The sequence below is a fragment of the Streptomyces sp. NPDC088747 genome, assembly GCF_044751025.1.
GTDB lineage: Bacteria > Actinomycetota > Actinomycetes > Streptomycetales > Streptomycetaceae > Streptomyces.
In genome coordinates this window covers 57,491-112,727 of record NZ_JBIVKZ010000012.1, presented here as the reverse complement: position 1 = coordinate 112,727, position 55,237 = coordinate 57,491, and the positions used below count along the sequence as shown (strand labels likewise).

Genomic DNA, 55,237 nt, shown 5'->3' with positions numbered 1-55,237 from the left:
CCCCGCGGCGACCGCCGGTTCGACCACCGCGACCGTCGCCGGGCCGCCGTGGATCTCCGCGACAGCGTCGAGGAGTTCGGCGAGCGTGCAGTGGGTGTCCGCCGCCAGCGCGAGCAGCGCCGTGCGGGTCGGCGCGGGCAGGTCGGGCAACCGGGCGGCGAAGGCCCGCTCAAGACGGGTGCTCAGCGGCAGGAAGACGCTCAGGGTGTGGTCGCTCTCCTCCTTCTGCCGGACCGCCGACGGCAGTTCACGCAGGGCCAGGGGATTGCCGCGGGCCGCCTCCAGCAGGCGTGCCCTCGTCCGCAGCGGCAGATCGGCACCGTGGCGTTCCAGGAGCGCGTGGGACAGCTCCGGGGTCAGCGGACCGACCGCCAGTTCGGCGAGTCCGTGTCCGGCGAAGGGGTCGTCGTGTCCGTCACGGACGGCTCCGAGCAGGGCGATCGGTTCACCGCGCACCCTTCGTACGACGAATCCGAGCACGTCCGCGCTGGGCCGGTCGAACCAGTGCGCGTCCTCGGCCACCACCAGCAGCGGATCGCGCTGCGCGGCCTCGACCAGCAGGTCCAGCGCGGCGAACGCCACACCGTACGGGTCCGGTACGGCCACCTCCTGGTCGCCCAGCACCGCGCGCAGGCTCTCGCGGGCCCGCCGGGGCAACGCGTCGTCCCGCAGCAACGGCCACAGCAACTGGTGCAGCGCCCCGAACGGCAGCCGTGCCTCGGCCGGACTCCCGTGAGCGGTCAGCACCGTCAGGCCTTGCTCCTCGGCCCGGCGCGCCGCGGCGTCGAGCAGCGCGGTCTTGCCTATCCCCGCCTCGCCCCGCAGGAGCAGGCTCCCGCCGCCGCCCGACCGCAGCGTACGGAGCAGCTCCGTGAGCCGCGCCAGTTCGGCGTCCCGCCCCCAAAGCTCAGTCATGGTCCCGTTCTCCCTCTGTCCGTCGTGATCCCACGGCGGTCCGGTCCGCCGTGGGCCGATGATCGCCGAACCCCGCCGGTGACAATGGACCCATGGCGTTGGAAACTGGACTCTCCCCGCACACGCGGGGACGGCAGGGACAGGTGGGGGACTCGTGCTGCTCGTGGACACCCGGGACGTCGCTCCGGCCGACCGGGCCGAGGCCGTCGACGCGGCGCTGACCGCGGGCTGCGTGCGGGCGGCCATCCGGCACAGGGATCCCGTCGCCGTCCACGCCACGATGCACCTGTGGACGCTGGGGCCCTGCAAGCTCGTCACCGCGCACGCCTCCGGGCTGCGCCAGACCCGCACGCCCAGGCATCTGCGCGGGGTCAGCGAGCCCGAGATGGTCGCCCTGGCCGTGCAGCGCCGAGGGCTCGCGCAGTACGAGAAGCGCGGTCACCAGCAGGTCGTGCGGACCGGTGACCTCATGATCAACGACCTGACGTCGCCCTACGACGTGAACTGGCCCGAGGACGGCGGTTCCAGCGCCTTCAACGTCAGCTACGACCTGCTCGGCCTGCCCGTGGACACGGTCCGGCGGGCCGCCCCCGCCCTGCGCACCAGCCCGCTGTACGCACTGGTTCACCAGCATCTCGCGACGCTGGTCCGGCAGGCTCCCCTCCTGGAGGGCGATCCGGGCGCCCCGGCGCTCGCGTCGGCCACCGTCGAACTGCTGCGCGCGCTCATCGTCTCGGCGGTCGCCGACGACCCGCTGACCGCCGCCGTACGGGACGACACCCAGCTCACCCGGATCATGGCCTACGCGCGCCGGCACCTGACCGACCCCCAGCTGACCCCGGCACACCTGGCCGCGGTGCACAACCTCTCCGAGAGGTCCCTGTACCAGGTGCTGCGGCAGGGCGGCATAAGCCTGGAGCAGTGGATCATCACGCAGCGGCTGGAAGGCGCCCGCAGCGACCTCGCGGCCCCCGGCAAACGGCATCGCACCATCGCGGCGATCGCCCGTATCTGGGGCTTCACCGACGCCAGCTACTTCACCCGCAGGTTCCGACAGGCCTACGGAGTCCTTCCCAAGGACTTCCGCCGCGCCGCACACGAGGGAACGACGACCGTCGCTGTCCCGGAGTCGCCCGGACCGACGGGCAGCCGTCCTGATTCGCCCTGACCGACCGGCAAGCCGTCCGAAGCGCCCGATCGACGGGCAGTCATCCGACTGACGCCCCGACAGTCACCGGCTTCCTACCGTCACGGCCATGACCTTCACTCATGACCTCGAACAGATCGAACGCGCCAACTCCTCCGGACGCCCCGTGGTGGTGTTCGTCCACGGCCTGTGGCTGCTCCCCAGCAGCTGGGACCGGTGGGCCGAGCACTTCGCCGCCGCGGGATACGCGCCGGTACTGCTCGGCTGGCCCGACGACCCCGACACGGTCGCGGAGGCACAGGCACATCCCGAGGTCTTCGCGGGCAAGAGCGTCGGACAGATCGCGGACCACCTCGCCGGTCTGATCGGCAAGCTCGACCAGCCGCCCGCCCTCGTCGGGCACTCCTTCGGCGGGCTGCTGGTGCAGATCCTCGCCGGCCGTGCCCTGGCCGGTGCGACGGTGGCGATCAGCCCCGCCCCGTTCCGGGGAGTGCTGCCGCTGCCCTTCGCCGCCCTCCGCTCCTCCGCGCCCGTACTCGGCAACCCGGCCAACGCCCACCGCGCCGTCCCCCTCACCTACGAGCAGTTCCGCTACGCCTTCGCCAACCGGGTCGACGAGGACGAGGCACACGCGCTGTACACGGAGTTCTGCGTACCGGGAGCCGGCAAGCCGATCTTCCAGGCGGCCACGGCGAACATCAACCCGTGGACCGAGGCCAAGGTCGACACCCACCACCCCGGCCGCGGCCCGCTGCTGGTCGTCAGCACCGACCACGACCACACCGTGCCGTACGCCATCGCCCGCGCGAGCCACGCCAAGCAGGCACAGAACGCCGACGTCACGGAGCTCACCTCGGTCCCCGGCCGGGGTCACTCCCTCACCATCGACGCCGGGTGGCGCGAAGTCGCCGACGTCGCCCTGGAGTTCGTCCGCCGTCATCACTGACCACCGGCCCGACCGTCGTCCGTCCGGTACCCGCCGGACGGACCACCCCTCACGGAAGCGTGACCTCACGATGCCCACGATCACCACCACCGACGGCACCGACATCCACTACACCGACTGGGGCACCGGCCGGCCCGTCGTCTTCAGCCACGGCTGGCCCCTGTCCGGCGAGGCGTGGGCGAACCAGATGCGCCTGGTCGCCGAACACGGCTACCGCGCCGTCGCGCACGACCGGCGCGGCCACGGCCGCTCCGGCAACGGCTGGACCGGCCACCACATGGACACCTACGCCGACGACCTCGCGCAGCTCGTCGAGCACCTCGACCTGCACGACGCCGTCCTGGTCGGGCACTCCACCGGCGGCGGCGAGGTCACCCGCTACCTCGGCCGCCACGGCACCGGCCGCGTCTCCAAGGCCGTCCTGCTCGGCGCCGTCCCGCCGCTGATGCTCCGGACCGAAGCCAACCCCGGCGGCCTGCCCCGCTCGGCGTTCGACGCCATCCGTGACGGCGTGGAATCCGACCGGGCCCAGTTCTACGCCGACCTCGCCGTTCCCTTCTACGGCGCCAACCGCGACGGCCACTCCGTCTCCGAGGGCATCCGGCACGACTTCTGGCGCATCAGCATGCAGGCCGGGCTCAAGGCCGCCTACGACTGCGTCGAGCAGTTCTCCGAGACGGACTTCACCGAGGACCTGAAGAAGATCGACATCCCGGTCCTGGTCGCGCACGGCGACGACGACCAGATCGTGCCCATCGCCGCGGCCGGGCCGCGCTCCGCCGAACTGCTGCGGAACTCCACCCTGCGGGTCTACCCCGGTGCCCCGCACGGCCTCGTCGGTGACTTCAAGGACGCGTTCAACGACGACCTCCTCGCCTTCCTCAAGGACTGACCGCCCTCAGCGCTGCCGCGACCGGCCCGCGGACCTCCACCACTCGGGCCGGCGGGCCCCGCACAGAGGCTCACCCGGAGGACCGACCGCACATCGAGCGGCCCCCCGTACCCCGTACGCCTTCGATGGATCAACTCCGTGGCACGGCCATGCCTGCCCCACCCACCACCGCTGAATCGAGAACCTCCGATGTCCCGTTCCGCACGCCGCCGCGGCCTCCTCGCCGCGGTCACCGTCACCGCGCTCGCCTGCACTCCGCTCGCCTCCGCCGCCGGAAGTGACGCGGCAGCCCGCCCGTCCTCGCCCAAGCCGACCATCGTCCTCGAACACGGCGCGTTCGCGGACGCCTCCGGCTGGAACACGGTCACCGCCCGACTGCAGAAGGCCGGGTACACCGTCATCGCCCCCGCCAACCCGCTCCGCGGCCTGTCCGAGGACTCGGCACGACTCGCCTCCGTCCTCGGCGGCATCACCGGCCCCGTCGTCCTGGTCGGACACTCCTACGGCGGCGCCGTCATCACCCAGGCCGCCGCCGGAAACCCCGACGTGAAGGCCCTCGTCTACATCGCCGCGCTGATGCCCGACGCGGGCGAGAACCTGGGCGCCCTCGCCGCCCGCTCCACCGAGTCCCAACTCGCTTCCGCCCTGCGGCCGTTGCCCTACCAGGACGCCGACGGCTCGCAGGGCGCCGAACTGTTCATCGACCCGGCCCGGTTCCGTGCCGTCTTCGCGGCCGACCTGCCCGCCGCCAGGACCGACGTCATGGCCGCGGGACAACGTCCCGTGGACGCCGGGGCCTTCTCCGACACCGCCACCGCGGCGGCCTGGCGCACGATTCCCAGCTGGGCCCTGATCGCCAAGCAGGACAGGACCCTCGGCGCCGATCTGGAACGGTTCGAAGCCCGCCGCGCCAACGCCTCGACCGTCGAGATCAACAGCTCGCACGCCGCCCTGATCAGCCACCCCACCGCCGTGACCGACCTGATCGTCACCGCGGCCCGGACCGCCGGCCGGAACTAGCCGGCCGGCCGCCCGGCCGGAATGTCAGCGCAGCACGTCGGCCCAGTTCGCCGGCACGCGCCCCGCGGGCCCCGGCGTCGGCTGGTCCGCGGGGTGGCTCACCGGGGGAGCGAGGTCCGGACCGGACTCGTACATCTCGGAGGTCTCGTAGTTCCAGAACCAGTCCTCGCCGGGCTCGAAACTGCTGACGACGGGATGGCCGGAGGTCTTCGCGTGCGCGGTGGCGTGCTTGGCCGGCGAGCTGTCGCAACAGCCGATGTGCCCGCACTGGGCGCAGCGCCGCAGATGGACCCACCATCCGCCGTCGGCGTCGCAGTCACCGCAGCCCGTACCGCTCGGCGGGACGCTGGGGTCGATTCCGGCAGGCATGGTCATGACCGCTCCTGAGAGGTGTTGGCGTCCACTGATGTGTCGGGGTCCGTCTCCGCGTCGGCATCCGGGTCAACGGCGGTCAGCGGCAGACGCACCTGGAACCGGGTGTCGCCCGGGACGGACTCCACATGGAGGCTTCCGTGGTGCTTGTTGACGACGATCCGCCAGGAGATGTCCAGGCCGAGCCCCGTGCCCTCGCCGACCGGCTTGGTGGTGAAGAACGGGTCGAAGATACGGCCGCGGATCTCCGCCGGGACACCGGGCCCGGTGTCCCGGAACTCGACTAGGAACTGGTCGCCGTCGAGCGTGGTGCGCACGGTCAGTTCGCCCTCGCCGTCCATCGCCGAGACGGCGTTGTCGATGAGGTTCGTCCACACCTGGTTCAACTCGCTGGGATAGGCGGGGATGTTCGGCAGCGTTCGGTCGTACTCCTTGACGACCCTGATGCCGGAGCCGATCTTCCCGGAGAGCATCATCAGCGTGCTGTCAAGCAGTTCGTGCACATCGGCGACCTGGTAGGGCGCGCGGTCGATCTGCGAGTACTGCTTGGCCGCGTCCACGAGGTGGGTGATGCGGGTCGTGGAGTCCTCGATCTCGTTCATCAGGAGCTCGGTCTCCACGGTGTAGTTGAGCCACCGGACCGCGCCTTCGAGGGTGTTCTCGTCCACGGTCGCCGCGATTTGGTCGAGCCAGTCGGTGTCAAGACCCGCCTGCACGAAGGTCGGCGCGAGCTGCCAGCCGCCCGCGATGCCGTGGTCGTCGAACCAGTCGCCCAGCGCGTCCTCCCGGTCGGAGGTCTCCAGCGGGCTGAGCGGCGAGGCCTTGGCGACCTGCTCGGCGGTGCGCTCCTGGATCTCGACGAGCGTTTCGAGCGTGTCCCGCTTGTAGGGGCCCGCCGCGATCACGCCGAGCTTGTGCCGCATTCCGGCCACCCGGTCGCGCAGCGCGGAAGTCGCCCGGACCGCCGCCGCGGCCGGGTTGTTGAGCTCGTGCGTGAGTCCGGCGGACAGTGAGCCGAGCGCGAGCAGCCGTTCACGCTGGCTGATGGTCCGCTGGGTGTTCTGGCTGCCGAAGAACAGGCCCTCCAGCAGATGGACGGCCATCGGGAACCACTCCCGCAGCACCGCGGCGAACACCTCGGCGGGCAGGATGAAGAACCGCGAGGGCTCGGTGACCCGCAGCGAGCCCTTGTAGAACGACTGGTCGGGCTGTTCGGTCAGATAGGCCTGCATGGCCCCCGCGTACACCCCGACCTGGGAACTGCGGTTGGTCTCCACGTCGTCCTCGCCGACCCGGCGCGACATCACCAGGTTGCCTTCGAGGAGCACGAAGAAGCAGGTGGCCGGCTCGCCCTCGCGGTACACGTAGCCGGGTTCGAACAGCTCTACCCGGCCCTCGCGGCACAGCCGGTCGAGCTGGTCCCCGTCGAGCTTCTCGAACAGGAAGAGCTTCGCGAGCTCCTCGATACTGCACGGCATCGGCTGTCCGCTCACGACTGCTCCAGATAACGGTGTACGAGCATCACGGCCATGGCTCCCTCTCCGACGGCGGACGCGACCCGCTTCGCGGACTCGGCACGCGCGTCACCGGCCACGAACACGCCGGGCACGTTGGTCTCCAGGTGGTACGGCGGCCGGTCCAGCTCCCAGTCGCCGGGCGGCTGCCCGTCCGGGGTCATGTCGGGACCGGCCATGATGAACCCGCGCGGGTCCCTGAGTACGGTCCCGTCCAGCCAGTCGGTGAGCGGGGCGGCCCCGATGAACACGAACATCCACTGCGCGTCGACGAGTTCGGTGTGTCCGCTCGCCACGTCCCGCAGCGTCAGCTGCTCCAGGTGGTCCGAGCCGTGCGCGGCCTCGACGACCGTGCCGCCGCGCACGCTGATGTTGGGCGCGTCCGCGATCTGCTGGACCAGATAGGCCGACATCGACGCGGACAGGGACGAGCCGCGGATCAGTATGGTGACGGACTTGGCGCCGCGCGACAGATACATGGCGGCCTGCCCGGCGGAGTTCGCGCCGCCCACGATGTACACGTCATGGCCCTGGCAGGCCGCCGCCTCGGTGAGCGCCGAGCCGTAGAAGACGCCGCATCCGGTCAGCTCCGCCAGGCCTGGCGCCTCCAGCTGCCGGTACGAGACGCCCGTCGCCAGGATCACGGAGTGCGCGGAGATCGACGAGCCGTCCGAGAAACGGATGGTGCGCGACGCCCCGGTGATCTCAAGCCCGGTCACCTCGCGCGCGGTCAGGATCTCCGCGCCGAACTTCGCCGCCTGCCGCCGGGCCCGGTCGGTGAGCTGCGCCCCGGACACGCCGTCCGGGAAGCCGAGGTAGTTCTCGATCCGCGAGCTCTGGCCCGCCTGGCCACCGGTCGCCGACCGCTCCACCAGGACGGTCCGCAGCCCCTCGGACGCGCCGTACACGGCCGCCCCGAGACCGGCGGGGCCGCCGCCGATGACGACGAGGTCGTAGAACTCCGCGGTCGGAGTCGTGGCGAGACCCACCTGCGCGGCCAGATCGGGATCGTCGGGCTCCACCAGCGGCGTGCCGTCCGGCGTGATCACCAGCGGCAGCCGGTCACCGTCCTGCCCGGCGGCGGCCAGCAGTCGTGCGCCCTCCGGGGTGTCCGACGAGTACCAGCGGTAGGGGACCTGATTGCGGGCCAGGAACTCCCGTACGCCCGAGGAACGCGCCGACCAGCGGTGCCCGACCACCTTGCAGACCGCCACCGGCCGGTAGTCGCTCGCCCGCCAGGCGTCCAGCAGATCGTCCAGGACCGGGTAGAGCTTCTCCTCCGGCGGATCCCACGGTTTGAGCAGGTAGTGATCGAGGTCGATGACGTTGATCGCGTCGATGGCCGCGTTCGTGTCCGCGTAGGCCGTCAGCAGCACCCGCCGCGCGCCCGGATATACGTCGATCGCCTGTTCGAGGAATTCGATGCCGTTCATCTGCGGCATGCGGTAGTCCGCCAGGATCACCGCCACCTGGTCGCCGCGCAGCTTCAGCTCCCGCAGCGCCTCCAGGGCGGTCTCCCCGGACTCGGCGCGCACGATGCGGTGCGACTCGCCGTAGCGGCGCCGCAGGTCGCGGGCCACGGCGCGCGACACCCCGGGATCGTCATCCACGGTCAGAATGACGGTCCGCGCTGGACTTGCGGCCTGTGCCATACGTCTCCCACCCCGAGCGGTTCTGTGTCGTTCCGGCAGGTGCGCCCCATCGCGCCACCCGGCCGGTACAGGTCCAATCGTAAGTACGATCGGTCACCTTCGCGCTGGAACCCTGTTCTCAGGCGGTCGGCGCGGGGGCGTCGGCCCTGGGCGGCAGGGTCTGGCGGACCTCGGGGAGGATGTGCGCGACGTAGTCGTCGACGACCTCGTCCAGGCCGATGTCCCGCTGGGCGCGCTCGGAGAGGTACCAGCGGTGTTCTAGCAGCTCGTGGTACAGCTCCGCCGCGTCCATGGAGCCACGCAGGTCCAGCGGCACGGCCCGGACCGTCGGACGGAACACGTCACGGACCCAGCGGTGGGCGAGCACCTCGGGGCGGGCCGTGAGCGGATCGCCCGGCGCGTAGTCGTCCTGGGTCGCCATCCAGCTCTCCAGGTCGTTCAGCAGCCGGCGCGCCTGGTTCTCCTCGGTGTCGAGGCCGGTCAGCCGCAGAAGCTGGCGCTGGTGGTGGCCCGCGTCGACGACCTTGGGGACGAAGGTGACGGTGTCCCCGTTCGACGAGTGCGCTATCTGCATCTCCGCGACGTCGAAACCGAGGTCGTTCAGGCGGCGTATGCGGCGGTCGATGTAGTGGTGCTTGCCCGCCGGGTACACCGACGTGCGCGTCAGCTCCTCCCACAGGCCCTGGTAGCGCGCACAGATCTCCATGCCGAACTCGATCGGGTCCACGGAGGGGTGCAGGGCCCCGGCGGCCTCCAGGTCCAGCAGCTCGCCGCTGATGTTGACCCGGGCGAGGTCGAGGTCGTACTCCCGCTGTCCGGTGCTGAGCGTGGGGTGCAGATCGCCGGTCTCGGCGTCGACCAGGTAGGCGGCGTAAGCCCCGGCGTCCCGTCTGAACAGGGTGTTGGACAGCGAGCAGTCGCCCCAGGCGAACCCCGCCAGGTGCAGCCGGACCAGCAGCACCGCCAGCGCGTCCATCAGGCGGTGCATGGTGGCGGGCCGCATCGTCGTCTCGAACATCGAGCGGTAGGGCATCGAGCCGCCGAGATGCCGGGTGATGAGCACGGGCTCCAGGGGCGCGCCCTCGGCGTCCGTGCGTCCGGTGACCACGGCGAGCGGGTCCACCGCCGGGATGCCGATCCGGTCCAGGCTGCGGAGCAGCTCGTACTCACGCACGGCGGGCCGCTCGGCCAGCTCCTTGACCGCCACCACCTCGTCCCCGGCGCGCGCGTAGCGCACGACGTGCCGGGAGATCCCGCGCGGCAGCGGGACCAGATAGTGCTCGGGCCACTCCTCCAGGGGCAGCTGCCAGGGGAGTTCGAGCAGGAGCGCGGGGTGCTCCGGATTGGTCGCGCTGATCTGCAGAGCCATCGAACCGCTGCCCTCACCTCAGAGAGCTCAGGAGTGAACTCTGTTCGGTTCCAGCATCTACGAACGATCCTCCAGGTGGAAGACGGAGCGGGCGTTGCCCGACAGGAACAGCTCCGTGCTCTCCTCGTCGAGGCCCAGGTCGGGGAGGCGTTCCAGGGCGCGGGCGGGCGTGATCATCGGGTAGTTGCTGCCGAAGAGGACCTTGCGGCGTCCCCGGCCGCGCAGGTACTCCACCAGCTCGGGCGGATAGCGGCGGGCCGTGTAGGCGCTGGTGTCGATGTGGACGTTCGGGTGCTTGTCGGCCACCGCGATCATCTCCGTGGTCCACGGGTAGCCGATGTGCCCGCAGACGATGGTCAGTTCGGGGAAGTCGAGCGCGACCTGGTCGATGTAGGGGATGGGCCGGCCGGTCTCGGAGGGGCGCAGCGGTCCGGTGTGCCCGACCTGGGTGCAGAACGGGATGCCGAGGTCGACGCAGGCGGCGTACAGCGGGTAGTACAGCCGGTCGGTGGGCGGCAGTTCCCACAGCCAGGGCACGATCCTGAGCGCCACGAAGCCCAGCTCCCCGACGGCCCGCCGCAGCTCGCGCACGGCCGCGACCGGCCGGCTCAGGTCCACGCCCGCGACCCCGCGCAGCCGTCCCTCGGACTGGCCGACGAACTCGGCGACCTCGTCGTTGCTGATCAGCGGCCCGCGCGGCCCGTACCAGGCGGCCGAAAGCCCGGTCTCCACGTCGGCGGCTGCCAGCGCGGCCACGGTGGCCTTGACCGGCAGCTGCTCCTCCAGGAGCTCCATGCCGGTCCAGCGCCGCAGTGACTCGAACATCTCGTGGTTGGAATGACGGAGTGTGGGGTGCTGCATCCACGCGTCGACGACCGGCATGATCCCGTGCCCTCCCTGAACCCGCGGCTAAGCGATTGCTTACTACGACCCTAGTGCGCCGGACGGCCACCCCGATACGGCGTCGACGAGAGTGGCCAGCGCCGACGCCACGCGGGCGAACCCCGGGCCCGTGGACCCTCCTGGCTCGCTCATGTACGTGTCCCGCCGGATCTCCACCATCAGGGCGGTGACCCGCGGTTCCCGCTCGTAGTACCGCAGCGGCACGTACGTGCCGGAGAACGGGCTGTCGATCCCCACCCCGCCGACACCCGCGAACGCCTTCTCCGCCGAGGCGAGCAGTTCGGACGGTGTGTGGAACTCGTCGGTGCCCAGACAGACCGGCGGCCGGGGACCGTCGCCGTGCAGTTCGTAGGGCAGCCGGGCCGTCGGATAGGAGTGGACGTCGATGATCACGGCCCGCCCGGTGACGGCCAGCCGGTCGGCCACCGCGCTCGTCATCGCCTGTGCGTACGGGTGGAAGTAGCGGTCGACCAGCTCGCGCGGGTCGGTGCCGGCGGCCCGGAGCGGCGTCCGGTGCGTGGTCCGGGTGTAGACCGCGCCCATGCCGACGGCGAGCATCTCCTCGCGTTCGTCGGGGAAGCGCTCGGGGTCGACCACCAGCCGGGACAGCAGGTTGACGAAGCGCCACGGCGTGACGGCGGAGGCATTGGCGACCGCCGCGGCCAGTTCCGCGGTGTGCGCGTCGGTGATGTGGTCCAGCTCGCGCTCCAGCGCCGCGTCGTCGAGCACGATGCCGTCACGTGCCGCCGCCGGGATCTCCCGCGCGGAGTGCGGCACGTGCAGGATCACCGGTGAGTCGGCCGTGCCGGGGAGGAGCTCGAAGGAGTCCGGGGTCTCGTCCATAGGAGATTCCTACACGCCGGCCCGCCCGCCGAGCGTTGCCTCCAGGGGTGCGTCGCCCGTCACCTCATCCCACACCGCCGTGCCGCGCGTAGTGCTCGATCAGCGCCGCCCGGGTCGTTTCGAGCCGGTGGGCCAGGATGGCGGCGATCGTGCGGGTCAGGGACAGCTCCAGGGAGGCGTCTGCGTCGCACAGGGTGCGCACCTGCCCGGCGTCGAACTCGTATCCGCGTACGGGACTGAAGGCCTCGGCGCCGAAGTCCCAGCGGTGCGGCGGGAACAGCCACGACCAGCCGAGCAGATCACCGGGCCCCAGCGTCGCCACGGAGATGCGCCTTTCCGCGATGACCTCCTGGTACAGGGAGACCGTGCCCGAGCGCACCACCCAGAACCGGTCGGCACTGCCGCCCGCCTCGAAGATCCTTCCGTCCGCCGGGAACGAGACCTCGCGGGCCAGGCCCATCAGCCGTTCGCGATGGTCGGGGGAGAGGGCGGGCAGAAGCCGGAGAGCAGTGGGCATCGCGGACCTCCAACGCGCCACCGAGGGGCTGCGGGGGCCGGGGGCGCATGTCGTACCGGTTTTATCCCGTCACCCTCTATTGGAGCCTGATCCGCGGGTTCCGTCGCGTCGTGGACGAGGAGACTTTGTGCGGACTCACGCCGCACGGGCCACGGCCGTACCGGCGGATCCCCGCGACAGGCGCCCCGGCGCGCGGGACCGGCTCCGCTCCACGGCCCGCCCGCGCGGACATTCCAGGGGCTCGCGCGGACACCCAGGGGTTGCGGGGACCTACAGGACGGCCTTCGACGTCACCGTGAAGCGGGCGCCGTCGGGATCGGCGAGGACGGCCTCCGTGGAGCCGACGCCGTGCTGGTGGGCCGTGCCGCCGTGCGCCCGCGCGGCCCGTGCGCAGGCCTCCACGTCGCTGACGGCGAAGTGGACCTGCCAGTGCGGCCTGAGCATGGGGTCGGGCGCCGATCCCACCGCGCCGGAGTAGATCCGGGCGACGACCTCGCCCCTGCCGCGCAGCACGACCTCGTTCTCCTCGTAGTGGACCTCGTAGTCGCCGGGGGTCGAGGAGTCCCAGCCCAGGACCTCTCCGTAGAAGATGGCGGCGTCGAAGGCGTCCCTCGTGTGCAGCCGCACGAAGGCGGGCGCCGCCCGGCGCCAGCTCTCCCAGCCGGCCACCAGCTCGCCCTCCCAGATGCCGAAGACCGCTCCGTCCCGGTCGGCCAGCAGCGCGGCCCGCCCCGGCGGGAACGAGATCGGCCCCACCGCGGTCGTACCGCCGCGCTCGTGGCTGCGGGCCACGGTCTCGTCCGCGCTGGACACCGCGAAGTACGGGATCCAGGCCACGGCCGTCTGCCAGAGAGAGGTCACTCCGGAGACCCCGGCGACGGGCACCGCGTCGGACATGGCGATCTTGTACTGGTCGTCCAGCGTGCTCTTCTGCCACTCCCAGCCCAGGACGCCGTGGTAGAACCCCTGCGCGGCCCGCAGGTCGCGCGTGGTCAGACTGACCCAGCAGGGCGCGCCGAACACCGAGTGGGTGGAGACGACCTCTCCGGGGAGTGTGCTGTCGCTCTTCATCGCCGTACCGTCCTGAAGTCACCGGCCGGTATCCGCCCAGCGGTCGTAGGCCTCCCGTGCCGGAAGGCCTACGACGGCATCACAAGCGCCTGCGGATCCGCTGTCCCATCAGCTCCAGCATCTCCCGGCTGGGCGCACGGCGCATTCCGCGGGGGCTACTGGCGGGGACGCTCCAGCGTCAGCAGCAGGCCCTCCACGGCGCCGGGACCTATGCGGCCCTTGACGTCCGCGGACGTGATCGCCTTGAGCGCCCAGCCGTCCTCGGCGTGCTTGTTCAGGACCTTCTCCAGCTTGCCGCTGTCCAGCGCGTCGCCGATCAGCGATTCACGGAAGGTGACGACCTTGTACTCGTATGTGTAGGGGTTGCTCATGACTACGGGGTTCTCCTGCGCTTCGGTGGGCGTTCCGGGGCCCAGCCAATCACTGTTCGGTGCTGGAACACAGGGGCGAACCCACCCATCGCGGATACCTTGGGTGAAGCTTCACGCGGAGGGGGTCCCATGGACGAGGCGGCAGTCGGCACCGGTCGGACGGATACCCGCAGCACCGACGACTCCGCAGCCTTCGTGCGACTGCGGGCGCGCGAGTTCGGCTACCTCGACGAGGGCGCTCACACCTACCTCGACCACACCGGTGCCGGACTTCCGCCCCGCTCGCTCGTCACCGGCAGCGCGCGGCGGATCACCGGCGGCCTGTACGGCAACCCGCACTCCGGGAGCCCGGCCTCCCGCGCCTCAGGTCACCTCCTCGACCAGGCCCGCCAGGCGGTCCTGCGGCACTTCAACGCCGACCCCGCCGAGTACGCCGTGATCTTCACCGCCAACGCGACGGGCGCCCTGCGACTGGTCGGCGAGGCCTACCCGTTCACCCGCGGCCGCAGGCCGTGATGTCGCTCGACAACCACAACTCGGTGAACGGCCTGCGGGAGTACGCGCGGGCGGGCGCTGCCACCACGGCGTACTTGCCCGTCAGCGGGCCCGACCTGCGGATCGAGGAGAGCCGGCTGCGCGCCGCACTGTCCGCGGGCGGCCGGATCCCCGGTCTGCCGCGCGCACGTGGCGGGGGTCGCCGCTCGCGCGGGCTGCTGGCGTATCCGGCGCAGAGCAACTTCACCGGCGTCCAGCACCCGCTGGAGTGGATAGCGGGGGCACAGGCCCGGGGCTACGACGTCCTGCTCGACGCGGCAGCCTTCGTACCCGCCAACACGCTCGACCTGAGCCGGTACCACCCGGACTTCACCGTGGTCAGCTGGTACAAGGTCTTCGGCCACCCCACCGGCGTCGGCAGCCTGATAGCCCGCCGGGCCGCCCTCGCCGGACTGCGCCGTCCCTGGTTCTCCGGCGGCACCATCTACGCGGTGAGCGCCCAGGCGCAGTGGCACGTCCTCGCGGACGACGAGGCCGCCTTCGAGGACGGCACGGTGAACTTCCTGTCCATCCCGGACGTCACCGCGGGGCTCGCCTGGATCAACCGCGTCGGCATGGACCGCGTGCACGCCCATGTCACCGCCCTGACCGGCCAACTGCTGTCCGGCCTGCGGGCGTTGCGCCACAGCGACGGGTCACCGATGGTCCAGGTGTACGGCCCCGAGCGCGCCGACGCGGCCCGCGGAGCCACGGTCGCGCTGAACCTGCTCGGAGCGGACGGCGGGATCGTCGACGAACGGATCGTCACCCGCGACAGCGCCTCGCGCGGTATCTCCCTGCGCACCGGCTGCTTCTGCAACCCGGGCGCCGGAGAGGCGGCCTTCGCCCTGCCGCTGCGCAGGCTGCGCGCGGCGGCCCGCAGCCGACTCGGCTCCCTGGAGGACTACTTGGAGCTGCTTCAGCTGCCGTCGGCGGGCGCGGTCCGGGTCTCGCTCGGAGTGTCGTCACAGCCCGGCGACGTCGAGACGTTCCTGACCTTCGTGAGCCAGACCTACCGGGACCGGGCGCCGGGGGCGGGGGGACTGACGGCGCGGGTGGGCTGCTGAGTTGCGGGCGCCCCAAGTCGACGACTAAGTAAGGGAGTTGCGTGCGGTGCGGCGGGTTCAACGCCCCGCCCGGCTCCGTACGAGCCCCTCCCGGCACTTGCGCACGAGCACCGCCCACGTCGCCGCCGTGAACAGCAGCGCGAAGCCCGCCAGGATCAGCCACCCCCGGCTCGCCGGATGCCCGAAGGAGTCGCCGTACGAATCCAGCAGCGGCGGCCCCAGCGCCGAACCGCCCCCGCGCCACAGCGACTCCAGGCCGACTCCGCTGCCCAGCGCCTCGAACGCCCACCGGTTCGTCATCGCCCAGCTGATCGCCTCCCCGGCCTCCGTCATGCGTGGCACCGGGACGAAGGCTCCGGAGAACAGCACCTGGGGAAAGCACAGCAGTGGCAGCATCAGGGTCGCCTGCGCCGGTTCCGACACCGCCGCCGACGCGAGCAGCCCCAGGGCGAGCGCGGCGGCCGAGGCGAGCACGCTCGACGCGAACAGCGATTCGTAGGTGCCCAGGTCCGCCGCGGGCAACCGGTCCAGGGCGCGCAGGACGACCAGCAGCAGGGCGTCCGCGACCGCCAGCACGGGGAGCATGGTCGTGAGCTTCGACGCGACATACGGGCCGATCCGCAGCCCCGCCAGCCATTCGCGCCGCAGCACGGGCAGCTCGGTGCAGATCTGGAGCAGCCCGTACGTCAGTCCGAAGAAGAAGGCGCCGAACGCGATCCAGAACATGATCATCGCCGACGACCCCGGGTCGGGCGCCGCTGGATCGAAGGCGTCCGCACGGAACAGCACCGCGAACATCGCCACGATCATCACCGGCGACCCGGCCAGAACGGCAACCGAGAGCCTGTTGTGCAGCAGCAGCGCCGAACCGCGACGCGTCAGCAGCGCCCACTGCCGTACGGCCCCGACACGCGGCGCCCGCACGGACGGTGACGGCCGGTCAGCCCGCTGGACCTCGGCGGGACCGGCCCGCTCGACGCGTACGCCCCCGGCCACCGCCTCGTACACCTCCTCGACCGTGTCCACCCCGAACGCCCCGCACAGTTCGCCCGGTTCACCCACGTACGCGGTCTCGCCGCCGGGGGAGAGGAACACGACCTGGTCGCCGCGGAGCAGATCGGCGAGGACATGGGTGGTGAGTACGACGGTGGTGCCGTCCTCGGCCAGCGCGCGCAGGGTCCGCAGCAGGGCAACCCCCGTGACGGGGTCGAGTCCGGAGGTCGGCTCGTCGAGGAAGAGCACCCGCGGCCGGGTGAGCAACTCGGCGGCGACGCAGGCCCGTTTGCGTTCGCCGCCGCTCAGCGCGCGTACGGGGGTCGCGGCCCGGTCGGCGAGCCCAAGAGTGTCCAGGACCCCGTCCACCCGCGCGGCGACCGCGTCCGCCGACGTCCCCGGGGGCATCCGCAGACCCGCCGCGTGGACCAGCGTCCGGTGCAGCGGCAGCTCACGGTGAATGATGTCCTCCTGCGGCACGAACCCGAACTCCGGTCCCGGCGGACCGGGTTGGGTCCCGTCGTGCAGCACCTCGCCCTCGCTCGGCGCGCTCAGTCCCGCCAGCGTCTGCAACAGCACCGTCTTGCCCGCGCCGCTGCTCCCGGCGATCACGGTGAGCTGTCCCGGAGCGGCGTCGAAGGACACGTCGTGCAGCACCGGCCCCGCGCCGTGAACCCGCAGGCCCGTCCGACGGGCCTGGACAAGCAGGCCCTTGACCGGCAGAGGGGGTGCGTCGGTGGCGGCCTGCGGGGGCGTGGGCGTCGACATGGAGGCAGCATGCCAGGGGAAGTGTCCTGCGACGCACCCTCGTACCGACGCCTCCGAGACACGTTTGACCGAGCGGTGGACGTGACGAACGAAAGCCCGCGGTTCTGTCGTGTCTGCGACACCCACGGTTCGGGGCGTCGTAGCGTTATGCACCATAAGTGCGGATTCCTTCGACGGCGAACCCAGGGTGAACGCGATGTGTTGGAGTGCGACGGCCGATCTGGTCGCCGGTACGGCTGTCGCCGCGGTCGGCGTGGCCTGTGTGGCCCGCGTGCGCAGACCCGGCGATCTCCCGCTGGCCGCACTGCCGTTGCTCCTCGGGGCGCACCAGATCGTCGAGTCCCTGGTGTGGGACGCCGGCGGAGGGACCGGCCCCGCCACCGTCGCCTGGGCCGTCATCGCCCTGCCACTGCTGGCGGTGTGGGTACCGGTGGGCGTGCTGTGCGCCGCGCCACGGCACGCCTGGCGCCGGTTGCTGATCCCTCTCGTCGCCGGTCTCCTGACCGCCGCCACGCTCGCGTACGCCATCGCCACCCGACCGGTCAGGGCCGAGATCCGGGGCCACACCGTCGGCTACTTCGTCGATCTGTCCCACGCCGAACTGGTCATCGCCGGCTATCTGCTGGCCACCGTCGGATCCCTGCTGCTCTCCGGCGACCGTGGTGTGATGCTCCTCGGTGTGCTGGCGGCGGTGGGCGCGCTGATCTGCTGGACCCTGTGGCAGATAGAGTTCGTCTCGACCTGGTGCGCGTTCGCGGCGGTGTGCTCGCTGGTCCTGTTCGGATGGGTCCGCAGTCGCCGGCCGGTCCGGTCCGGCGCGGGGCTCCCGTCGGCAGGCCGTCGGTGAGAGAGCCGCGCCAACGGGCCGAGGGTCAGGAAGCGGCGTCGGACCGCTGACCGGCGGCGCGTTCGTCGAACGCCTCCCGCGCGGCCCGGATGGCGGTGATGTTCGCCTGCGACCAGTCGGTGATCCGCTGGATGAGCCCGCCCACCTCCTGGCCGAGGGCGGTCAACCGGTACTCCACCCGCGGCGGCACGGTCGGGTACACGTCGCGGGTCACCAGCCCCTCGCGCTCCAGTGCGCGCAGGGTCTGCGTCAGCACCTTCGGCGTCACGCCGTCCAGCCGCCTGCGCAGTTCGCCGAACCGCATGGGCCGTCCGTCCTCCAGTGCCACAAGGACCAGCATGGTCCACTTGCCGGCGATCAGTTCCAGCACGGCGCGGGTGGGGCAGTCGCGCAGAAAGACGTCCACGCCACCGAAATTCCTCAGGTCGAACCCGGTATCCATGAGGAACCTCGATATCAGACAAGTGCCTACTTCCGCGTGGTTATCGCCTCGGCGGACCATGGGACCAGCGAGCCACGCCGACGAGGAGACCTGATGTCCGCCCGGATGCACGCCATCGTCCAGTCCGAGTTCGGCGGTCCGGAGGTGCTCACCCTCCAGGAGACCGACGTACCGGAGCCCGGCCCGGGGGAGGTGCTGCTGCGGGTCGCCGGTGCCGGGGTCAACCCGGGGGACGCGGTGCTCCGGGCCGGCCGCGTGCCGGGTCTCGTCACCCTGCCGTGGACGCCGGGCAACGACGTGGCGGGCGTCGTCGAACGGACCGGGGAGGGCGTGACGCGGTTCGCGCCGGGCGACGAGGTGTACGGCATGCTGCCGGTCGCTCGACGGGGCGCGTACGCCGAGTACACCGCCGTCCCGGCCACCGCCCTGGCGCCCAGGCCGAAGAACCTCGAACCGGCGCACGCCGCGGCCGTGCCCCTGGTCGCCTTCACCGCCTGGCAGGCGCTGACCGTGCTGGCCCAAGTCCGGCCGGGCGACCGGGTACTGATCCACGCGGCGGCCGGCGGTGTCGGTCATGTCGCGGTGCAGCTCGCCCAGGAGCTGGGAGCGCACGTCATCGGTACCGCCCGCGCGGCCAACCACGGGTTCCTGCGCGACCTGGGCGCAGACGAACTGATCGACCACACCGCCACCGACTTCCGGACCGCAGTCTCCCCCGTGGACGTGGTCCTGGACCTGGTCGGCGGTTCCTACGGGCCGCGCTCCCTCGACGTCCTGAAGCCCGGCGGCCTGCTGATCGGCGCGTCGATCGACCCGGGAACGGACGAGCGGCAGGCCGCAGCCCGCGGCCTGCGCTACGTCTGGGTCACCGCCGAACCCTCCGGCCGGGTGCTGGAGCGGATCACCGAACGCATCGAGGCGGGCCGGCTCCGGGTCATGATCCACCGCACCTACCCGCTGTCCGAGGCCGCGGCGGCCCACCGCGCGATCGAGGAGAAGCGCACCACCGGCAAGATCGTCCTCGTGCCGTGAACGGCACTGAACGGCACAGTTCCGGGCGGCGCGGCGGGAGTTGAGCCGGGACGCGTTCACCCGGCGGCCGGGTGGTAGGCGCTGATGACGTACAGCGCCTCGTCGTCGATCGCGTTCTCGTCCCCGTCGAGGGAGATCCGGACCGGGTGCCCGTCGCGGGCGTAAACCGCCTGCGCCTCATGGGCGTCGTCCCGCCGGGCCCGCTCCAGCTCCTCCAACAGGTGCCCGATGGTGGGGACTTCGCCGAGCGACTGCTCGACGTACCGCCGGCCGCTGTCGTCGAGGCCGACGGCCTCGGTCACCCGGCCGGCCCGGACCCTCACGCGGAACGTCCCGATCAGACTCCGTTCCCCCTCGCTCGACGTCAGGGTGTAGACGTACGAGGCGGGCTCCTCCCAGGTGACAGTGCTGCGCTCCGAGGGCTCCGACCGGGCGGGATCCTCCGTACCCGTGGAGGTCGAGGCCGCGGTGCCACAGGCGGCGGTCGTGGACAGCAGCCCAGCCAACAGGACGGCGGTGAGCAGGGATCGGGGAGCGGTGCGTACGGTGGTCATGGCGGCAGTCCCTTCGAAGACGGCTACCGCTGGGACGCCGGCCCTCCGGGAAACGTTCGCGACTCCTGGGCAGGACCGCTCGGCGGCCCGGTGCGTGGGGGCGTACCGGAGTATTCCCCGCGACGCTGGTGGCACCGGTACCAGGACCGGCGGTCCTGCTCACCGGAGGGATCTGGTTGCCGCGGCCGGCCCGGCGCAGAGTGTTCCCATGAACACCGCGAAGCAGCCGGAAGTCAGGAGCCGCGTGACTCCGCTCAGGTCACTGCTGGGAAGCACCTACGTCCCACGTGCCGGCGGAGCCCGCCCCGTTCACCGGAACACGTTGTCGGACTCGTCCCAGACCGAGGGCTCGCCCTGCGCGTACTCGCGTGGAACGCGCGACGACGTCTGATACATCGCCTCGATCTCGGCGGCGAACCGCTTCGCGATCGCGTCCCGGCGCAGTTTCATCGAGGGCGTCAGCAGGCCGTTGGTCATGTCGAAGGACTCGGGGAGAACACGGAACACCCGGATCGACTCCGATCGGGACACCGTGGTGTTGGCCGCCGCGACGGCGCGTCTGACCTCCTCGCGCAGCTCGTTCTCCTCGCGGGCGTCCCGTACCGGGTGTTCACCCTTGGCACGGGCCGCCCGCCAGTGCGCGACGAACTCCGGATCCAGCGTGATCAGGGCGCCCACACAGGGCCGGTTGTCGCCCACGACCACCGCCTGGTGGATCAGCGGATGCACCCGCAGCCGCTCCTCCAGGGCCGCGGGGGCCACGCTCTTGCCGCCGCTCGTGATGATGATGTCCTTCTTGCGCCCGGTGATGGTCAGATAGCCCTCGGCGTCGACGCTGCCGATGTCACCGGTGGCCAGCCAGCCGTCCTGGAACGCCGCCGCGGTGGCCGGGGCGTTGTTGATGTACCCCTGGAACACCGAGGGCCCCCACACCAGGATCTCGCCGTCCTCGGCCACGTGAACCTCCGTGCCCGGCAGCGGACGGCCCACGGTGCCGAACTTCTCCCGGCCCACCGGCTGCACGGTGATGCCGCCACTGGTCTCGGTGAGCCCGTACCCGTCGTGGACGAAGATCCCGATTCCCGCGAAGAAGAGGGCCAGATCGCGGTTGAGCGGCGAGCCGCCGGACACCCCGCCGCACACTCTTCCGCCCAGCGCGGCGCGCAGCCTGCGGTAGACCGCCTTGTCGTAGAGGGAGTGCTGGAGCTTCAGGTCGAAACCCGGGCCGGGGCCCAGGCCCAGCCGCTGGCGTTCGGAGGCTTCGGCGAAATCCTGCGCGGTACGGACGGCGCGCTCGAACAGCGGTCCGCGACCGGCCTGTTGGGCGGAGCGCAGAAAGTTCTTGTAGATCTTCTCGAAGACGAACGGAACCGCGTACAGATAGGTGGGCTTGAACGAGAGGATGGCCGCGGAGAGTGCCTCCGCGTGCAGGTCCGGTTCGTGCGCCATCAGCATGCCGCCCCGCATACAGAGCCCCTGGATCATGAGGCCGTACACGTGGGAGAACGGGAGGAAGGCGAGGATGGCCGGCTGCTGACCGGGAGGAGCGGCCGTGTGTCTCCAGCCCGCGAGCAGGGTGTCGACGGGGCCGGCCAGGCTGCGATGGGTCAGGGCGCAGCCCTTGGGCTGTCCGGTCGTGCCGGAGGTGTACGCGATGACGGCCGTGGAGTCGGGCAGCACGATCCGCCGGAGCGAGTCGATCGCGGTCGTCGGTATCGCACGGCCCCGCTCGACCAGCTGCGTCAGCGCACCGGTGTCCAACTGCCAGACGTGCCGCAGGAACGGCAGCGCGGCGCACGCCGAGCCGACCGTCATCACGCCCTGCTCGTCCTCGACCACCACACCGACACAGTGCGCGTCCTTGAGGATCCACTCGACCTGCTCGTGCGAGGAGGTGGGGTAGATGGGGACCACCTCGGCGCCCACCGACCACAGGGCATAGCCGAGCACGGTCCACTCGTAACGCGTGCGCGCCATGATGGCCACGCGGTCACCCGGGCGTATCCCGGACGTGACGAGTCCCCGCGCCAGGTCCACCACTTCGTCCCACAGCTCGGCGGCAGACACCCTGGTCCACGTGGAGGGGAAGCCGTCGGTGCGGCGCGCGATCTGTGCGAGCCCCGGATCGCGGCGAGCCGTTTCGAAGAGGCTGTCGGCGAGTCCTCCCTGCATCACCGTCGTGGTCGGTGGAGGAAGTTCGGACTGGTGCATTCGCCGCTCCGGAATTCTCCTCGACGCGGCCTCACCGAGAGACGCTGGAGCCGAGGATTAGTGAATCTAGCCCACCGCGACGACCACTGTGCCGGGATTCACCGAGCAACCGCTTTTCCCGGCGGACAGGGCTTCGAACAGGGGCTCGCGGCGCCCTCGGCAGCTCTCGGGAACGGCGCGGGAACGCGGAGTTGCCGGCCCGCCGGGCGAAGCGTCACCCGTTCACCCTTTCGGACGGGGGCCTCGGGCTGACACACTCCGGAGGGTGCCTGACTTCGACATGCTTGTCATCGGTTCCGGCCCGGGTGGCCAGAAGGCTGCCATCGCCGCGGCCAAACTCGGCCGCAGGGCCGCCGTCATCGACCGCCCGGACATGGTCGGCGGGGTCTCCATCCACACCGGAACCATCCCCTCCAAGACGCTGCGCGAGGCGGTCCTCTATCTCACGGGACTGACGCAGCGTGATCTGTACGGCCAGAGCTACCGCCTCAAGGAGGACATCACCGTCGCCGACCTGACCGCGCGCACCCAGCACGTGGTCGGCCGCGAGGTCGACGTCATCCGCAGCCAGCTGTCCCGCAACCACGTCTCGCTCTTCGCGGGCACCGGCCGTTTCCTGGACGACCACACCATCGGCCTGTGCGAAGTGAACGGCCATGAGCGGGAGTTGACCGCCGAGCACATCGTCATCGCCACGGGTACGCGTCCGGCCAGGCCCGCGACCGTCGAGTTCGACGAGCAGACCATCCTCGACTCCGACAACGTCCTGAACCTGGAGCGGGTCCCGCGCTCCATGGTCATCGTCGGCGCCGGGGTGATCGGCATGGAGTACGCCTCCATGTTCGCCGCCCTCGGCAGCAAGATCACGGTGGTCGAACAGCGCCCCGGGATGCTCGACTTCTGCGACGTCGAGGTCATCGAGTCGCTCAAGTACCACCTGCGGGACCTCGCCGTCACCTTCCGCTTCGGAGAGACCGTCGCCGCGGTGGAGCGGCACGCCCGGGGCACGCTCACGATCCTGGAGAGCGGCAAGAAGATCCCGGCGGACGCGGTGATGTACTCGGCGGGCCGACAGGGGCTCACCGACGAACTCGACCTGGACAAGGCCGGGTTGTCGGCCGACCGGCGCGGCCGGATCACGGTCGACGAGAACTACCGCACCGAGGTGCCGCACATCTACGCCGTCGGTGACGTCATCGGCTTCCCCGCACTGGCCGCCACCTCGATGGAACAGGGCCGTACGGCCGCGTACCACGCGTTCGACGAGCCGGTGAACCGGATGCACGACCTCCAGCCGATCGGCATCTACACCATTCCGGAGATCAGCTTCATCGGCCGGACCGAGGACCAACTCACCGAGGACCGCGTGCCGTTCGAGGTGGGCATCTCCCGCTACCGCGAACTGGCCCGGGGACAGATCATCGGCGACTCGCACGGCATGCTCAAGCTGCTGGTCTCCCCGGACGACCGCAAACTGCTCGGGGTGCACTGCTTCGGCACCGGCGCCACCGAACTCATCCACATCGGGCAGTCCGTCATGGGCTGCGGCGGCACGGTCGACTACCTGGTCGACGCGGTGTTCAACTACCCGACGCTCGCGGAGTCCTACAAGGTCGCCGCCCTGGACGCGACCAACAAGATCCGCCAGATCGACCGGCTCAGGGACTGACCGGGCGGAGCGCGAACGAACCCGGGCCGCCACGGTCCCGGAACGAGGCCGGGCCGCCCCCGATGATCCAGGGGCGGCCCGTTTGCCTGCGCGCCGAACGCTCTCCGAGAGCTAGCGCCGACTCCGTACCAGCAGATACAGGAAGTACGGCGTGCCGATCACCGCCGTCATCAGGCCGGCGCCCAACTGGGCGGGCGCGATCACCGTACGGCCGAGCAGGTCGGCCGTGCAGACGAGCCCGGCGCCGAGGAGAACGGCGACCGGCACCACCCGGACGTGCCGCCGGCCCACGAGGGCACGTGCGGCGTGCGGTGCCACGAGGCCGACGAACCCGATGGTGCCGGCCGAGGCGACGGCGGTCGCGCTCAGCAGGACGCTCACCACCAGGAAGGCGAGCCTGGTCCCGGACAGACCGAGACCGAGGAGCCGCGGCGTGTCCCCGTCCAGCGACACCAGGTCCAGCTCGGTGCGCCGGGCGACCGCGACGACCAGGCCCAGCGCCAGCACGAGAGCGACGGGCAGCACGTCCGGCATGGTCCGCCCGTACGTCGAACCGGACAGCCAGGTCAGCGCCTTCGTGGCGTTGAACGGGTCGGTGAGCACGATGAGCAGGCTGACCAGTGCCGTGGTGGCGGCGGCCATGCCGATGCCGACGAGGACCAGCCGGTTCTGCTGGTAGCCGCCCCGGGCGGCCAGCCCGAACACGATGACGGACGTCACCGCGGCGCCCGCGAAGGCGGCGCCCGCCACCCCCCAGGTACCGGCCGTGGGCACGGTGGTGACGAGGAGCACCGCGCCGAGCGCGGCCCCGCCGGACACCCCGAGGACCCCGGGTTCCGCGAGCGGGTTGCGGGTCACGGCCTGCACCAGCGTGCCGGCCAGGGCGAGCGCCGCACCCGCGCACAGGGCCGCGAGCACGCGCGGCATCCTGGTGTCGAGGACGAAGGACACCGTCCGTCCCGCCCGCCCCTGGGCCCAGTTGGCGACGTCACCGAGCAGGAGTTTGCTGTCGCCCAGCAAGGCGCCGGCGATCGTCACACCGACCACCACGGCGACGAGGACCGTCAGCGTCACCAGGAACGCCGTACGGCTGGGGATGCGGAACCGGTCCGGCGCCTCGACTCCGGAGGTGTCCCGCAGCCGCAGCGCCATCACCACCAGGAACACGGCGCCCACCAGGCTGGTGACGACACCGGTGGGCACGGCGACCGCCGTGTCGGAGGGCACGAGGGCCCGGAGCAGTACGTCCGACCCGAGGACGAGACCCGCGCCGAACAGGCCGGCCACGGGCAGGCTCGTACGGGCACGGGCGAAGCCGCGGAACCGCTGGGCGAGCGGACGCACCAGGGCCGGTGCGCACAGGCCGACGAAGCCGATGGGCCCGGCGAGCGTGACCGCCACCGCGGACAGCAGCGCCGCCAGCACGACCACCGTCACTCGGGTGGCACGGACCGGGACGCCCAGACCGCGTGCGACGTCGTCACCGAGGGCGAGCGCGTCGACCCGACGGGCGGTCATCAGCAGCCCGGCGAGCCCGGCCAGGGCGAGGGGCAGCATCTGCAGGACACCGTCGAAGCCGTTCTGGCTGATGCTGCCCTGGTTCCACTGGTAGAGGCCCTCGGTCTGCTCGGGGAACAGCAGGAGCAGGCCTTCGGTGACCGAACTGAGGCCCAGCGCCAGCGCGGTGCCGGCGAGGACCAGGCGTACGGTGCCCGTGCCGAGGCCGGAGAGGGAGAGCACGACGGCCGCGGCGAGGAGTCCGCCGGCGAAGGCGACTCCGGAGGAGGCGAACAGCGGGAGCGAGACGCCGGTGGCGCCGACCAGCCCGAGGGCCAGGTACGAACCGGCGTTCACCGCGAGTGTGTCGGGAGCGGCGAGCACGTTGCGGCTGACCGCCTGGAGCACGGCGCCCGCCACGCCGAGGATGACGCCGACCATGATTCCGGCGGTCATCCGGGGCAGCCGGGAGGCGACCACGACGGACGCGTCGCTTGGATCCGCCTGCCCGGTGAGGGCCTTGAACACCTCGGCGGGTCCGACGGCCGCGGTGCCCTGGGTGATGTCGACGACCGCGAGGACGGCGACCAGGAGGACGAGCGCGGCCGCCACCGCGGCCGCGCCCGTCCGGGACGTGGCCGTCAGCGGCCGGGTGGCGGGGGAGGTCGCGGTGACGGCCATGGCTCCGTTACTTCGTCAGCGCGGCGACGAGGCCGTCGATGTACGCCCCCATCGACCCCGGACCGCCGAACATCCAGATGCCGTCGGGCAGTCGGTACACCTCACCGGCCTTCACGAACGGCAGGGACTTCCATACGGCGTTCTTCTTCAGCACACCGGTGAAGGGCGTGGCGCTCGCGTCGTCGTCGTTGCCTATGTAGGCGAACCGCGTGTCCTTCGGGAGGTCGGTGAGGCCCTCGACGTCGGTGGTGCCCAGGCCGTAGGCCTCGTCGCCCTTGACGGTCCAGGCGTTCTTCAGACCGAGCTGCTCGTTGACGGTGCCGATGAGCGAACCGCTGGTGTACGGCCGCAGGGAGACCTGGTTGGAGGCGACGTAGCCGTCCGCGAAGGCGATGTCCGTGCCGGCGAGACCGGCGTCGGCGAGGGCCTTCTTGCCCTCGGCGACCTTTGCCTCGAAGTCCGATCGGGCCGTTTTGGCCTGGTCCGTGGTGCCGGTGGCCTTGGCGATGAGGTCGAGGTTCTCCAGCATCTGCCCGATCTGGTCGGAGGCGTCGGCGGACGTCACCTCCAGGACCGGGGCGACCTTGCGCAGCTGCTTCACGGCGGCCGGTGTCAGGTCGGTGGTGGCCACGATCAGATCGGGCGCGAGGGAGGCGACGGTGTCCATGCTGGGCTCGCCGCGGGTGCCGATGTCCTTCGGCTCGTTCTTCAGCGGGACGGCGGAGTCCCAGGTCTTGTAGCCCTTGACGTCGGCGACACCGACGGGGTCCACGCCGAGCGTGACGAGGCTCTCGACGACGTTCCACTCGGTGGCGACGACCTTGGTGGCCGGGCCGTCGAGCTTGACCTGCGCTCCGGTGGCGTCGGTGAGGGTGATCGCCTCGGAGGGCTTCTCGGAGCTTTCGGCGGCAGGCTCGGTGGTGCCGCAGGCGGCGAGAGTGAGCGCGGCGGCCGTGGTGGCGGCCGCGGTGAGCAGGAGGCGTCTCATGAGGTGGTGCCGAGCCTTTCGGTTCGTCGGGGGCGAGCGTGGTGGCGGCCGACCGGGCGGGTGCGCAGTCGGCCGGTCAGGGGGTCGGTGTCGACGTCGATCCGGATGCCGTAGACGGCCGTCAGGCGCTCCGGTGTCAGGACGTCCTCGGGCAGGCCGTCGGCGACGATCCGGCCGGCTTCGAGCAGTGCGATCCGGTCCGCGACGGCCGCCGCCTGGTCGAGGTCGTGCAGGACGACGCCGACGGCGATGGAGTGGTCGTCGGCCAGATCGCGGATGAGATCGAGGAGTTCGACCTGGTAGCGCAGGTCGAGATAGGTGGTGGGCTCGTCCAGCAGCAGTACGCCGGTCTCCTGGGCGAGGCAGCTCGCGAGCCAGACCCGCTGCAACTGCCCGCCGGACAGGTGGTCGGCGCCCCGCTCGGCGAGGTCCATGACACCTGTCAACGCGAGCGCGCGGTCGACCGCGGCCGACGCGTCGGGATCGGGCCGGCCGAAGCGGCCCCGGTAGGGATAGCGGCCGAACTCGACGACATCCCGCACGGTCAGCCCGCTGGGGGTGGGGCGGCCCTGGGTCAGCAGCGCGACATGCCGTGCGAACTCACGGGGGGTCAGGGTGAGGCCGTCCGTGTCGGCATCGATCCTGAGCGTCGCCCGGCGGGCCCGCTGCAACCGGGCGATGGTCCGCAGGAGCGTCGACTTGCCGCTTCCGTTGGGCCCCACCAGAGCGGTCACCTCGCCGGGGCGGAGCGCGACCGCCGCTTCGTGCACGATGTCCACGCCGTCGTACGCCACGGTCACGTCCGAGGCCGACAGGGCGTGACCGCGTATTCGCGGGGCGGCGGCTGTTTCTTCACCAGATCTCACGAGGTGAAGGTTAGCCTAACCTAAATTGACCTTGGTGAGGTGGCCTCAATTCGCCTTGACAGGGGTCTCCGTCGGGGTTTTGGCAAGGGCTGCTCGGTACTGGCAGGGTCCTGTGCTCGGGGTTCAGCCGGTCTGCCAGGAGGCCGGGTTCCACACTCCCGAGCGGCGCAGCGACTGCGGGCAGTGCAGGTAGATCTCGTCGATCTCCAGGACCAGGGCCAGGGTGGGGCGCCGGTCGTTCAACATCATGCCGTCGAAGAACGGGGCGTCGGTGAGTATGCGTGCCCGGCCGTTGACCCGCAGGACCTCCTTGCTGCCCGGGATCAGGTACAGCAGGCCGGCGTGCGGGTTGGCGAGGATGTTGTGGAAGCTGTCGCCGCGCCGGTTTCCCGGCCGGTCGGGCAGGGCGAGCGTGCCGGGGTCGATGACGTGCGTGAAGCCGGGGGTGTCGCCGCGCGGCGAGACGTCGCAGTTGCCGTGGGCGTCGGAAGTGGCCAGCAGGCACAACGGCGAGCGGGCCAGGATGCCCAGGTCCTGGTCGGTGAGCCGGCCGTGGACCTTCTCGATCACTATCGGCCAGGGCTCGCCCAGCAGTTCGCGCAACTCGGCGGGGGAGCCCAGCTCGACCCAGCCCTCCTCGGTCACGGCGTCCGACCCGTTGTCGGCGGTGTCGATCGTGTGCGGCAAGGCCGACTCCCAAGGTGTGTGCGTCCGGCGAGTAGTTGCACATGGAACATTATCTGAGGAGAGGTTCACCTTACTTCGAGCCGGATGGGCGGATGGGTGGCTGGGCGGCTGGGTCCTACGCCGCCGGTTCGGCGGTCCAGGTGATGCGTGGGGGTTCGACCCGCGCACACAGGGGAGTGCCTTTCGCGTCCGTCAGGCCGAGACGTCCGACCAGTAGGCCCTCCCGCGCGGCGGCGGCGAGCACCGCGGCGGGGATGGCGTCGATCATCAGCTTGGCGCGGCGGAACATCGAGAAGACGCCGGCCCCGTCGACCGTGCCCCACGACAGGTAGATGAAGCGGCGGCCCAAACGGTCCTGGATGTAAGGCCCCTTGACGTCGGTGCCGGTTGGCGTGGGTGCCGTGGAGCACTCCAGGGTCCAGGTCGCCGACGCCGCGTCGGCGGGCTGCGGGTCCAGGAGTTCGGCCGGACGGTCGCGACGCTGCACGGCGACGTGGACGTTCTCGTAGACCACGGCGTCGTTGTCACCCCGGGGTTCGGGCGAGCAGGCCAGGCCGGGCAGGTCGACGGCGTCGATACGGATGCGCATCCACCCATTGTCGTCGCTGGTGGTGGTGATGGTGCCGCTGCCCGCGGTGGCGGGTTGGCGACCGCTCCCGGCGTGCCCGCAGGCACGAAAGGATAACGAAGGATTTGTACACCGTAATTGAATGACCGCGAAGCGTAACGTCCCCTGTCCTGGGTGCTCATGGGGGAGCCGCCCGGTGTGGGGAGGGGATGTCATGTCTGCCATGACACGTGTACGAGGGGTGCCCGGATTCGCCCGGGCTCGACTGATCACCACTGTCTGTCTGGGGCTCATGTGCGCCACGCTGGCCGGATGCGGGGACGGGGGGTCCTCGGAAGCCGAAGCCTCCAGTGCTCCGCCCAGTACCGGCGCCTACAGCCCGTCGCCGTCGCCGTCCACGTGGCCGCCGGACCCGACGCCCACGGTGGACGACTACTCCTCGGAGACCGAGGAGGAGACCGAGGACCCGGTCATCGAGTCGCCGGAGGAGGACGAGGTCTACAGCGACACCGGCTCGGACGCCTCGGAGCTGTGGGGCACGGAGTACAGCGGGACGGCGGAGATCTCCGTCGACATCTACGACTACTGCAGCTCCGACGGCTCGCGCCAACTGGCCGACAGCGAGAGCTACTCGATGGACGGCACGCTCAACCTGAGCAGCCCCCGCAGCGGCGGCGGTGAGACCGAGGACAACCCGTTCTCCCTGCTGTTCGCGGCGGGTGACCCGTCCGAGACCGGGGCGGTGTCGTTCTGGTCCTCGGCCGTCAGTACGACGTCCGGCCAGGACCTGTCCGGCAACCCGCGTGATCCCGAAGTGCTGATGACCTACTGGGACATGACCTGGTACGACGGTGAACTGGACGCAGAACTCACCGATCCCCACACCGAGGAGGCCGTCGCCCTAAACCTCTTCAACTGGCCGAGCCCGATCGTGGCCTGCCGGTCCGACCTGGGCCAACTCCCCGGTGCCTACCCGCACGCACTCGACTCCGGGACCACCTTCGAGGGACCGCTGGACAGTTCCTCGGCGTACCTGACGGCGGCGGGCGTGAGCACCGACGGCCTGGTCGAGTTCAGCATCGAGTTCGAGGGGACCGCTTGATGGGGCGCCGATCACGGCACACGGGCCGCGGGCGGACCTTCCGCACCAGGCGAGGGGCGACCCCGTGACCGCGACCGATCGACTCGACGACTGGAGCGTACGGATCGCCGAGTCGGTCGCACTCGGCGAGACCGGGTCGGCCGTCCAGACCGCCCGCGCCTACGCCGCCGGCGGCGCCACCCGCCGGAACCTCTTCGCCGAACGCGGACCCGCACCCGGTGGGATGGGCGGCGGCGCGGCAGTTGTCCTGCCGGAGGTGCTGGACGCACTGGCCTACTCCGCCGAGGCGCTCAAGTCGGCTCTGGGCACCGCACAGTTGGGCAACGCGCTGTCCGCCACAGCTCTGGTGCTCGGCATCCGCGCGCAGCGTGCGGCCAACGCCTCCGGCGGTGCCGGGACTTCACCGGCTCCCACCGTGAGTCCGGCGCGGGACGACAGTCCGCCGCTAACCGACTCGGCGCCCGGCGGGGGTTCGACAGCGGGTGTCCCGCAGCCTTCGGCCGCGCCCACCGTGGAGGTCATGCGCGCCGCCCTGCGCATGAGCGGGCGGCTCCAGACCCGCGGAGTCGAGACAGCCGCGGCCGACGACCTGGCCGCCCGGCTGACCGTCCGATTACTGGCCGGGGACGACCCGGTCGAGGTGGCGGCGTTCCTCGACGCCCTCGTGGGCGGGGAGCCACCGCGGGGTGGCGGTGCCCGGTCCCGTGGGGGGCGGGCAGGGTTGCGCCGGTTCACCTCCGCCGCGTCGGGGCTCTTCTCCCGTGAAGGTCGGGGCCGGCCGTCGCCGGACCACCGACCACCCGCCGCCCCGGACGGTGGGACCTCCGGAACCACCTCATGACCGGCCGCTCCTCGACCGGACACGTCCACCCGCCGCGGCCCCGCAACCCGCCCCGTAATTCGTTTCGCAACCGGCGCCGCGGCGCGACACCATGAGCGGGCCGCCCACCGCTCGGCCCGTACGCGCGGGGGGCCCGCCCCCGTGGCTGTGGCTGACCCTGTTCCTGTTCCTGGCGGACGCCCCCGCCCTGGTCGCCCACACCTTCGGCGTGGGCGCGGGGTTGGGGCAACTCGACACCCGCGAACGGGCGTTGTTCGTCACCGCGATGCTGAGCCTGGTCCAACTGCTGCCGCTCTTCTTCCTGATGGCGGCCGTCCTGGCGATCCTCGCCCCGCGAGCGCGCTGCCGCTTCGTGGAGCGACGCCACGGACTGCTGCCGCCCGAGCATCCGTTCTTCGCTCCGCCGAGGAGGGCAACAGGTGTGCCCGGATTGGCGCCGGAACCCTACTTCCCGGACCAGATCGCGGAGTTCCTGCGCGAACACGCGCCGGGCGCCCAACTGCGGCTCAGTACCCGGTCCGGCCTCTCCGCCCGCGTGTATCCGGGCAGTTGGCGAGTCACCCGGGTCGGCGTCTTCGCTCCGTTCGTCCACCTGTGGGAGACGGACAGGGAAGCGGCCCGCGCCGTCCTGCTGCACGAGCTCGGCCATCTGCGCCGCGGTGAACAGCATGTGGCGGGACTCGGCAGCCCGTTCACCGCCCTCGTCCGTGTCTGGCCGTACGTGCTCGCGGGCCTCGTCGTCGTACCCGTCACCCTGCTGTTCGTCACCGGCTACGCCACCGCCTCCATGACCCTGGCCCAGGTCGTCCTGGTTCTGTTCGGCGTCCCGAAGGTGCTGCTCCTGGTGAGCGCGGCGCTGTGGTCGGCGGAACTGGCGGCGGACCGGTCCGCCGCGCGATCCGCAGGACCCGAGAGCCTCGTACGCGCGCTGCGGCGTCTGGAGTACGGGGATCGTGGCGGCCTCGCCCGGCTGTACCACCCGCCCGTACGGCTGCGGATCTGGTTCGCCTCGCACGGTGAAAGCCCAGTAGCGCGCCTGCTGATGACCTTGGCGTGGCCGTCGGCCCTGCTCGTACAGCTGCTGCTGACGATGCTGGGCGCGGTACCCGCGTACGTCCTTCGGGGGGCGACGTGGGATCGGGCCACGGGCGAGGTCCTCGCGATGGGCCATGAGGCGCTCACGGGGCAGCCGGCGTGGTGGGCGACGTTCGCCGTCGCCCTCGGGTGGGCGGTCGTGACCGGTGTCCGGGCGTCGCGGGCGGGCCGGCCGTCGGCACCCCGGTCGTCCCTCCTGTACGTGACGGCTGTCCTGTTCCCCGCGGTCATCCTGTTGGTGGGTCTGCTGCCCGTGGTGTCCCGGCCGACGGGGGACCTCTTCGCCGACGAGGGCGGCACGCCGGGCACGTCGACGGCACCGCCGCGCGCGGACGGCACGCCGGCAGCCTGTCCCAGCCCCTCGGCACCGCCGGCTCCGAAGCGCCCCCAAGGGCTCCCCACCTTCACGACGGAGAAGGGACCGACTACCGGCGGACCGGCGCCCACGGCCGCACCGCTGACCTTCCGCACGCTCGCCGTCACCTCTGCCGAACCGCTGACAGGGACCGCCTCCCAGGCCCAGGACTTCGGTGACAGGCTCCGCCGCGCGCGCTGGACGCTGCGCGGCGACGGCAGTCTCACCGCCGACGCGACCGAGATCCCCACCCTGCGTACGACCGCCGCCGACGGGACGACCCGCCGGTTCACCGGGCAGCGCACCCGACGCACCGACGTCAGCGCGACCACTGCCTGGCTGGAGGCACGTCTCGTCGTCGAGCCCGGCACACCGCCACGACTGGACCTCATCCGTGCGGCGACCCAGGCCATGCGGGCCGTCGTCAACTGCCAGGAGTTCACGTCGACATCGAGCACGGCGATGCGCCTGTCACTCACCCTGCGCGCATCCGCTCAGTAGTCTTCGGAACATGCGGATCTCTGTTTCCTCGGACATGGACGAACCGGTGGCCCGGTACCTCGTCAAGGAGTTGCGGGAGCGCGGCCACGAGGTGCTGACGCACGGGGCCCTCGCGCCCGGCGGGACCACGGGGTGGGCGTTCTGCTCGGAGACGGCGGCCCGGCAGGTCGCTGACGGGACGTCCGACCAGGCGGTCGTCTGCTGCTGGACCGGGACCGGCGCGTCCATCGCCGCGAACAAGGTGCCGGGGGTGCGTGCGGCCCTGTGCGCGGACGCCTACACGGCGGACGGGGCGCGCCGCTGGAACGACGCCAACGTGCTGGCGCTGAGCCTGCGACTGACCTCCGAGCCGCTCCTCAAGGAGATCCTCGACGCCTGGTTCGCCGCCCGGCCCGGCGACGACGCCGAAGACCTGGAGAACGTGGCCCACATCGGACGTCTCGACGCGGGCAGGACGGCCCGGTAGGGGGTACCGGGACCGCTGTCGGCGGCCCGCGCTGCAACCGGAGACCGGAGACCGGAAACCGGACTTACGACGGAACCAGTGCCAGCTCCGCCACGACGGCCCGGTGGTCGGTACCCGGCACCGTGCGCTCGCTCACGGAGACGCCCGCCAGTCCGGAGCCGTGCAGGACGTGGTCCAGCTGGACCATCGGCGGCACCAGCGCATGGCCGACCGGCCAGGTCCTGACCCACCCGCGGCCGAGTTCGGCGTGGATGTCGGTGAGCCCGGCCGACAGCAGTCTCCGCATCGGCGCGTGGTCGAGGGAGGCGTTGAAGTCGCCGAGGAACACCGTGTCCGGGCCGCCGCGCCGGGCCAGGGAGGTGAGTGAGGTCATGTCCCGGGTCCAGCGGTCCGCGTCTCCCAGGGGGTAGTAGGTGTGCACGGCCATCAGCTCCACCGTCCGGCCGCCGAGGGTGATCTCGGCGGTGGTCTGGGGCCAGGCGGTGTCGGAGTCCGTCGTACCACCGTGGTACAGCGGGCGCCGCGAGTAGATCGAGGAGTCGTACTCGGGGTGGAGTTCGCGGTACGGCATCAACGCACCCAGCCCCGCCTCGTCCAGGGCCGCCACCCCGTCGGGCGGCAGCTGCTCCAGGGCCAGCACGTCGATCCGCTCGGTGCGGACCAACTCCAGCACCGCGCGGGGATCGGCGCCGCCCACATCGGTGTTGAGGGTCGCGACGCGCAACTGTGCTGCTCCCGGCGGAACATCGCGGTTCTCGGGGACGAACCGTGGTACCAGCAAACCGACTTGGACGACCGCCAAGGCTGCCACGACGGGCACCGTCCATCGCGAGCGCAGCGCGGGAACGGCGGCCACCACGCCCAGCACCAGCACACTGACCACCGCGGAGTACGGGAAGAGCACCATGGGCACCGCGAAGGGCGTGCCGGCGTCAAGTCCCGTCAGCCGTACGGCAAGCAGCACCGCGGAAGGGGCGAGTGCGAGTCCGCAGGCCGACAGTCCCCACGTACGCCCGCGCCTCACACGTCCCGGCCGCCGGCCGTCCGCACGCGGGGCGCCGGTCACCGTGTCTGTCATCTGTCCCCTGTCACCTTGTCCCTCTGTGATGGTGCGCGCCGACGCGCCTCCCGGGCTCAGTGCGCCGCCTGCCAGCCCAGCCGCGGGCCGAGGCCGGTCGCGATGTCGGTGAGGATCTGCACGTAGTCGTCGTGGTCGAAGGTGAAGGGCAGGGCGAAGGCGACCTCGTCGACCTCGCGGAACGCCGCGTGCGCGTAGAGGCGCTCGGCGATCTCCTCGCTGGTGCCGACGAGATCCGGGGCGAACATCATGCGCGCCGGACCCTGCGGCGTGGCGGTACGCGGCGTCCGCTTGAGGGCGTACTCCTCGTACTTCGCGCGCTGCTCCGGCGTGGCGCTGTCGGTGGGGATGACGACGAGGCCCTGGGAGACGCGGGCGCGCGCACCGTCGGGATGGCTGCCGCGGAAGGCCCGGATGTGCGAGAGCTGGATCTCGGCGAAGTCCTCGGACTCCTCCGCCTTCACCACGCTGCTGGTCAGGAAGTTCATGCCGTGCTCGCCGGCCCACCGGGCCGACCGCAGGCTCCCTCCGCCGTACCACAGGCGCCGGCCCAGACCGGGGGAGTGGGGCTGGACGCGGTCGGAGAACACCTCGAAGCCCTTGACGCCGCTGAAGTCCGTGGCGGGTTTCCCGCGTACGAAGTCCAGCAGGCGTCGCATGCGGTCGTAGGTGAAGTCCTCGGCCTCGGCGGTGTCGGGGTAGAGCGCGTCCCTGACCTCGTCGTAGTGCATCGGCGGGCCGACGCTGAGGCCCGGATTGAGGCGGCCCCCGGACAGAATGTCCACCGTCGCCAGATCCTCCGCCAGGCGAAGCGGGTTCTCCCAGCCGAGAGGGATGACCGCGGTCCCCAGTTCGATGCGGCTGGTGCGCTGCGAGGCCGCTGCCAGCACCGCGACCGGGGAGGAGATGCCGTACTGGAGATGGCGGTGTCGCACCCACGCACTGTCGAATCCGAGCCGTTCGCCCAGTCCGATGATTTCCAGGGTCGATTCATGGCCCTGGCCGGGGCTGTCGCCGTCGAACAGTCCGATGGTCAGGAAACCCAGTTTCCGCAGCGGATCCGAGGGCAGTGGCACAGGGCTCCTCCATCGTCCACGGCGACTCGCGCCGAACACCAGTGCTGCGTCCATTGTCGCAGGCGAGCACCGTGTGACGACTGTCAGGCACCCGCCGGGCTGGTTGGCACCCCCGGTCGGCGATGTTTCGGGAGGGACGAGATCGGCAACCCGCTCACTATGGTGCAAATCGGCTACACGATGATGACCGAGCAGGCCGGCCCCCGCGCCCTCGTCGAGGATCTGGTCGCGGCGGAGCGAGCCGGCTTCGACTTCTCGGTCACCTCCGACCACTACTTCCCCTGGCTCGCGTCCCAGGGACACGCCCCCTACGCGTGGAGTGTGCTCGGGGCGGCGGCGCAGGCCACCGAGCGGATCCCGCTGATGACCTACGTGACCTGCCCCACCGTGCGCTACCACCCCGCCGTGGTCGCGCAGAAGGCCGCGACCATGCAGTTGCTCTCCCAGGGCCGCTTCCGTCTCGGGCTGGGGTCGGGAGAGAACCTCAACGAGCACGTGGTGGGTGCGGGCTGGCCCTCTCCGCGGATCCGGATCGAGATGCTTGAAGAGGCGGTGGAGATCATCAGGGCGCTCTTCACCGGAGAGGACCTCAACCACCAGGGCGCCCACTTCGACGTGGCGAACGCCCGGCTCTGGGATCTGCCGGACGAACCGCCGCCCATCGGTGTGGCCGTCTCCGGCGAGCTCTCCTGCTCGCTCGCCGGCCGTCTCGCCGACCTGGTCATCGCCACCGAGCCCAAGTCGGAGCTGCTCGACTCCTTCGACCGGCACGGTGGACACGGCAAGCCCCGGGTGGGCCAGGTCCCGGTCTGCTACGACACCGACCGGGACGCGGCGGTCGCTCGCGCGCACGACCAGTTCCGCTGGTCGGTGGGCGGCTGGCCGGTGAACTCCGAACTGCCGGGCCCTTCGGGATTCGCCGGCGCGACCCGGTACGTCACTCCGCGGGACGTGGCGGAGTCGATCCCCTGCGGCGACGACGTCGGCCGGTTCGTCGAGGCGGTACGTCCCTACGCGGAGGCCGGGTTCACCGAGATCGCCCTTGTCCAGGTGGGCGGCGACCAGCAACTCCCCTTCATCGCCTGGGCGGAGAAGGAACTCCTGCCCGCACTGCGCGAGCTGTGACCGAAGACGACACTGGAGAGACCGGACACCATGAGCGACAACGACACCTCGTCAGCGACCACGTCCAGCGACCCGGCCACAGCCGAGGCCTCGTCCCCCGACCTGGTGCAGGTGGTGCTGGGCGACTGCTCGGTCGCCGACGCGGACACCGTCTTCCGCGCGCTGGGCTCCCGCTTCGCCTCCGAGCGCGGCGACGACACACCGGCGCAGCGCTCCGACACCGAACCCGATACGTGGACCAGTGCCTTTCTAGTCCCGGAGAGCGCCGCTCCGCTGTCCGGGACGATCCTGGCGGGCTCCGTCACGGCGGACCTCCAGGGCGGTCCCGTCGCCGTCTCCCGTATGCGTGCGGCTCTCGCCTCCGGCTTCGCCGTCGAGGCGACGGGCTCGGCCTCCGGCGACCAGGAGGTGGACCTCCAGCTCCGCCTGACGGCGGCGGGCAACCTGGCCTGACCAGGCCGTCTCGCCCACGGCCGGTCTTCGGCAACTCGGCCTGACCGCTCGCTCAGGGCCGTCGGTAACTGGTCTGACCGGGCCGTCTCGCCCACGGCGGCTGTCGGCAACTCGGCCTGACCGCTCGCTCGGGACCCGTCGGCAACTGGTCTGACCCGACCGACTCGCTCACGGCCGCCGTCGGCAACTCGGCCTGAGCGCTGGCTCGGGACCCGTCGGCAACTGGTCTGACCCGGCCGACTGGCGGACAGCTGCGGCAGCTGGTCTGACCCCGCCGACGGGCGCACAGCTGCGGCAACCGGTCTGGCTCGAACGACTCGCTCACGGGCGGCAATCGGCCCGACCAGACCGGCCGGCGTCACGGCCGCCGGCGTCCCCGCCTGTCCGGCTGGCTCACGGCCGACGTCGGCGACCGGCCTCACTGACTCGCCCACGGCCGGCTCCCGGCGACCAGGCCTGACCAGGCCCGACCGGACCGGCCGACGTCACGGCCGCCGGCCCCGCCTGTCCGGCTGGCGTCACGGCCGCGTCGGCGACCGGCCTCACCGACTCGCCCACGGCCGGCTCCCGGCGACCCGGCCTGACCAGGCCCGACCTGACCGGCTGGCGTCACGCCGCCGGTGTCCCCGCCTGACCGGCTGGCGTCACGGCCGCCGTCGGCGACCGGCCTCACCGACTCGCCCACGGCCGGCTCCCGGCGACCCGGCCTGACCTGACCGGTTCGCGGCGAACCGGTCCACCCGCGGCGCCCCCGCCCTAGTCGAAGTAGTCTGCGACGAGAGTGGCGAACTCGTCGGGGTCGGCCAGCCGGATGCCGAGAGTCTCGGCCTTGGCCCGCTTGGATCCCGCGTTCTCGCCGGCGACGACGAGGCTGGTCTTCTTGGAGACGCTGGAGGAGGAGCGGCCGCCGGCGCGCTCGATCAGCTCGTTCACCTGGTTGCGGCTGAGCTTCTCCAGGGCGCCGGTCATCGCCCCGGTGACGACGACCGTCATCCCGGCCAGCGGCCCGCCCGCCTGGTCGGCGGATTCGTCCTCCGCGCCGTCGGTGATCGGGGCGGGCGGGGTGGCGCCGGGCTCCGTCATGTTCACCCCGGCCTCGGCGAGTCTGTCGATGAGCGGGGCGAGTTCCTTGAGTTCGGCCACGATGCTCGGGGCCTTCTCGGTGCCGATGCCCTCGACGCGCTCCATCGTCTCGGCGTCGGCGGCACGGATGTCGTCCATGGTGGCGAAGTACCGGGCGATCCGGCGTGACATGGAGCGTCCGGTGCCGCGGACGCCGAGTGCGCACAGCACCCGTGAAAGTGGCCGCGTCCTCGCCGTGCCGATCGCCGCGAGGAGGTTGTCGGTGCTGGTCTCGCCCATCCGGTCCAGGCCGAGCAACTGGTCCCGGGTGAGGGCGAACAGATCGGCGAGGTCGGCGACCAGGCCCGCCTCGACGAGCTGGACGACGCGGGTCGTGCCGAGGCCCTCGATGTCGAGCTGGTCACGGCCGACGGCGTAGGAGAGGGAGGCGACCAGGTGGCAGTCGCGGCCGTTCTCGCAGCGCCAGCGCTGTTCACTCGTGTCGATTCCGGAGCCGCATCTCGGGCACACCTCGGGAAAGGCGATGGGCCGCTCGTCGCCGGTGCGCAGGTGGGCGACGGGGGCTTCGATGCGGGGGATGACGTCACCGGCCCGGTGGACCATGACGTGGTCGCCCAGGCGGAGATCGCGGCGGGTGATGTCGGCGGGATTGTGCAGCGTGGCGTACGTGATGGTGGCGCCGTCGATCTCGACGGGTTCCAGCACTCCGCGTGGGGCGATGATGCCGGTCCTGCCCACGTTCCACTCCACCTCCAGCAGCCGGGTGATCTTCTCCACGGCGGGCAGCTTGTAGGCGATCGCCCAGCGTGGGGCGCGCGAACCGGAGCCGGCGGTCCGCTGGTCGGCCGCGAGGTCGGCCTTGATGACGATCCCGTCGATCCCGAACGGCAGTCCGGCCCGTAGCGTGGCGATCTCCTGGACCCGGGCGAGAACCTGCTCGACCGTGTCGGCGGTGGTGCCGGGCACGGCCGTGGTGGCGGTGGTGTTGACCCCGAACTCGGCGGCCCGCGCTATGAGTTCGCTGTGCGCCAGCTCGCCCAGCCGCGTCGCGAGCTCCGTCTCGGTGCCGGGCAGCGGCAGCAGACCGTAGCCGAAGAACGTCATCGGCACGGTGTAGGCGCGGTCCTTGGCGCGCAGCGTGCCGGCCGAGGCGCCGCGCGGGTTGGCGAACGGCTGTCCGCCGTGCGCGGTGCGGACCTCGGTGGCGTGCTCGAACTGGGCGGTCGTCATGAGGACTTCGCCGCGCACCTCCACCGTGACCGGCTCCGCCAGCGTTTCCGGGAGACCCTCGATGGTGCCGATGGCGTGCGAGACGTCCTCCCCGGCCGTACCGTCGCCGCGGGTGATCAGCCTGCTCAGTCGGCCGCGGGTGTAGCGGGCGGCGATCGCCAGTCCGTCCAGCTTCGGCTCGACGCTGAACCGCTCGACGTCATGGCCGATCCGCCGCGTCAGGGACGCCGTCCAGGCCGTGAACTCCTCCGGTGAGAACACGTTGTCCAGGCTCAGCATCGCCACCGTGTGCGGCACATCCCCCTCGACCGCGCCACCGGCGACCTTCCCGGTCGGCGAGTCGGCCAGCACCTGATCGGGGTGGTCGGTCTCCCAGGCCGCGATCCCGCGCACGAGCCTGTCGTACGCGTCGTCGTCCAGCACCGACGTGCCGCCCGCGTAATAGGCGGCCGACGCCTTCACCGCGTCCTCGACCGCCTGCGCGTAGGCGATGGCATCCACGATCACTGCAACTGGTGTCGTCATGCCTGTCATCTTGCCTGCCACCACTGACAATGCCGTGGCGGCAGGGGACGGAGAGGGGCCCCTCGGCCCCCGGGCCTCTCTCCGCCATGCCGCTGTCACCGGCGCCCGCACCCTGGGCCTACCCGGCTCCTTACCGTCCTGTCGCCCCGCCCCCCGGCTCACACGGCGGAGAGCCCCGGTTCACCCGCCGTCACGGCCCAGGAAGCGGTGGTGCTCACCGGAGACCGGCGCACCGCGATGCTGTCGACGGTCCGGGCGTCGGTGGTCCACTCCCGGCGGCCGACGTTGAGGCGCAGATAGCCGCGACGCGAGCCGTCGAAGTAGCGGACGTGCGGATTGAGGATCGGGTTGTAGGCCTTCAGCGGAGCGTCGAAGGCGGCCGGGAAGTCGGAACTCACGCTGGTGGCCGTGAACTCGACCGCGACCGGGTCGCTGTCCAGGTCGTCGCGGTCGATCCGCAGATCGCTGAACCAGGAGGAGTGGATGTCCCCGGCGAGCACGACCGGGTTGGCCACCCGGGCGTCCCGCAGGAAGCGCAGGAAGTCGGTCCGGGCCGGGTCGTACCCGTCCCACTGGTCGAGGTTGGCGATGGGCGGCAACGGGTGCGTCGGGTCGAGGAAGTTGGGGAAGCGGATCTGGCTCATCATCACCTGCTGGGCGACGACGTTCCAGCGCGCCGGGGAGCGGCGCAGCCCCTGCCGGAGCCACTTCTCCTGCGCCGCGCCGGTCAGTGTCCCGTCGGTGTTGCCCTGGCCGGCCGCGACGGTGCCGAAGTCGCCGGAGAACCCGCCGGGCTGGTCGGTGCGGTACTGGCGGGTGTCGAGGACGTTCAGTCTGAGCAGGTCACCGAAGTCGAAGCGACGGTAGAGGCGGTAGTCCGAGGAGCCGTTGACGAACCTGCGCCGCAACGGCATGTGCTCGTAGTAGGCCTGGTACCCGGCGGAGCGCTGGCGGGCGAAGGCGACGGGGTCCTGGTGACGCGCCCCGGTGTCGTCGATCTCGTCGACGAGGTCGGCGTAGTTGTTCTCCACCTCGTGGTCGTCCCAGGTGACGATCCAGGGGAAGGCGGCGTGGGCCGCCTGGAGAGCGGGGTCGGTCTTGTACTGGGCGTGCCGGGCACGGTAGTCGGCGAGCGTGACCAACTGGTCGAGACCGGCGGTCTGCGGGGCGGTGTGCAAACGGTCCGCGTACGCGCTGCTGGGGTCGTACTCGTAGATGTAGTCGCCCACGTGCACGACCACGTCGAGGTCTTCCTCGGCGAGCGCGTTGTACGCGGGCCAGTAGCCGTTCTGCCAGTCCTGGCAGTTGACCAGACCGATCCGCAGTCCGTCGGGGCGTGAGTGGGGCGCGGGGGCGGTACGGGTCCGCGCGACCGGGCTGAGACTGCGGCCCGTACGGAACCGGAACCAGTAGTCGCGGCCCGGCGCCAGGCCCCGTACATCCGCGTGGACGCTGTGCGCGTGGGCACGTTCGGCGATCTCGGTACCGCGCCGGACGACCCGGCGGAATCGCTCGTCGGCGGCGATCTCCCACTCCACGCGTACCGGTCGGTTGCCCAAGGACGCCGCGTCGTAGGGGTCGTTGACCAGCCGGGTCCACAGGACGACCCCGTCCGGCAGCGGATCGCCGCTCGCCACACCGAGTTTGAAGGGATCCCGGTGCGCGGGTTCCGCGTGCGCGGTCCGGATGTTCAGTGCCTGCGCGCCCGCGACGACGGCGGATCCGACCAGCAGGCCGCGCCGGCTGAGGGCGGCGGGCCGGGGTCTCGCCGGGGACGGGGAAGTTTCGTTCGTGGGTGACACCGCAGGCCTCCGTACGCCGATGCATGGGGCTGAGCCAATGACCGGGGTGAGCCAAGCACATTGTGATTGACCGGCCAAGAACAAGTGATGACTTGTGAAGGGGAGTTGTGGACTCGGCGCCGGCGACGCACCTCATGTGGCGGTCGGGGGAAGCAACCCTTCCGGACGTACGGCGGTCTTGGCGGGTGTCGTGTCCAGAGGGCAGGCCTCTTGCCACGCGTACCGCCCGACCGACTGAAAGGGGCGCGGCCCATGGAGCTCGATCCCGACCTCTGTCTGGACGTTCCGGAGGGTTTCGACGACTCGGACGCCGACTCCCAGGTGCATCCCATGGCGAGAAAGCTGTTCACCGCCACCACCGCGGCGGAGGCCTTCGGGAAGGCGCAGGCGTGGGTGGGAGAGCACGACGTCTTCCTGATCGACGTCTCATGGGACTTCGCCCACGACGAGGACGAGCCCTGCACGCTGAGCATCTACTTCACGTTCGAGCTGGAACCCGAGGACGCCTGACGACGGCGGCGGGGTTCGGTCCTGGCGCCACCGCGCCTCGCTCCTCCCCGGGTGGGCGGGTGTCGGCGCGCCCCCGGGCGGCTCAGGGGCAGGGAACTCCTGGCGGACGCCCGCCGTTCTCCCCTCTGAAGCAGCCACTCTCCACGCGGTGCGGCGTTCCCACTCTCCGGACGGCGTGCCGCGACCCCGGCCACCGATCCCGAGTGCCATGCCCCGTTCCGGAGTTCTTCCCGCCGCGCTCAGCGGCGGCGTCATGCTCGTGCTGCTGGGCTGTTCCACCGGCGCGGTGGTCGAGGAGTCCGGGAAGTCCGAGGCGGGCACCAGCACGGTGTCGGCGGTCACCACCCCCGGCGTACCGTCACCGGGCTCCGCGCCGTCCACCACGGTCACCGCCGCACCGACCCCTCGCGAGACCGCTACCCCCCGGGTCCAGGCCGCCCGGCTCGCGATACCGGCGATCGGTCTCGCGGACCTGCGCGTCGTCCCGTACGAGGGGACGACCGACGACTGGCCGGGCACCCGGATCCAGAACCGCGGTGTGGCCGCCAGTCCCCACGGCGACCGCGGCGGTGTCGGTCCGGGCCAGGTCGGGAACTACCTCGTGACGGCCCACCGGCTGTCCGCGGGCGGCCCGCTGCGCGAGCTGCCCGCCCTCGACGTGGGCGAGGCGGTCGTCGTCACGGCGGGGGGCACGATCTATGAGTACGAGATCACCGCCCGCAGAACCACGTCCTTCCGCTCCGACCGCTCGCTCGCCGAACAACGGGCCGCCGTCCCGGGCCACCCGGGCCGGAAACCCACCCAAGCCATGATCACCATCTCGACGTGCGCGACGCCCGAGGACGACGCGGCGGGAAACCTCTGGCGGGACGACAGGGGAAATCCCGAACACCGCATCGACAGGATCGGCGTCCTGAAGAGGGTTTCCAGTCAGTAGCCGAGCCAGTAGCCGAGCCAGTGGTCGATGCGGTGGTCGCGGCAGTAGTTACAGCACGGTGACAGCGCGGACGCGTTGATTCGCCCGCCCCGGGAACCCGCGAGAGATGAGACGAAGGGAACGACACCACCGACCGACCGAGCGAGGAGGCGTAAGCGTGAGCACACTCACCGGCGTGGAACGGGCGCTGGAGCGCTTCGGACAGAGGATGCTCGGGCGGATCCGGGACAAGGAACCCGTCGAACTGGTCGAGGCCCTGCGCCGTGAATGCGACGAACACATCGTCGTGTGCAGCGAGAGCCGCATTGTCGTTCCCAACGCCTACGACGTCGAACTCGCCGAGTTCGCCCACGAGGAACTCGAGCGCAACGGCGACGACCGTATCGACCAGATACTCACCGACACCCTGGCCCGTCACGGCGAACGCAAGGGCTACGAATGGGCCGGCCCGCTCGCTGTGCACGTCACCAAGTCCTGCCACGTGCCCAACGGTCGCTATCGCGTCGCAAGCCGAGTGATGCACAACGTGCGGGCGGACGCCTTCCCGCGCTCCGCGCCGGCTTAGACGGCAGCCTTCCGTAGAGGGCCGCCTTCCTTGCGGCGAGCGGGACCCCGGCCACAGGGGTCCCGCTCGCCGCGGCGCTCGTACGGCGGAGAGCGGGTTACTCACCGCGGTGTCGCCAGTACCAGACGGCGCCGATCACGGCTGCCACGAGGAAGACGACCGGCAGGATGAGGCCGGGAATCCGGGAGGCCGTCACAGCGGGGCCCCGTCGGGAGCCGAGACACGCGACGGCAGGGGGCCGGCCATGGCGGTCTCCCCTCCTGTACCGATGCGAGACACCTAGCCAGATGGTGACCGCATATCCGGGTTCCTGACCAGCCCTCGCGCAATCGGAGGTCTGTGCTAGGGGTCTTCGGGTGCGCCGTGGACGACGGCTGGAACCGCAACCGTGACCCGCGCCCGGAGACCGTCCCACCCGATACCACCAGCCCTCGGCCCGCACCGGAAGCTTGTCCGGTGCGGGCCGAGGGCTGGAAAGAGGCTGGATCCGCCATCGTCGCGCTCGACGTCTGTACGGCAGCCGCCTGGAGCCGGGTCCGTCGTATTGAGCCGGATCCGCAGCCTGAGGCCTCGGTCGTCGCCTCAGGCCTCGGTCAGACGGCGAGGCCCGTCGCCCGCGCCCGACCGGGCGCCGGAACGGTCGACGACGGCCCTGACGACCGCGAACGTGGCGCCCTGAAGAGCGGCGGCGAGCAGAACCTGCCGCCACGGGCGGACCTCGTTCGAGGCGTCATTCGGCTTCTCGTCGTGGCCGACCAGCTTCCAGGCCCGCCTGAACGCGGCACCGGCGAGCTTGCTCCCGGCCGCGCCGAGGAGCAGCCCGGCCGGTTTGTAGACGAGGGCGGAGGCTTTCACAGGCGTCCCTTGCGCGCCCGGCTCGCCCTGCGGGAGCGGCGCGCGATCAGCAGTACGGCGACGGTGCCGGCCCCGGCGAGCAGCGCGGTGCGGTTGTCCCGCGCCACCTGGGTCGTCTTGTCGGCCTTCTCGCGAACCGGCTGCGGGGTCTTCTCCTGGGCGAGGTGCCCGGCCTCGGTGACCTTCTCCCGGATCTGTACGGCGGCCCGGCCGGCCTTCTCCCGTACGGGCTCGGGGGTCTTGTCCTTGACCAACTGCGCGGCCTGGGCGGCCTTGGCACGCACCTGGGCCGAGACCTGCGCGGCCTTCTGGCTCGCCTGCTCCTTGGCCTCGGCGGCGGTCTCCTGGGCACGGGCCTTGACGTCAGTCTTGGCGGCCAGCGCCTCGACCGTGTGCCCCAGCTCCTCACGCGTGTGCTCGACCTGCTCGCGCAGTTCCTCGGGCGTGGGGGTCTGGCCGTTGTCCTCGGGCTTGTGCTGGTTCATCGGTGAGCCTTCTCCCTGATCTCGGCCGCGTCTGCCTTGACGCTGTCTATGGTCTGCTCGGGCACGGGCGGGGTCGCCTTGCTGATCTGCTTCTTTCCGGCGAGGGCGAGAACCGCGGCGATCGCGGCCAGAACACCGGTGACGATCAGAGCCGAGGCCCACACAGGCAGTGCCAGCGCCAGCGCGGCGATGACGGTCGCGGCCAGGGCCTGGAGCGCCAGCACGCCCATCAGTCCGGCACCGCCGAAAAGCCCGCCGCCGACGCCGAATCGCTTGCCCTTCTGCGTCATCTCCGCCTGCGCCAGCCGCATCTCCTCGCGCACCAGCTGCGACAACTGCTGCGAGGCACGCTGCACGAGCTCACCCACCGGCTGCTCGGCGTCACTCTGGTGGCTTTGGGAGCCGCCTGTGGCCATGACAGTTCACCCTCTCTCTTCGCGGTCGTTGTCGTCGTGTAGGTCCCGGGTACCCGAGAAATCGATGCGAACCCTCTCCCACCAGGTGTCTTTCGCCGGAGAGGGGTTTCATTGCTGCTCTCGGAGCCGCTTCTTGTCCCGCTCGTTCCACGTCCGGGTGTCACGCGCCTCGACGTAGGGCTCGGTCTCGGCGGGGTGGCCGCCGACTATGGCGCGCTCGCGGGTCAGCTCGGCGTCGAACTCCAGGCCCAGAAGGATCGCCAGATTGGTGATCCACAGCCAGAGCAGGAAGACGACGACCCCGGCGAAGGTGCCGTACGTCTTGTTGTACGTGGCGAACGTCGCCACGTAGAACGCGAACCCGGCGGAGGCGACCATCCAGATCAGCAGCGCGAGGAAGCTGCCCGGAGTGATCCAGCGGAAGCCGCGGACCCGGGCGTTCGGCGTCGCCCAGTACAGGATCGCGATCATGCTGGTGGCCAGGACGACCAGCACCGGCCACTTGGCTATCGACCAGACGGTCAGAGCGCTGTCGCCGATCCCGAACGCGGCGCCGGCCTGTTGGGCCAGGCCTCCGGTGAAGACGACGATCAGCGCACTGGCGACCGCCAGGATCATCAGCACCACCGTGAGGCCCAGGCGCACCGGCAGTACTTTCCACACGGGCCGACCCTCGGGAATGTCGTAGACGACGTTCGAGGTGCGGATGAAGGCGGCGACATAGCCGGACGCCGACCACACCGCCAGCGTCAGACCGGCGATCGCCATCACCGAGCCGGTGTCGGCGTTGCCCTGCAACTGCCGGACCGCGCTCGTGATCACGTCGCGGGCCGAACCGGGGGTGAGCTGGGTGAGGTTGTCGAGAACCTTGTTCGTCGCGGACTCGCCGGCCAGCCCGAACAGCGAGACCAGCACGAGGAGCGCGGGAAACAGCGACAGCACTCCGTAATAGGTGAGCGACGCGGCCCGGTCAGTCAGTTCGTCGTCCTTGAACTCGGTGACCGTCCGACGCAACACCGCCCACCACGACTTCTTCGGCATCTCGGTCGGAGCGTCCGGAGCATCCCGCTCCACTTCCCGGTCCGGCCCGAACCCGTCGTTGGGCTCGGGCTCGCCCGACGAGTCCTGTCGAGGACCGTCGCTTTGTTCAGGGGTGCGCCGGTGTCTGAAACCGGGAAGGCGTGTCATGGGCAACGGGTGACCCCATATTCGCGTCCCACACCGCACTGGTTCTATTTGTGCGCACGATATTGGTTTTGTTCGCGACGACGGTTCGTGACGGCGGTTCGCGACGATGATCGGTCGGCCGATTGGTCGGTCGATTGGTCGATCGGTCGGTTCCTGGACCCGCGCGGCGACGACCGAGCGCCGACGCCCGGAACGGGGCGCCGGCGCTCGGCCTGCCTACGGTGCACGGGCCGTCGAGGCGGGTGCTGTCAGCGTCTGCGGGTGCGGCTGGCCCAGCCGGTGCCGATCCCCGCCACGTGCAGTGCCAGCAGGGTGAGACCGAGAAGCATGATATTCACCGACGAGAACGTGTCATTCGTGTCGATCTCTGCGGCGTTGATGAGGAAAGAGATGAAGAAAAGCACCGCTGCGGCTATACCAAGCATGAAACAGCTCCCCTATTTCGTCATGTCGTTGTGGTGCGCTTCGTGTTCCCCGGATACCCGCCGCTAGACCCCGGCAACTGAAGGATTTTCGAACGGCGTTGATCCGCGGTGGGGATCGCGCGGTGACGTACGGCGGACACCGCGGCGCGCTGCGGCCGATGCGTGCGCAAACGCCCTGGTACCGGCGGTTTCAAGCCGTCGTCCAGCGATCGACGGTGGCCGTGATCCTCTCCGTCCTACGATCACGCGCATGGTGCTGAACCGGACGTTTCGGATGATCATGGTCGTTGTGATGGCCTTGGCCGCCGCTCTCACGGGGGCGGTGGAGAGTGGAGCGAGCACGGCGCGGGGCGAGGGCAACGGACCGTCGTCGGACCGGCAGTTGCTGTTCTTCAACCACGCCTACGGAGTGCTCGACCGGGAGACCGCCGACGCCATCGAACACTCCGACTACCTGCGGGAGTTCGCCAACTTCCAGGTCCGCACCACGACCGGTGCCGGCGGGCAGACCTGGTCCGGCCGCTACCTGATGGGGCGTGAGACGTACCTCGAACTCTTCGGTGTCGGCGATCTGCCCGGCCCGGACGGCGCTTTCGGCGCGGGCGGAATGGGCGTCTCGACCGAGCGCGCCGGTGACCTCGCGGTGGTTACGGAGCGGCTGCCGGATCTGGGGATCGCCAACCCGATCGAGTTCCTTCAGACGCGTGACTTCGGTGACGGTGTTCCGGTGCCCTGGTTCGACGCCATCCTGACGACCGAGCGGTACGACGCCTTCGGAGCGTGGGCGATGGAGTACCGCCCCGAGTACTTCGCCGACCCGCGCGGAAACACCGAGCCGCCCAACTACCCCGGCGACGTGGGCCGCGAGCGCTACCTGTCCGACGACTACGGCGATCATCTGATGCGCGATGTGACCTCCATCCGCATCGCGGTCACGGAAGGGGACCTCGCCGACACCGTGCCGCTGCTCCGGGCGGGCGGGTTCACCGTCCGTTCCGTCGCGGGCGGTGGCGTCGTCGCGAAGGGCGGCGGCACCACGATCCGCCTCGACGCGGTACCGCGCGAGCAGGCCGGCCTGCGGCAGATCGGGCTGTCGCTCAACCGGTCCGTGAAGCACCGGCACGAGGAGCGCATCGGCCGGTCCACCCTCGCCGTAGGCCCGGGCGCCCGCGCCGTCTGGACCTTCGCCGGCCCGGAGTGACCGAGGGAGCGCTCAGGCGGGAGACGGCCGCGACTTACCGGACGAGACACCTCGGCGAGGGGTGCGCAGCCCGTCGACGAGCAGAGCGACCATGCGCTGGTTGTACTCAGGGCCCTCGTCGGGTACGGGCATGCACAGGTTGGCGATCGCGTACAGCAGGTCGTGAGCGCTGATGTCGTCGCGTACAGCTCTGTCGGCCGCCGCGGTGGCGAGCAGTGCCGTGAGAGTGGGACCGACCTTCTCCAGGAAGTAGCGGGGCAGCGCCTCGTAGGCCGGATCACCCGAATGGAGGGCCGGGGCCAGTCCCCGTTTGGTCCCCAGGAACTCGGTGTACCGGCGCAGCCACTCGGCGAGCGCCTCTCCAGGCTCGTGGACGGCGCTGAGCTGCGGCCCCGCCGCGGCGCAGGCGTCGATCCCGCTCTCCACCACGGCCTTGACCAGGTCCGAGCGCAGCGGGAAGTGCCGGTAGAGGGTCCCGACGCCAACGCCGGCCAGGTCGGCGATCTCCTTGGCGGGCGCGTCGACGCCGGACGTGTCGAAAACGGCCCTCGCGGCCTTGATCAGGGCGTCCCCGTTGCGCTGCGCGTCCGCGCGCATGCGGCGGGGCGCCCCGGACGGTCCTGGCTTGTCGGTCATAGGTCCCTCCGGTTGCTTAACCGGAAAGCCTTTCCGTATAGTCGTAGTTCCGGAACGGCTTTCCGCTTAGCCGTAGGGTAGGGCATCCCACGGGTGCTCTTCCACAACCCAGGAGGGACCCATGGAGTACCGCACGCTGGGCCGCACCGGCATCAGAGTCAGCCCGTACGCCCTCGGCACGCTGATGTTCGCCTCGGCCATCGGCAACGCGGACCACGACGACTCGGTCCGCGTCATCCACCGGGCGCTGGACGCCGGCATCAACTTCGTCGACACGGCCGACGCCTACGGTGACTCCGAGGAGGTCGTCGGCAAGGCGCTCAAGGGGCGCCGCGACGATGTCGTCCTGACCACCAAGGCGGGCCGCCCGACGGGGGAGGACCCCAACCACCAGGGCGCCTCCCGGCGTTGGCTCATGACCGCGGTCGAGAACTCGCTGCGCCGCCTGGGCACCGACTACATCGACCTCTACCAGATCCACCGAGTCGACCCCACGACCGACGTCGAGGAGACACTCTCCGCGCTCACGGACCTGATCCGCAGCGGAAAGGTCCGCGCCATCGGCTCCTCCAACACCCCGGCCTCTGACATCGTCGAGGCGCAGTGGGTCGCGGAGCGCCGGAACCTGGAACGCTTCCGCGCCGAACAGCCGCCGTACTCCCTTCTCAACCGCGGCATCGAGCGGGAGGTCCTGCCCGTCGCCCAGCGGTACGGCATGGGCACCCTGGTGTGGGGGCCGCTCGCACAGGGGCTGCTCACCGGCCGCGTCCGCAGGAACCAGGAGAACGGCCTGCGCCGCGCGAGCTTCTTCAAGCACCTCAACGACGAGGGGCGCATCGACGTCGTCGAACAACTCATCCCCCTCGCCGAGGAAGCCGGTATGCCGATGACCCACCTCGCCACGGCGTTCGCCGTCGCCCACCCCGGCGTCACCAGTGCCATCATCGGGCCGCGCACGATGGAGCATCTCGACGACCTCCTCGCCGGAATCGACGTCGTCCTCGGCGACGACATCCTGGACCGGATCGACGAGATCGTGCCGCCCGGCACCGACGTCGGCGTGCTCGACCAGGACTACCGGCCTCCCGCGCTCGAGACCCCGAGCCTGCGCCGCCGCCCCCTCGCGGAACGCGCGGCCGCGTGACCGGCCTCCGTACGCCCGCCCGACCCTCGTACGGGCCAGGCGCCCTCACCCCCGGCGGAACGCGCGTCCGTCCGACGCGCCGTACGGGCTGATTACGTAGACTTCCGGGCATGGCATGCCGCATCAGTGAGCTGGTCATCGACTGCGCCGATCCCGAGCGGCTCGCCGCGTTCTGGAGCGAGGTCCTCGGTTACGTGGAACTCGGCCGGGAGGACGACGGGAGCATCGAGATCGGCCCGCCCGACACGGGCAGCGGCGGTCCGCAGCCCACCCTGGTCCTCAGCCCCAGCGGCGACCCGCGTACCGGCAAGCTCCGACTGCACATCGACGTCAACGCCACCGATCGCGACCAGGACGCCGAGCTGGAGCGGCTGCTCGCCCTCGGCGCCAGGCCCGCCGACGTCGGCCAGACCGGCTCCGAGAGCTGGCACGTCCTGGCCGACCCGGAGGGCAACGAATTCTGTCTCCTGCGCACCCGGCTCCAGCCTGTGTGACCGCCTGCGACTTCACGGATCTCCTCCGGCACGAGGTACGTCGTCCCACCCGGTACGCCGACGCGAGTACGCGGGGTTACTCCCGCTGTCAGACGCCCCGGCCGCCTGCGCCCGGCACCGTGGGTCAGGTGAAACTCAGCCGACCCGCACGCCGGGCCAACCTGGTCGTCCACGTAGCCGCGTCCGCCTGCTGGCTCGGGCTCACGCTCGGGCTGCTCGCCCTCGGGATCACCGCGGCCACCACCGGTTCCGCGGTGACGGTGGAGGCCTCGGTCCGGGCCATGAAGCTCTTCGCCGACTGGCTCCTGCTCCCCGTTGCGCTGCTCACCCTCCTCAGCGGCCTGGTGCTGTCGCTGGGCACCCCGTGGGGACTGGCGAGGCACCGATGGGTCTTCACGAAGTTCTGGCTGACCCTGGCCACGATCACCGCGACCGTCTTCGCGCTGCGACCGGCGGTGAACTCCGCGGTCTCCGCCGTGGCCGCGGGTGACGCCCTCCCCGACGCCGGCGACGTACTGTTCGGGCCGGTCGTCTCCCTGTCCGCCTACCTCTTCATGACGGTGATCTCGGTCGTCAAGCCCTGGGGCCTGACCCGGCGCGGCCGGAACCTGCGCGCGGCGGCCCGCACTCCGGTGGACGCGGGGCGCAGCCGGCAAGCCGCCTGAACTGCCCCCCTCACGTGGGCATGCTCCGGCGTCGGTCCGCCGCGGAGTTCTTCACGGCGGCGGCGAGCTTCCGTACCCGGGTGTCGGAGCCGCTGTCGCGCACGCCGTTCGACAACTGCTCGGCCTGGGTGAGGTGCTCGCGGAGGGCGGACCGCAGCAGTCGGTCGAACTCCGGGCCCGTCGCGTCGGCGAGCGCCTCCAGTTCCCCGGCGTCGACCATGCCCGGCATGTCGTGGCCCTCGTGCGGGTTGGTGTCCGGGACGCCGGCTGTGGCGAGGAGCTTGCGAAGGGTCTTCAGTTGGCCCAGGTTGTCCCGGGCGACGTCGGCCGCCCAACGCTTGAGAGCGGGTTCGCCGACATGGCGAGGCGCGAGTTTCAGGATCTGCCGGGTCTGGTCGTCCATGGCGATCAGCAACTGGAGCCAGGCGATGTCCGTGGAGTTGAACGTGCCGGTGTCTCCAACGGCCGCTCCGGAGAGGTCCGTCGGCGCGTTGCCGGTGACGGACGCCTTGGCGGGTGTGCCGGCCCCCTGCTGGGAACCGGCGCACCCGGACAGGAGCAACAGCGTGCACCCCAGCGTGCACACCCGCGTCACGACGAGGTGTGCACGGCGACCACGGCTCGACCGCGGTTCGAGTTCAGCCATGGCCGTCTCCTGTCTCCGATGCCGTGGTGGTGGGGGTGGTGGTGATGCCCCGCGGGCGCGGGGCCGGTGGGTCGCGCCGGTCAGGAAGGGTTGCCGTCAGCGCCGCACTTGACGATGGCGTTGATGCAGTTCGTGGTCCTGCGTGCCATCTCGGCGGCGGGCCACGCGTTGAAGAAGTCGGCGTGCATCGTGTAGCCGGGGCCGGAGGCCAGCCGCAGCCCTCCTGTGGCACCGGAGACGGGGTAGCGCAGTACCTGCCGCAGCTTGGGTACGGGCACCGGGTGGCTCGCGGGGCACGCGGCGTTGACCGGGTAGGCCATGTGGCTCTTGTGGTCGGCGGAGTCCAGGTCCCTGCCGTTCCAGCACTGCGGGAAGTCCATGTACGACTCCAGCATGGAGCCGGCCGGACAGTTCACGAAGTCCTTGGAGGGATTGACCTCGCCGTGGTGCAGGCAGGACCAGCGGGCGATGGACGTGGGGTCGGCCGTCCCCGTCGCCTTCGCGTTGCCCGCGACGATGCGCAGACCCAGGGGGAGGGGCTGGGTGCGCTGGATGATGTCGTCACGCACGCCTTCCCCGAGGTAGTAGAAGGTGGTGCCGGTGGGCTCGACGGCGGTGTTGTCGCGGTAGAGCGTCGGCACCCAGTACGACGACGTGTCCACGGCCGGGCTGCATGTGCTGGCGGAACCCTGCAGATCCGGCAGCGTCGTGTGGGCGTTGGTCACCCGGCTGCCGAAGAAGCTGTGCATGTGGGAGCCGCCGGGCAGGCCGGGCGCGACGATCGGGTCGTCGGGGAGACGGTGGCTGTACGGACATTCGGCCAGGAACTCGGCCACCCGGACGACTTCGGCCCCTGTCGGGGCCGAGCGGTCCGCGTCGGCCTGCGTCGAAGCCCCGTACAGCGCGGCGACCGCCAGTGTGAACGCCGCAAGCACAGCGGTCCAGCGAGGTCGTCTGCGGCTGTTGGCCGCGGCGGGGGGAGAGGAACTTGCTAACACGGCACTCCTCCTTGGGGAGCGGTGGGGTGAGCGGAACCGGTACCGGTACCGGTTCCGGCGCTCTGCCTCGGGAGTGAAGTCACATGTCATGGCGTTGTCAATGCTTCTCGTCGGCATTAGTACGGCTGCGGGCCGGGTTGCCTTCAAGAATTCAAGGCGTCCGCCGGGGAGAGGCTTCGATCCCGAGCCGCGTCACGTCGGCCCGCGCATCGCCGGGAACAGGCTGAACACGCGTTACGCAGGCACAATCCGCGCCGCGTGTCCGGTGGGTCCTGTCGCGATACCTCGGGCACCGACGCCCGTCCGACTGGACGGACCCTCCGGCGTCCCTCCAGTCGGACGTTTCGCTTCAGGAGGTTGAGGCGTCTTGACGTGAAGCTGGGGATCGCCCTCGCCGGGCCTGGCGGATCCCTCTCGCTCAGCGCAAGACGGCGAGGCGGTGGGCCGGTGAACTGGTCACCGTCCCACCGCCTCGCCTTGGGGGCCTGTCGGTCAAGGTCACCCCGGACAGCGGTGCCGCTCAGCGGCGTGAGAGGCCCTTGTCGATCGCGTGGATCAGTTCGCCGTCGGGGGTGTCTCCGTCGAGGGACCAGATCATCGCGCCGCCCAGTCGGTGCCGGCGGATGTAGTCGGTCTTGGTGGAAAGGACCTGCGGATCGTCGTAGGTCCACAGGGTCGTGCCGTCGAAGAGCCAGGCATGGCCGTTCCTGCGGTCCCGGTGGAGGGTGTAACTCCCCGAGTCCGCCAGCTTCTTGAGCGCCTTGTAGTCCTCGTACCCGGCCTGCCAGGTCGCCGGTGCCGGGGCCGTGGCGGGCTGGTTCAGGCCGTCACCGCCTCCCGTGACACCGGTCCAGCCCTGTCCGTAGAAGGGCATCCCCACGACCAACTTGCGCGCGGGCGCTCCTCGTTCGAGCCAGGCGTCGACGGTCTGGTCGACGCTGAAGTCGTTCCGCGCGTACAGCGCGGACTGCTGGTTCGTGGTCGCCTCGCCGGAGACGTGGAAGTCGTAGCCCTGAAGGTTGACGAAGTCCAGGTCCCGGATGATGCGGGGCACGTCGAAGCCCGCGTCGATCTTCTCGGGAGCGGTCGGGACGAAGGCCGTCAACTCGTAGTGCTTGCCCTTGCGCTGCGTGGTCGCGTACGAGTCGAGCTGGCGCCGGAACTCGTGCACGAGTGCGGTGAAGTTCCGCTTGTCCTCGGGGCGGTAGACCGTGTCGGTGTCCCCGGCGGACCCCGGCCACTCCCAGTCCAGGTCCACCCCGTCGAACAGGCCCGCCGCGGCGCCCTGGCCGCCCCGCGCTCCGTCGACCGGCAGGTTTCCCTTGATGTACAGGTCGAGGCACGAGGACACGAACGCCTTGCGCGAGGCGACGGTACGGGCCGCGTCGGAGAAGTGGGTGGACCAGCTCCAGCCGCCGAGGGAGATCATCACCTTCAGGCCCGGGTGCTTCGCCTTCAGCTCGCGCAGCTGGTTGAAGTTGCCCGCCAGCGCTTGCGTGTCGGTGTCGGCGACGCCGTCCACGGAGTTCTCCGCGTCCAGGGGGCGCGCGTAGTCCGCCCAGGCGTCGGCCTCGCCCGGGATGTTCCCGGTGAAGCACTTGCCGTCCGAACTGACGTTGCCGAACGCGTAGTTGATGTGGGTGAGGCTGGACGCCGCGCCGCTCGCCTCGAGGTCGGCGACCTGGAAGTCGCGGCCGTAGACACCCCACTGGGTGAAGTAGCCGACGTTCTTGTAAGCGGCGGGCTTGGAAGCGTGCTTGCCATCGGCGGACGCGGGAGCCGTGGCGAGGAGGGTGACGGGAAGGGACGCGGCACAGGCGGCGAACGCCAGCCTGCTCAGGAGTCTTCGTCGCATGCCCGGAAGCTATTGGTCTGTACCATCTGCGGTCAAGGGGGTGCGGGCGAGAGCGCGGTCAAGGGTGGGGTGGAGGTCGGACACCTGGGACGGCCGCCGGGTGCGGCCACGCCGCCGGACAGGTGCCCTGCCTGCCTGCGCGACAAGTGCCCGGCCCGCCCGCGCGACAGGCGTCCGGCTCGCCCGCGCGCCAAGTGCCCGGCCTGCGCGGCGAGCGTGAGCCGGTATGGGAGATGATCTCCTGAGCGCGATAAGTGTGCGACGAGTGCGCGCTGTCGCCCGTCCGGAAGCCGGCAGCCCGAGTCGGTCGGAGGGTCGTTCGGCGCACGCGCGTCAAGGGCGACTGATGTGCGCCTGTCCGGCAAGAAGGTGTGTCCGGGCCGCCCGCTGCCCGGAGGGCGGCTTCAAAGGCGCACGCTGCATGTACGACGGGAGGGGAGACGCTCGCCATGGGGACCACTGTGCACGTTCCGCAGACACGGGACATGATCGGGGAGGAACTCTCCGGAGACGAGGCGCTCACCGCGCTCAGGCGCTACGGAGGGCGCA

Annotated in this window: 55 protein-coding genes (2 of these 55 cut by a window edge); 23 read left to right on the top strand and 32 right to left on the bottom strand. The window is 71.0% G+C overall.

Annotated elements, in window-relative coordinates:
• Positions 1 to 915, bottom strand: the beginning of a protein-coding gene (locus ACIP79_RS26570) for an AAA family ATPase (protein WP_401227168.1). It extends 1,803 nt beyond the left edge of the window; the window shows 915 of its 2,718 coding nt (coding positions 1-915); the start codon lies at positions 913 to 915; the stop codon falls past the left edge of the window.
• A gap of 154 nt (positions 916 to 1,069) precedes the next feature.
• On the opposite strand from ACIP79_RS26570, the gene ACIP79_RS26565 reads away from it, so the two are divergent.
• From ACIP79_RS26565 to ACIP79_RS26550, 4 genes are all read left to right on the top strand, one after another.
• Positions 1,070 to 2,083 carry a helix-turn-helix domain-containing protein gene (locus ACIP79_RS26565; RefSeq protein WP_401227166.1) on the top strand — a complete coding sequence of 338 codons (1,014 nt, stop codon included), beginning with the start codon at positions 1,070 to 1,072 and terminating at the stop codon, positions 2,081 to 2,083.
• Positions 2,084 to 2,171: 88 nt separating this feature from the next.
• Complete coding sequence (locus tag ACIP79_RS26560) at positions 2,172 to 3,008, top strand: alpha/beta hydrolase (protein WP_401227164.1); 837 nt, start codon at positions 2,172 to 2,174, stop codon at positions 3,006 to 3,008.
• A gap of 70 nt (positions 3,009 to 3,078) precedes the next feature.
• On the top strand, positions 3,079 to 3,900 hold the full coding sequence (locus ACIP79_RS26555) for an alpha/beta fold hydrolase (protein ID WP_401227162.1): 822 nt from the start codon (positions 3,079 to 3,081) through the stop codon (positions 3,898 to 3,900).
• A gap of 189 nt (positions 3,901 to 4,089) precedes the next feature.
• Complete coding sequence (locus ACIP79_RS26550; RefSeq protein ID WP_401227161.1) at positions 4,090 to 4,920, top strand: alpha/beta fold hydrolase; 831 nt, start codon at positions 4,090 to 4,092, stop codon at positions 4,918 to 4,920.
• Between the two features lie 24 nt (positions 4,921 to 4,944).
• Here the strand turns inward: ACIP79_RS26550 and ACIP79_RS26545 are convergent, their stop codons facing one another.
• The 9 genes from ACIP79_RS26545 to ACIP79_RS26505 all read right to left on the bottom strand — a co-directional run bounded on the left by ACIP79_RS26545 (position 4,945) and on the right by ACIP79_RS26505 (position 13,532).
• Positions 4,945 to 5,295 (bottom strand): UBP-type zinc finger domain-containing protein, encoded by a 351-nt coding sequence (locus tag ACIP79_RS26545; protein WP_401227160.1) that lies wholly within the window; start codon positions 5,293 to 5,295, stop codon positions 4,945 to 4,947.
• Positions 5,292 to 6,785, bottom strand: a complete 1,494-nt coding sequence (locus ACIP79_RS26540; RefSeq protein ID WP_401227158.1) for an ATP-binding protein — start codon at positions 6,783 to 6,785, stop codon at positions 5,292 to 5,294. Before ACIP79_RS26540 ends, ACIP79_RS26545 begins: the two co-directional genes overlap by 4 nt.
• Entirely contained in the window at positions 6,782 to 8,458 is a 1,677-nt protein-coding gene (locus ACIP79_RS26535; protein ID WP_401227157.1) for an FAD-dependent oxidoreductase, read from the bottom strand. Before ACIP79_RS26535 ends, ACIP79_RS26540 begins: the two co-directional genes overlap by 4 nt.
• Before the next feature lie 118 nt (positions 8,459 to 8,576).
• Positions 8,577 to 9,827 (bottom strand): DUF4032 domain-containing protein, encoded by a 1,251-nt coding sequence (locus tag ACIP79_RS26530; RefSeq protein WP_401227156.1) that lies wholly within the window; start codon positions 9,825 to 9,827, stop codon positions 8,577 to 8,579.
• 57 nt (positions 9,828 to 9,884) lie between these two features.
• Positions 9,885 to 10,709 (bottom strand): amidohydrolase family protein, encoded by an 825-nt coding sequence (locus ACIP79_RS26525; protein ID WP_401227155.1) that lies wholly within the window; start codon positions 10,707 to 10,709, stop codon positions 9,885 to 9,887.
• Between the two features lie 42 nt (positions 10,710 to 10,751).
• Positions 10,752 to 11,573, bottom strand: a complete 822-nt coding sequence (locus ACIP79_RS26520) for an N-formylglutamate amidohydrolase (RefSeq protein WP_401227154.1) — start codon at positions 11,571 to 11,573, stop codon at positions 10,752 to 10,754.
• A 64-nt stretch (positions 11,574 to 11,637) separates the two neighbouring features.
• Positions 11,638 to 12,090: a cyclic nucleotide-binding domain-containing protein gene (locus ACIP79_RS26515; protein ID WP_401227153.1), complete on the bottom strand. Its 453-nt coding sequence runs from the start codon at positions 12,088 to 12,090 to the stop codon at positions 11,638 to 11,640.
• Positions 12,091 to 12,360: 270 nt separating this feature from the next.
• Positions 12,361 to 13,161 (bottom strand): VOC family protein, encoded by an 801-nt coding sequence (locus ACIP79_RS26510; protein WP_401227151.1) that lies wholly within the window; start codon positions 13,159 to 13,161, stop codon positions 12,361 to 12,363.
• Positions 13,162 to 13,316: 155 nt separating this feature from the next.
• Complete coding sequence (locus ACIP79_RS26505; RefSeq protein ID WP_266471430.1) at positions 13,317 to 13,532, bottom strand: DUF4177 domain-containing protein; 216 nt, start codon at positions 13,530 to 13,532, stop codon at positions 13,317 to 13,319.
• A gap of 129 nt (positions 13,533 to 13,661) precedes the next feature.
• On the opposite strand from ACIP79_RS26505, the gene ACIP79_RS26500 reads away from it, so the two are divergent.
• Together ACIP79_RS26500 and ACIP79_RS26495 are read left to right on the top strand one after the other, a co-directional pair.
• Positions 13,662 to 14,048, top strand: coding sequence for a hypothetical protein (locus tag ACIP79_RS26500; protein WP_401227149.1), 387 nt, complete (start codon positions 13,662 to 13,664; stop codon positions 14,046 to 14,048).
• Entirely contained in the window at positions 14,048 to 15,133 is a 1,086-nt protein-coding gene (locus tag ACIP79_RS26495) for an aminotransferase class V-fold PLP-dependent enzyme (RefSeq protein ID WP_401227148.1), read from the top strand. Before ACIP79_RS26500 ends, ACIP79_RS26495 begins: the two co-directional genes overlap by 1 nt.
• 57 nt (positions 15,134 to 15,190) lie before the next feature.
• Here the strand turns inward: ACIP79_RS26495 and ACIP79_RS26490 are convergent, their stop codons facing one another.
• Positions 15,191 to 16,894: an ATP-binding cassette domain-containing protein gene (locus ACIP79_RS26490; protein ID WP_401227147.1), complete on the bottom strand. Its 1,704-nt coding sequence runs from the start codon at positions 16,892 to 16,894 to the stop codon at positions 15,191 to 15,193.
• Positions 16,895 to 17,090: 196 nt separating this feature from the next.
• Here ACIP79_RS26490 and ACIP79_RS26485 point away from each other — a divergent pair, with 196 nt between their 5' ends.
• The gene (locus ACIP79_RS26485; RefSeq protein ID WP_387182816.1) at positions 17,091 to 17,741 is read left to right on the top strand and encodes a DUF6629 family protein; all 651 of its coding nucleotides are present in this window, start codon (positions 17,091 to 17,093) and stop codon (positions 17,739 to 17,741) included.
• Between the two features lie 25 nt (positions 17,742 to 17,766).
• Here the strand turns inward: ACIP79_RS26485 and ACIP79_RS26480 are convergent, their stop codons facing one another.
• The gene (locus ACIP79_RS26480; RefSeq protein ID WP_401227146.1) at positions 17,767 to 18,183 is read right to left on the bottom strand and encodes a winged helix-turn-helix transcriptional regulator; all 417 of its coding nucleotides are present in this window, start codon (positions 18,181 to 18,183) and stop codon (positions 17,767 to 17,769) included.
• Positions 18,184 to 18,276: 93 nt separating this feature from the next.
• Here ACIP79_RS26480 and ACIP79_RS26475 point away from each other — a divergent pair, with 93 nt between their 5' ends.
• Complete coding sequence (locus ACIP79_RS26475; RefSeq protein ID WP_401227145.1) at positions 18,277 to 19,215, top strand: NADP-dependent oxidoreductase; 939 nt, start codon at positions 18,277 to 18,279, stop codon at positions 19,213 to 19,215.
• 56 nt (positions 19,216 to 19,271) lie between these two features.
• Here the strand turns inward: ACIP79_RS26475 and ACIP79_RS26470 are convergent, their stop codons facing one another.
• Positions 19,272 to 19,769: a DUF6174 domain-containing protein gene (locus ACIP79_RS26470; protein ID WP_401227144.1), complete on the bottom strand. Its 498-nt coding sequence runs from the start codon at positions 19,767 to 19,769 to the stop codon at positions 19,272 to 19,274.
• A 309-nt stretch (positions 19,770 to 20,078) separates the two neighbouring features.
• The gene (locus ACIP79_RS26465; protein WP_401227142.1) at positions 20,079 to 21,980 is read right to left on the bottom strand and encodes an AMP-dependent synthetase/ligase; all 1,902 of its coding nucleotides are present in this window, start codon (positions 21,978 to 21,980) and stop codon (positions 20,079 to 20,081) included.
• A gap of 265 nt (positions 21,981 to 22,245) precedes the next feature.
• On the opposite strand from ACIP79_RS26465, the gene sthA reads away from it, so the two are divergent.
• The gene (gene sthA / locus ACIP79_RS26460; RefSeq protein WP_401227141.1) at positions 22,246 to 23,649 is read left to right on the top strand and encodes a Si-specific NAD(P)(+) transhydrogenase; all 1,404 of its coding nucleotides are present in this window, start codon (positions 22,246 to 22,248) and stop codon (positions 23,647 to 23,649) included.
• A 111-nt stretch (positions 23,650 to 23,760) separates the two neighbouring features.
• Here sthA and ACIP79_RS26455 read toward each other — a convergent pair whose 3' ends face one another.
• From ACIP79_RS26455 to ACIP79_RS26435, 5 genes are all read right to left on the bottom strand, one after another.
• Positions 23,761 to 25,827 carry an iron ABC transporter permease gene (locus ACIP79_RS26455; protein WP_401227140.1) on the bottom strand — a complete coding sequence of 689 codons (2,067 nt, stop codon included), beginning with the start codon at positions 25,825 to 25,827 and terminating at the stop codon, positions 23,761 to 23,763.
• A 7-nt stretch (positions 25,828 to 25,834) separates the two neighbouring features.
• A complete protein-coding gene (locus tag ACIP79_RS26450) occupies positions 25,835 to 26,815 on the bottom strand; it encodes an iron-siderophore ABC transporter substrate-binding protein (protein WP_401227139.1) in 981 nt (326 codons plus the stop codon).
• On the bottom strand, positions 26,812 to 27,681 hold the full coding sequence (locus ACIP79_RS26445) for an ABC transporter ATP-binding protein (RefSeq protein ID WP_401227138.1): 870 nt from the start codon (positions 27,679 to 27,681) through the stop codon (positions 26,812 to 26,814). The genes ACIP79_RS26450 and ACIP79_RS26445 overlap by 4 nt, the downstream gene beginning before the upstream one ends.
• A gap of 123 nt (positions 27,682 to 27,804) precedes the next feature.
• On the bottom strand, positions 27,805 to 28,368 hold the full coding sequence (locus tag ACIP79_RS26440; RefSeq protein WP_401227136.1) for an MSMEG_1061 family FMN-dependent PPOX-type flavoprotein: 564 nt from the start codon (positions 28,366 to 28,368) through the stop codon (positions 27,805 to 27,807).
• Between the two features lie 115 nt (positions 28,369 to 28,483).
• Positions 28,484 to 28,957: a DUF5990 family protein gene (locus tag ACIP79_RS26435; RefSeq protein ID WP_401227135.1), complete on the bottom strand. Its 474-nt coding sequence runs from the start codon at positions 28,955 to 28,957 to the stop codon at positions 28,484 to 28,486.
• Between the two features lie 202 nt (positions 28,958 to 29,159).
• On the opposite strand from ACIP79_RS26435, the gene ACIP79_RS26430 reads away from it, so the two are divergent.
• The 4 genes from ACIP79_RS26430 (at position 29,160) to ACIP79_RS26415 (ending at position 33,296) form a co-directional block, all read left to right on the top strand.
• Positions 29,160 to 30,038: a hypothetical protein gene (locus ACIP79_RS26430; RefSeq protein ID WP_401227133.1), complete on the top strand. Its 879-nt coding sequence runs from the start codon at positions 29,160 to 29,162 to the stop codon at positions 30,036 to 30,038.
• 64 nt (positions 30,039 to 30,102) lie between these two features.
• Positions 30,103 to 30,879, top strand: coding sequence for a hypothetical protein (locus tag ACIP79_RS26425; protein ID WP_401227132.1), 777 nt, complete (start codon positions 30,103 to 30,105; stop codon positions 30,877 to 30,879).
• A 91-nt stretch (positions 30,880 to 30,970) separates the two neighbouring features.
• Positions 30,971 to 32,830 (top strand): hypothetical protein, encoded by a 1,860-nt coding sequence (locus tag ACIP79_RS26420; RefSeq protein ID WP_401227130.1) that lies wholly within the window; start codon positions 30,971 to 30,973, stop codon positions 32,828 to 32,830.
• Positions 32,831 to 32,840: 10 nt separating this feature from the next.
• Positions 32,841 to 33,296, top strand: coding sequence for an RpiB/LacA/LacB family sugar-phosphate isomerase (locus tag ACIP79_RS26415; protein ID WP_401227129.1), 456 nt, complete (start codon positions 32,841 to 32,843; stop codon positions 33,294 to 33,296).
• Between the two features lie 64 nt (positions 33,297 to 33,360).
• On the opposite strand, the gene ACIP79_RS26410 is transcribed toward ACIP79_RS26415, so the two are convergent.
• Complete coding sequence (locus ACIP79_RS26410; RefSeq protein WP_401227128.1) at positions 33,361 to 34,374, bottom strand: endonuclease/exonuclease/phosphatase family protein; 1,014 nt, start codon at positions 34,372 to 34,374, stop codon at positions 33,361 to 33,363.
• Positions 34,375 to 34,430: 56 nt separating this feature from the next.
• Positions 34,431 to 35,450 (bottom strand): LLM class flavin-dependent oxidoreductase, encoded by a 1,020-nt coding sequence (locus tag ACIP79_RS26405; RefSeq protein WP_401227127.1) that lies wholly within the window; start codon positions 35,448 to 35,450, stop codon positions 34,431 to 34,433.
• 159 nt (positions 35,451 to 35,609) lie between these two features.
• On the opposite strand from ACIP79_RS26405, the gene ACIP79_RS26400 reads away from it, so the two are divergent.
• Positions 35,610 to 36,575 (top strand): LLM class F420-dependent oxidoreductase, encoded by a 966-nt coding sequence (locus tag ACIP79_RS26400; protein ID WP_401227126.1) that lies wholly within the window; start codon positions 35,610 to 35,612, stop codon positions 36,573 to 36,575.
• Between the two features lie 30 nt (positions 36,576 to 36,605).
• The gene (locus tag ACIP79_RS26395) at positions 36,606 to 37,028 is read left to right on the top strand and encodes a hypothetical protein (protein ID WP_401227125.1); all 423 of its coding nucleotides are present in this window, start codon (positions 36,606 to 36,608) and stop codon (positions 37,026 to 37,028) included.
• Positions 37,029 to 37,784: 756 nt separating this feature from the next.
• Here the strand turns inward: ACIP79_RS26395 and ligA are convergent.
• Together ligA and ACIP79_RS26385 are read right to left on the bottom strand one after the other, a co-directional pair.
• Positions 37,785 to 39,866 (bottom strand): NAD-dependent DNA ligase LigA, encoded by a 2,082-nt coding sequence (gene ligA / locus ACIP79_RS26390; protein WP_401227124.1) that lies wholly within the window; start codon positions 39,864 to 39,866, stop codon positions 37,785 to 37,787.
• 158 nt (positions 39,867 to 40,024) lie between these two features.
• Positions 40,025 to 41,668 carry an alkaline phosphatase D family protein gene (locus tag ACIP79_RS26385; RefSeq protein ID WP_401227123.1) on the bottom strand — a complete coding sequence of 548 codons (1,644 nt, stop codon included), beginning with the start codon at positions 41,666 to 41,668 and terminating at the stop codon, positions 40,025 to 40,027.
• Positions 41,669 to 41,920: 252 nt separating this feature from the next.
• On the opposite strand from ACIP79_RS26385, the gene ACIP79_RS26380 reads away from it, so the two are divergent.
• The 3 genes from ACIP79_RS26380 (at position 41,921) to ACIP79_RS26370 (ending at position 43,680) form a co-directional block, all read left to right on the top strand.
• Positions 41,921 to 42,178 carry a hypothetical protein gene (locus ACIP79_RS26380; RefSeq protein WP_387182773.1) on the top strand — a complete coding sequence of 86 codons (258 nt, stop codon included), beginning with the start codon at positions 41,921 to 41,923 and terminating at the stop codon, positions 42,176 to 42,178.
• Between the two features lie 208 nt (positions 42,179 to 42,386).
• The gene (locus ACIP79_RS26375; protein WP_401227121.1) at positions 42,387 to 43,115 is read left to right on the top strand and encodes a class E sortase; all 729 of its coding nucleotides are present in this window, start codon (positions 42,387 to 42,389) and stop codon (positions 43,113 to 43,115) included.
• Positions 43,116 to 43,272: 157 nt separating this feature from the next.
• Positions 43,273 to 43,680: an FhaA domain-containing protein gene (locus ACIP79_RS26370; protein WP_383690327.1), complete on the top strand. Its 408-nt coding sequence runs from the start codon at positions 43,273 to 43,275 to the stop codon at positions 43,678 to 43,680.
• A 582-nt stretch (positions 43,681 to 44,262) separates the two neighbouring features.
• On the opposite strand, the gene ACIP79_RS26365 is transcribed toward ACIP79_RS26370, so the two are convergent.
• The 5 genes from ACIP79_RS26365 to ACIP79_RS26345 all read right to left on the bottom strand — a co-directional run bounded on the left by ACIP79_RS26365 (position 44,263) and on the right by ACIP79_RS26345 (position 47,049).
• Complete coding sequence (locus ACIP79_RS26365) at positions 44,263 to 44,535, bottom strand: DUF4235 domain-containing protein (RefSeq protein WP_401227119.1); 273 nt, start codon at positions 44,533 to 44,535, stop codon at positions 44,263 to 44,265.
• Positions 44,532 to 45,020: a DUF3618 domain-containing protein gene (locus ACIP79_RS26360; RefSeq protein WP_401227117.1), complete on the bottom strand. Its 489-nt coding sequence runs from the start codon at positions 45,018 to 45,020 to the stop codon at positions 44,532 to 44,534. Before ACIP79_RS26360 ends, ACIP79_RS26365 begins: the two co-directional genes overlap by 4 nt.
• Positions 45,017 to 45,436 (bottom strand): phage holin family protein, encoded by a 420-nt coding sequence (locus ACIP79_RS26355; protein WP_401227116.1) that lies wholly within the window; start codon positions 45,434 to 45,436, stop codon positions 45,017 to 45,019. Before ACIP79_RS26355 ends, ACIP79_RS26360 begins: the two co-directional genes overlap by 4 nt.
• A gap of 108 nt (positions 45,437 to 45,544) precedes the next feature.
• Positions 45,545 to 46,624 (bottom strand): YihY/virulence factor BrkB family protein, encoded by a 1,080-nt coding sequence (locus ACIP79_RS26350; RefSeq protein ID WP_401227114.1) that lies wholly within the window; start codon positions 46,622 to 46,624, stop codon positions 45,545 to 45,547.
• A gap of 248 nt (positions 46,625 to 46,872) precedes the next feature.
• Complete coding sequence (locus ACIP79_RS26345; protein WP_383687822.1) at positions 46,873 to 47,049, bottom strand: hypothetical protein; 177 nt, start codon at positions 47,047 to 47,049, stop codon at positions 46,873 to 46,875.
• 274 nt (positions 47,050 to 47,323) lie between these two features.
• Here ACIP79_RS26345 and ACIP79_RS26340 point away from each other — a divergent pair, with 274 nt between their 5' ends.
• Entirely contained in the window at positions 47,324 to 48,250 is a 927-nt protein-coding gene (locus tag ACIP79_RS26340) for a DUF5829 family protein (protein ID WP_401227352.1), read from the top strand.
• Positions 48,251 to 48,262: 12 nt separating this feature from the next.
• Here the strand turns inward: ACIP79_RS26340 and ACIP79_RS26335 are convergent, their stop codons facing one another.
• Positions 48,263 to 48,886, bottom strand: a complete 624-nt coding sequence (locus ACIP79_RS26335; RefSeq protein WP_401227113.1) for a TetR/AcrR family transcriptional regulator — start codon at positions 48,884 to 48,886, stop codon at positions 48,263 to 48,265.
• 121 nt (positions 48,887 to 49,007) lie between these two features.
• Here ACIP79_RS26335 and ACIP79_RS26330 point away from each other — a divergent pair, with 121 nt between their 5' ends.
• The 3 genes from ACIP79_RS26330 to ACIP79_RS26320 all read left to right on the top strand — a co-directional run bounded on the left by ACIP79_RS26330 (position 49,008) and on the right by ACIP79_RS26320 (position 51,189).
• Positions 49,008 to 50,030 carry an aldo/keto reductase gene (locus ACIP79_RS26330; RefSeq protein WP_401227111.1) on the top strand — a complete coding sequence of 341 codons (1,023 nt, stop codon included), beginning with the start codon at positions 49,008 to 49,010 and terminating at the stop codon, positions 50,028 to 50,030.
• 110 nt (positions 50,031 to 50,140) lie between these two features.
• Positions 50,141 to 50,524, top strand: a complete 384-nt coding sequence (locus ACIP79_RS26325) for a VOC family protein (RefSeq protein WP_401227110.1) — start codon at positions 50,141 to 50,143, stop codon at positions 50,522 to 50,524.
• Between the two features lie 128 nt (positions 50,525 to 50,652).
• Positions 50,653 to 51,189: a DUF2269 family protein gene (locus ACIP79_RS26320; RefSeq protein WP_401227108.1), complete on the top strand. Its 537-nt coding sequence runs from the start codon at positions 50,653 to 50,655 to the stop codon at positions 51,187 to 51,189.
• A gap of 10 nt (positions 51,190 to 51,199) precedes the next feature.
• Here ACIP79_RS26320 and ACIP79_RS26315 read toward each other — a convergent pair whose 3' ends face one another.
• The 3 genes from ACIP79_RS26315 to ACIP79_RS26305 all read right to left on the bottom strand — a co-directional run bounded on the left by ACIP79_RS26315 (position 51,200) and on the right by ACIP79_RS26305 (position 54,688).
• Positions 51,200 to 51,835 (bottom strand): DUF305 domain-containing protein, encoded by a 636-nt coding sequence (locus tag ACIP79_RS26315; protein WP_401227107.1) that lies wholly within the window; start codon positions 51,833 to 51,835, stop codon positions 51,200 to 51,202.
• Between the two features lie 80 nt (positions 51,836 to 51,915).
• The gene (locus tag ACIP79_RS26310) at positions 51,916 to 52,833 is read right to left on the bottom strand and encodes a DUF1996 domain-containing protein (protein WP_387182751.1); all 918 of its coding nucleotides are present in this window, start codon (positions 52,831 to 52,833) and stop codon (positions 51,916 to 51,918) included.
• Positions 52,834 to 53,353: 520 nt separating this feature from the next.
• A complete protein-coding gene (locus ACIP79_RS26305) occupies positions 53,354 to 54,688 on the bottom strand; it encodes a glycoside hydrolase family 18 protein (RefSeq protein WP_401227105.1) in 1,335 nt (444 codons plus the stop codon).
• Positions 54,689 to 55,137: 449 nt separating this feature from the next.
• Here ACIP79_RS26305 and ACIP79_RS26300 point away from each other — a divergent pair, with 449 nt between their 5' ends.
• Positions 55,138 to 55,237, top strand: the beginning of a protein-coding gene (locus tag ACIP79_RS26300; protein WP_401227103.1) for a YihY/virulence factor BrkB family protein. Its footprint extends 866 nt past the window's final position; the window shows 100 of its 966 coding nt (coding positions 1-100); its start codon is at positions 55,138 to 55,140; its stop codon lies off the right edge, out of view.

Coding starts and splice junctions, on each gene's coding strand:
- ACIP79_RS26335 (WP_401227113.1), bottom strand. CDS start 48,886: ATGACCGACAAGCCAGGACCGTCCGGGGCGCCCCGCCGCATGCGCGCG.
- ACIP79_RS26475 (WP_401227145.1), top strand. CDS start 18,277: ATGTCCGCCCGGATGCACGCCATCGTCCAGTCCGAGTTCGGCGGTCCG.
- ACIP79_RS26555 (WP_401227162.1), top strand. CDS start 3,079: ATGCCCACGATCACCACCACCGACGGCACCGACATCCACTACACCGAC.
- ACIP79_RS26505 (WP_266471430.1), bottom strand. CDS start 13,532: ATGAGCAACCCCTACACATACGAGTACAAGGTCGTCACCTTCCGTGAA.
- ACIP79_RS26360 (WP_401227117.1), bottom strand. CDS start 45,020: ATGAACCAGCACAAGCCCGAGGACAACGGCCAGACCCCCACGCCCGAG.
- ACIP79_RS26315 (WP_401227107.1), bottom strand. CDS start 51,835: ATGGCTGAACTCGAACCGCGGTCGAGCCGTGGTCGCCGTGCACACCTC.
- ACIP79_RS26530 (WP_401227156.1), bottom strand. CDS start 9,827: ATGGCTCTGCAGATCAGCGCGACCAATCCGGAGCACCCCGCGCTCCTG.
- ACIP79_RS26560 (WP_401227164.1), top strand. CDS start 2,172: ATGACCTTCACTCATGACCTCGAACAGATCGAACGCGCCAACTCCTCC.
- ACIP79_RS26415 (WP_401227129.1), top strand. CDS start 32,841: ATGCGGATCTCTGTTTCCTCGGACATGGACGAACCGGTGGCCCGGTAC.
- ACIP79_RS26465 (WP_401227142.1), bottom strand. CDS start 21,980: ATGCACCAGTCCGAACTTCCTCCACCGACCACGACGGTGATGCAGGGA.
- ACIP79_RS26420 (WP_401227130.1), top strand. CDS start 30,971: ATGAGCGGGCCGCCCACCGCTCGGCCCGTACGCGCGGGGGGCCCGCCC.
- ACIP79_RS26450 (WP_401227139.1), bottom strand. CDS start 26,815: ATGAGACGCCTCCTGCTCACCGCGGCCGCCACCACGGCCGCCGCGCTC.
- ACIP79_RS26470 (WP_401227144.1), bottom strand. CDS start 19,769: ATGACCACCGTACGCACCGCTCCCCGATCCCTGCTCACCGCCGTCCTG.
- ligA (WP_401227124.1), bottom strand. CDS start 39,866: ATGACGACACCAGTTGCAGTGATCGTGGATGCCATCGCCTACGCGCAG.
- ACIP79_RS26400 (WP_401227126.1), top strand. CDS start 35,610: ATGGTGCAAATCGGCTACACGATGATGACCGAGCAGGCCGGCCCCCGC.
- ACIP79_RS26510 (WP_401227151.1), bottom strand. CDS start 13,161: ATGAAGAGCGACAGCACACTCCCCGGAGAGGTCGTCTCCACCCACTCG.
- ACIP79_RS26330 (WP_401227111.1), top strand. CDS start 49,008: ATGGAGTACCGCACGCTGGGCCGCACCGGCATCAGAGTCAGCCCGTAC.
- ACIP79_RS26495 (WP_401227148.1), top strand. CDS start 14,048: ATGTCGCTCGACAACCACAACTCGGTGAACGGCCTGCGGGAGTACGCG.
- ACIP79_RS26430 (WP_401227133.1), top strand. CDS start 29,160: ATGACACGTGTACGAGGGGTGCCCGGATTCGCCCGGGCTCGACTGATC.
- ACIP79_RS26490 (WP_401227147.1), bottom strand. CDS start 16,894: ATGTCGACGCCCACGCCCCCGCAGGCCGCCACCGACGCACCCCCTCTG.
- ACIP79_RS26455 (WP_401227140.1), bottom strand. CDS start 25,827: ATGGCCGTCACCGCGACCTCCCCCGCCACCCGGCCGCTGACGGCCACG.
- ACIP79_RS26550 (WP_401227161.1), top strand. CDS start 4,090: ATGTCCCGTTCCGCACGCCGCCGCGGCCTCCTCGCCGCGGTCACCGTC.
- ACIP79_RS26375 (WP_401227121.1), top strand. CDS start 42,387: ATGCCCCGTTCCGGAGTTCTTCCCGCCGCGCTCAGCGGCGGCGTCATG.
- ACIP79_RS26485 (WP_387182816.1), top strand. CDS start 17,091: ATGTGTTGGAGTGCGACGGCCGATCTGGTCGCCGGTACGGCTGTCGCC.
- ACIP79_RS26395 (WP_401227125.1), top strand. CDS start 36,606: ATGAGCGACAACGACACCTCGTCAGCGACCACGTCCAGCGACCCGGCC.
- ACIP79_RS26355 (WP_401227116.1), bottom strand. CDS start 45,436: ATGGCCACAGGCGGCTCCCAAAGCCACCAGAGTGACGCCGAGCAGCCG.
- ACIP79_RS26345 (WP_383687822.1), bottom strand. CDS start 47,049: ATGCTTGGTATAGCCGCAGCGGTGCTTTTCTTCATCTCTTTCCTCATC.
- ACIP79_RS26325 (WP_401227110.1), top strand. CDS start 50,141: ATGGCATGCCGCATCAGTGAGCTGGTCATCGACTGCGCCGATCCCGAG.
- ACIP79_RS26535 (WP_401227157.1), bottom strand. CDS start 8,458: ATGGCACAGGCCGCAAGTCCAGCGCGGACCGTCATTCTGACCGTGGAT.
- ACIP79_RS26480 (WP_401227146.1), bottom strand. CDS start 18,183: ATGGATACCGGGTTCGACCTGAGGAATTTCGGTGGCGTGGACGTCTTT.
- ACIP79_RS26525 (WP_401227155.1), bottom strand. CDS start 10,709: ATGCCGGTCGTCGACGCGTGGATGCAGCACCCCACACTCCGTCATTCC.
- ACIP79_RS26380 (WP_387182773.1), top strand. CDS start 41,921: ATGGAGCTCGATCCCGACCTCTGTCTGGACGTTCCGGAGGGTTTCGAC.
- ACIP79_RS26520 (WP_401227154.1), bottom strand. CDS start 11,573: ATGGACGAGACCCCGGACTCCTTCGAGCTCCTCCCCGGCACGGCCGAC.
- ACIP79_RS26435 (WP_401227135.1), bottom strand. CDS start 28,957: ATGCGCATCCGTATCGACGCCGTCGACCTGCCCGGCCTGGCCTGCTCG.
- ACIP79_RS26340 (WP_401227352.1), top strand. CDS start 47,324: ATGATCATGGTCGTTGTGATGGCCTTGGCCGCCGCTCTCACGGGGGCG.
- ACIP79_RS26305 (WP_401227105.1), bottom strand. CDS start 54,688: ATGCGACGAAGACTCCTGAGCAGGCTGGCGTTCGCCGCCTGTGCCGCG.
- ACIP79_RS26500 (WP_401227149.1), top strand. CDS start 13,662: ATGGACGAGGCGGCAGTCGGCACCGGTCGGACGGATACCCGCAGCACC.
- ACIP79_RS26545 (WP_401227160.1), bottom strand. CDS start 5,295: ATGACCATGCCTGCCGGAATCGACCCCAGCGTCCCGCCGAGCGGTACG.
- ACIP79_RS26410 (WP_401227128.1), bottom strand. CDS start 34,374: ATGACAGACACGGTGACCGGCGCCCCGCGTGCGGACGGCCGGCGGCCG.
- ACIP79_RS26515 (WP_401227153.1), bottom strand. CDS start 12,090: ATGCCCACTGCTCTCCGGCTTCTGCCCGCCCTCTCCCCCGACCATCGC.
- ACIP79_RS26350 (WP_401227114.1), bottom strand. CDS start 46,624: ATGACACGCCTTCCCGGTTTCAGACACCGGCGCACCCCTGAACAAAGC.